Raw genomic sequence first — 55,692 nt, 5'->3', positions numbered from 1 at the left:
GGTGGGGTGCTGGGAGGAAGCGTGTCGGGCCATCGCTGGTGCCACCTTCTGGTGCGCAGGGTAATGCGGTCAGCACGTAGGGTAGTTGAGGTGAGGGTCACGCTCAAAAGCCGACCCGCGGGGTCGGCAGCCGGCCCACCATGCGTCAAACTGGTGTTCCGTGAGCATTCATCCCCCGTCTCCCGCCCGCGTCGTGCTGCTGTGCGGCCCCTCGGGCTCGGGCAAGTCACTCGTCGCCGCCCGTTCCGGGCTCCCCGTCCTGCGCCTCGACGACTTCTACAAGGAGGGCGACGACCCGACGCTGCCGCTGGTGGACGGAAGTTCGGACATCGACTGGGACCATCCGCAGTCGTGGGACGCGGACGTCGCCGTCGAGGCCATCTCCCGCCTGTGCGCCTCGGGCTCGACGCCGGTGCCGGTCTACGACATCTCGCTGAGCGCCCGCACCGGCGAGGAGACGCTGCACATCGGGCGCACCCCGCTGTTCATCGCGGAAGGCATCTTCGCCGCGGAGATCGTGGAGCGCTGCCGCGAACTGGGGGTGCTGGCGGACGCGCTGTGCCTGAGCCGCGGCCCGGCCACCACCTTCCGCCGGCGTTTCCTGCGCGACCTCAAGGAGGGCCGCAAGTCGGTCCCGTTCCTGCTGCGCCGCGGCTGGCGGCTGATGCGCGCGGAGCGGTCGATCGTGACCCGCCAGGTCTCGCTGGGCGCTCACCCCTGCGACCGGGACGAGGCGCTGGGCCGGCTGGCGGCCGCCGCCGCGGGACGGCAGGCGCGGCAGCAGACGCCGGCGTAACAGAACGAGCGCGCACGCGAAGCGGGACTGGACGGACCCCCGGCCCTCCAGCCCCGCTTCTCGGTACTCCCCCGTGTTTCCCCGTTCCCCCGTGGGCCCACCCCCCAGTGGGCCCCCGTTGGTCCCCCGTCGTTCCCCCCGAACCTTCAGGCGACCAGTTCGCCGAAGGCGTCCTCCTCGTCACGGCCGAAGCTGAGGACCTCGTCCTCGCGCAGCCGGCGGAGCGACCGCCAGATGCTGGACTTCACCGTGCCGACACTGATGTCGAGGATCTCCGCGATCTCCGGGTCCGTGCGGCCCTCGTAGTAGCGCAGGACCAGCATGGTGCGCTGGAGTTCGGGCAGCCGGGACAGCGCCTGCCACAGGACCGCGCGCAGCTCGGTGCCGCGCATCGCGTCCGTCTCGCCGGGCGTCTCCGGCAGTTCCTCGGTCGGGTACTCGTTGAGCTTGCGGCGCCGCCAGGCGCTGATGTGCAGGTTGGTCATGGTGCGGCGCAGATAGCCGCCGACCGCCGCCTTGTCGCTGATCCGGTCCCACGCCTTGTACGTCGAGAACAGCGCGCTCTGCAGCAGGTCCTCGGCCTCGAAGCGGTCACCGGTCAGGTGGTAGGCGGTGGCGTACAGGGAGGCGCGGCGCTCCTGGACGTAGGCGGTGAACTCCGCCTCGCTCAGCGAACGGCGCTCCCCCGAGTCCTCCCTGTACGCGGATCCCCCGTGCGATTCCCCCGTGTACGCGTCAACCACCGTCATGTAACCGGTGTGCTGACGCCCGGCGCCGCGAGCGCACCCCCGCCCGCTCACGGCGCCGGACTTCTCGGAACCCCGGTGCACGTCGTGCAGACGCGTGACCACTGCGCTGGTGCTGATGCTGTGCAGCGTGTTCATCTCGCGCTCCCCCGTCGTGGACTTCCGGTGTCCGGCTTGCTCGGCATTGCTTTCCTGCCTGTGCCGAAAAGCTTGCCGAGCGACCTTCATGGCCGTGTCCGCCGACTGTCACAGACCTGTCACAGGGGTCCGGCCCAGGGCCGTCACAGAGCGCGCACAGGAGGTGGCGGTAGGGATGGCATGGTGCCGGTAGGTCGTACGAGAGCCCGTCCATGGGCCAGAATGAGCCCGTGCCTTCCCTGTTGCTGATCGAGGACGACGACGCCATCCGCACGGCCCTGGAGCTCTCACTGACGCGCCAGGGTCACCGGGTGGCCACCGCTGCCAGCGGTGAGGACGGTCTGAAGCTGCTGCGTGAGCAGCGACCGGATCTGATCGTGCTGGACGTGATGCTGCCCGGCATCGACGGGTTCGAGGTGTGCCGGCGCATCCGGCGCACCGACCAGCTGCCGATCATCCTGCTGACCGCCCGTAACGATGACATCGACGTGGTCGTGGGACTGGAGTCCGGCGCCGACGACTACGTCGTGAAGCCGGTTCAGGGCCGCGTGCTGGACGCCCGGATCCGGGCCGTGCTGCGCCGCGGCGAACGCGAGTCCAGCGACTCGGCGGCCTTCGGCAGCCTGGTCATCGACCGGTCCGCGATGACGGTCACCAAGAACGGCGAGGACCTGCAACTGACGCCGACCGAGCTGAGACTGCTGCTGGAGCTGAGCCGCCGGCCCGGTCAGGCGCTGTCCCGGCAGCAACTGCTGCGGCTGGTGTGGGAGCACGACTACCTGGGCGACTCGCGCCTGGTGGACGCGTGTGTGCAGCGGCTGCGTGCCAAGGTGGAGGACGTGCCCTCGTCCCCGACCCTGATCCGTACCGTCCGTGGTGTCGGCTACCGCCTGGACGCCCCTCAGTGACCGATACTCAGGGGGTGCTGCGCGGCTGGACCGCGGGGCGCAGGGGAAGTCTGTCGCGGCTGCGGTTCACCAGCCTCAGGCTGCGACTGGTGGTCGTCTTCGGGCTGGTCGCGCTCACCGCCGCGGTGTCGGCGTCGGGCATCGCGTACTGGCTGAACCGGGAGGCGGTGCTCACCCGCGCCCAGGACGCGGTGCTGCGCGACTTCCAGCAGGAGATGCAGAACCGGGCGGGTGCGCTGCCGGTGCACCCCTCGCAGGACGAACTGCAGCACGCGGCGGGCCAGATGGCCGGCAGCAGCCAGCGGTTCAGCGTGCTGCTGGTCGCCCAGGACCCGAGCGGCGACACGGTGTACGGCAACTCGGGCGGCATCAACGGCTTCGCCCTGGACGACGTGCCGGGGTCGCTGCGCGCCGCGGTGAACAAGCGGCAGAAGGTGACCGGCTCCAACGAGTCGCCGTACCACCTGTACTGGCAGCGGGTCGACAACCACGGCACGCCGTATCTGGTCGCCGGCACCCGGCTGATCGGCGGCGGCCCGACGGGCTACATGGCCAAGTCGCTCGAGCCGGAGGCCAAGGACCTCAACTCGCTGGCCTGGTCGCTGGGGATCGCGACGGGTCTCGCGCTGATCGGCTCGGCCCTGCTCGCGCAGGCCGCCGCCACGACCGTGCTGAAGCCGGTGCACCGGCTCGGGGTGGCCGCCCGGCGGCTCGGCGAGGGCCGGCTGGACACCCGGCTGAGGGTCTCGGGCACGGACGAACTCGCCGATCTGTCACGGACGTTCAACAACGCGGCCGAGGCGCTGGAGAAGCGGGTGGCCGAGATGGCCGCGCGCGACGACGCGTCCCGGCGCTTCGTGGCCGACATGTCCCACGAGCTGCGGACGCCGCTGACCGCCATCACCGCCGTGACGGAGGTGCTGGAGGAGGAGCTGGACGCGGACGCCGGGAGCATCGACCCGATGATCGAGCCGGCCGTACGGCTGGTGGTCAGCGAGACGCGGCGGCTGAACGACCTGGTCGAGAACCTGATGGAGGTCACCCGCTTCGACGCGGGCACCGCCCGTCTGGTCCTGGACGACGTCGACATCACCGACCAGATCACCGCCTGCATCGACGCCCGCGCCTGGCTGGACGCCGTGGAGCTGGACGCCGAGCGCGGGACCCACGCCCGCCTCGATCCGCGCCGCCTGGACGTCATACTGGCCAACCTGATCGGCAACGCGCTCAAGCACGGCGGGTCGCCGGTGCGGGTGTCGGTGCGCATGGACGGCGAAGAGGACTCCGACCTGGTCATCGCGGTGCGCGACCACGGGCCCGGCATCCCCGAGGACGTCCTGCCGCACGTCTTCGACCGCTTCTACAAGGCCAGCGCCTCCCGGCCGCGTTCGGAGGGCAGCGGCCTGGGCCTGTCCATCGCCCTGGAGAACGCCCACATCCACGGCGGTGAGATCACCGCGGCCAACTCCCCCGACGGGGGTGCGGTGTTCACGTTGCGATTGCCGCGGGACGCCTCGCGGCTGACGGAGGAGAACGACGAGGGCACCAAGAACGACGAGGCCGGGAACTCCGGGAAGGAGGGGTCATGAGAGCAGGGACCGTACGCAGCCTGCTGGCGGCGCCCCTCCTGGCCGCGCTGCTCACCGGGTGCGGCATCCGGCCCACCGAGGTGCCGACGGACTTCGGCGGGGCACCCTCCCGGGTGCCGTGCACGCCGTCCGGGCCCGGTGTGTCCACGCAGTCCTCGCAGGGAGTGGCCGTGCAGGTCTTCCTGCTGTGCGGCTCGTCCCTGGCCGCCGTCGACCGGACCGTCCGGGTCCCGGAGGGCACGCCGGACGAGCGGCGCCGGGTGATCGTGGCGCAGGGCCTGCTGGACCAGCTCGCCGCGTCCCCGTCGGCGGGGCAGAAGGCGGCGGGCTACACGACGTACGTGCCGGGCGGCCTGAGCGTGACCGGGCCGGGCCGGAAGGACCCGGACGACACGCTCCGGCTGAGCACCGCGCCGGAACAGCTCACCTCCTACGCCCTCGCCCAGCTCGTGTGCACGCTGTCCGGCTCGGCGGCGACCGAGGGCGACGGCTCGGTCATCCTGGGCGGCCCGGGCACCGCCCCGCTGCGCCGCTACGAGTGCACCGACGACGTCCGCAACCGCCCGGGGACGGCCGAGCCGCCGTCCGGCGAGGTCACGGCGGCCTGAGCTGCCGCGCGCCGGCGGGTGTGGCGGACGCCTCATGTGCATCCGCGTGACGGATGCGGAACCGATCGTGCACAGGGGTGCGTCTTCGGGGGCGTGCAGCGTCAAGGCTCCATCGGCGGCAGTGCCGCGATCCGCATCCGTGCGACAGGGGGTGTCCTCCTCGTCGCGCACCTCGGGCTCGTCGCCTGGCTGATGCTGCGCCCCCTGGACGTCCCCTGGGTGATGCCCGCCAATCTGCGCCCGCTGGCCGGAATCCGGGCCGATCTGGCGCTGGGCTGGCCCGAGGCCGCCAGACGCCTCGGTGAGGGGCTGGCGCTGCTCGCGCCGCTGGGTGTGCTGCTGCCGATGTCCGGCAGGCTCGACGTCTCCCCGCTCACCTCCCTGGTCCGTACGGCGGCCACGGGCGCCCTGATCTCGCTGGGCATAGCCCTGCTGCAGACGGGGGTGCCGGGCAGGGTCGTGGACGTCGACTCGCTGCTGCTGAACACCGTGGGCGTGATCCTGGCCCACCTGGCCGTGGTGCCCGTGGGCCGGGCCTGGCTGCGGCGCCGGGGCGAGCGCGAACCCCACGAGGCGGAGCAGGTCACCGTCCAGGAGGACCTCCCTCAGGGTCGTACCCCGACGATTCCCAGGGTCGGGATCGCCCCGTAGAGCGACGCTTCGTCCCCTTCGTCTCCGTACCGTGGAAGACAGTTGAGGCGATCGACGGGAGAGCCTCACCCGACGCTCACGAAGGAGCCGCAGATGTCCAGCCTCGCCCGCCCCACCCACGGCCGCATGATCGGCGGAGTGTGCGCCGCGCTGGCCCGGCGCTTCGGCACCTCCGCGACGACGATGCGAGTCGTCTTCCTGCTCTCCTGCCTGCTCCCCGGCCCGCAGTTCCTGCTCTACATAGCGCTGTGGATCCTGCTTCCGGCGGAGGACAAGGCCACCGCCTGGTGAGTCCGGGCGCACGAACGCCGCTGGGGCGCTGCGGACTTCTCCGGGGCGCCCCAGCGGCGTCGTGCGCGCTGCGGATGTCAGCCGAGCGGGATGCCGTTCACCGGCACGCCGTGCGTGGGCAGGCCCTGCAGCGGCAGACCGCCGAGCAGGCCGACGGCCGGCGCGGTCGGGCCGCCGGCGAGGACCTTCTGGACGGTCGGCTGCGCGGCGGCCAGCCCGCCACCGAGGGCACCCTGCCCCTGGGTGAGCGCCTCGGCGGCGCCCGGCAGCGCCTTGCCGACGTTCTGGGCCGGCAGCGTCTGGGTGACGGTGTCCAGGGCCTGCGTGGCGTCGGGGACGGCCGGGGCCGCGTTGGCCGCGCCCGCACCGACGGCGGCGAAGGCGGCACCGAGGGCGGCGACACCGAGGGTCTTGGCAGCAGACTGCTTCATGGTGAATGCGTCCTTGAATGCGGAGAAGGGAGATGACAAAAAATCTGAGCGGTCCACGACCGTAAACATGCCGGACCGCCGCCCGCAAACACCGAAATGCGGACGACTTGTGAAAGCGCGTCCGCATTCCGTGCCGCCGTTCGCCCCGCCGCTACCCCTGAGATCCGGAAGAACCGCTGGTGGATGCGGTCTGCTGGAACAGCCACTCGGATTTCAGCTCTGCATACCCCGGCTTGACCACGTCATTGATCATCGCCAGCCGTTCATCGAAAGGAATGAACGCTGATTTCATCGCATTGACGGAGAACCATGCGAGATCGTCGAGCGTGTAAGCGAACGCCTCGACGAGATGCTCGAATTCCCGGCTCATGCTGGTGTGCGACATCAGCCTGTTGTCGGTGTTGACCGTCGCCCGGAAGTGCAGGCGCCGCAGCAGCCCGATCGGGTGCTCGGCGTAGGAGGAGGCGGCCCCGGTCTGCAGGTTGGAGCTGGGGCACAGCTCCAGCGGGATGCGCTTGTCGCGGACGTAGGAGGCCAGCCGCCCGAGCCGCACCGAGCCGTCCTCGCGGACCTCGATGTCGTCGATGATCCGCACACCGTGCCCGAGCCGGTCGGCACCGCACCACTGCAGCGCCTGCCAGATGGACGGCAGCCCGAAGGCCTCGCCGGCATGGATGGTGAAGTGGTTGTTCTCGCGCTTGAGGTACTCGAACGCGTCCAGGTGCCGGGTGGGCGGGTAGCCGGCCTCGGCTCCGGCGATGTCGAAACCGACCACGCCCAGGTCCCGGTAGCGGTTGGCGAGTTCGGCGATCTCCAGGGAGCGGGCCGCGTGCCGCATGGCGGTCAGCAGGGCGCCGACCCGGATGCGGCGACCGTCCTCGCGGGCGAGCCGCTCGCCCTCCCGGAAACCCTCGTTGACCGCCTCGACGACCTCCTCCAGACGCAGCCCGCCCTCCAGATGCTGCTCGGGCGCGTACCGCACCTCCGCGTAGACGACCCCGTCCTCGGCGAGGTCCTCCGCGCACTCCCGGGCGACCCGGACGAGCGCCTCCCGGGTCTGCATCACACCGACGGTGTGCGAGAAGGTCTCCAGATACCGCTCCAGCGAGCCGGAATCGGCCGCCTCACGGAACCAGATGCCCAGCTTGTCGGGGTCGGTCTCGGGAAGCTCGGAGTAGCCGGTCTCCCGGGCGAGTTCGACGACGGTTCCGGGGCGGAGCCCGCCGTCGAGATGATCGTGCAGCAGAACCTTGGGGGCCCGGCGGATCTGGTCCGGCGTCGGGACGTGCGTCGGGACGGTCCCAGTCGGTGCAGTCTGGCTCGTCATTGCCGCACTGTAGCCCCTACGCGCGTAGAGAGCCGCTGTACGGCATGTACTTTTCCGTCGATATTTAACGGTGACCCCACGGACGGGTTTCGTACACCGTCGCTTCTGACACTGTTCTGTCATGGGACAGCAAGCGACGCCGGTCCGAACGGCGAGGCTCGGAAGGGCAGTCGGCCCGGAGCCGACGTCAGTGAGCGGAGCGGTGCTGCTGCTCCCCGGGGGCGAGGAGGTCTCCGCCCGCAGGCCGTCGCCCCTCCATGCGACGGCCTTCGTCCGCTCCCTCGGCCGCAGGCTCGCGCGCGCGGGCCGCGCGGAGGGGCTGGCTGTCCATACGGTCCACTACCGCTACCGGGGCTGGAACGGCAGCGAGGCGCATCTCGCGGGGGACGCGGAATGGGCCGCCGACGAGATCGTACGGCGCTACGGGGACGTTCCCGTGTGTCTGGCCGGACTCGACATGGGCGCACGGGCGGCGCTGCGGGCCGGCGGGCACGAGGCGGTGAACTCGGTCGTCGCGCTGGCGCCCTGGCTGCCGGAGGAGGACGTGGCGGCTGCCGCGGAGCCGGTGAAGCAGCTGGTGGGGCGGCGGGTGCTGGTCGTGCACGGCACCAACGACGAACGGACCGATCCCGAACTGTCGTTCCGGCTTGCGGCCCGGGCGAAGAAGGCGAACCGGGACGTGTGCCGGTTCGAAGTGCACTCCGACGGCCATGGGTTGCATCAGCACCGGGACGAAGTGCTGAGCCTTGCGGTGGACTTCGCGATGGGGGCGTTGTTCGGGTGTTCGGTGTCGCGGCCCGTGGAGGATGCGCTCGCCGCTCCGCCGCCGATCGGGCTCCGGATGCCGTTGGCTGCGGGGTTCGGGAAGTCGCTGAGACGGTAGGCCTGTCCGGCACGGCCCCGCGCCCCCAGGGGGTTTCGTTCGGATCAGGTCGGGTCAGGCCGCGGCGTCCGGTGCGGTGCGTCGCAAGGCGGAGGAGCACCCGCGTACTGGGCGTACCCGGGTGGTCCGACAACGCGGCGAGGTGCCGTGCCGGGCGTCGCGGACCCGGCCTGATCCGAACGAAACCCCCTAGGCGGGCAGCAGACTCCCCCTTCTCGAGAGCAGGAACTTCTTGAAGGCGGCCACGGGAGGCGTGTCCGGGCGGTCGGCCAGCCAGGCGACGCCGATTTCGCGGACCGCCCTGGGGGCCGTCACCGTCAGTTCGACCACGCCCGGACGCGGGACCGTCGGCGGGGGCAGCAGGGCGACGCCCAGGCCCGCCGCCACCAGGCCCCTCAGGGTCTCCGCCTCCTCGCCCTCGAAGGCGACCCTCGGGCGGAAGCCTGCTTCTCGGCACAGGTCGTCGGTGATGCGGCGCAGGCCGTAGCCGGGTTCCAGGGTGACGAAGGTTTCGTCCGACGCCTCGGCCAGGCGGATGCGGCGGCGGGCGGCCAGGCGGTGGTCGGCGGGGACGACCAGGCGGAGCTTCTGTTCGTCCAGGCGACGGGCGACGAGGTCGGGCGCGTCGGGGACCGGAGAGGTGAGGCACAGGTCCAGCTCTCCCGCGCGCAGCCGCTCCAGCATCGCCTCGCCGTAGTTCTGGACCAGGCTGAAGCGGATGCGCGGGTGGTCGGCCCGGAAGGCGTGCAGCAGGCCGGGTACGGTCTCGGCGCCCATGGTGTGCAGGAAGCCGAAGGCGACCTTGCCGGTGGCCGGGTCGGCGTCGGCGCGGACCTCCTCGGCGGCACGCTCGACCTCGGCGAGGGCGCGTTCGACGGAGGCGAGGAAGGTGCGGCCGGCGGTGGTGAGGGAGACCGTACGGCCGTGGCGCGCGAACAGGTCGACCCCCAGATCCTGTTCCAGGCGGGCCATCGCGCGCGAGAGGGTCGACTGGGGGACGTTCATCTCGTGGGCGGCCCGGGTGACGTGCTCGGTACGGGCGACGCCGGCGAAGTAGGCGAGGCGGGGCGCCAGCAGCCTCGACATCTCAGCCATGTCTTCTGTGTCACCGGACGGTGACAGTCGCGCCTGTGAGCTCTGCTGATGCACCATGGGAACGATTATGGCGAATCCATGCATTGGACGGATGAACGGATCCGTACGTAGCTTCGAGGCATGTCTCCCGCCAGTACCGGGGCGTCCACCAGCGTGGACGCCGTCTCGCCCGTCCGTTCCTCCGACTCCGCCCCCGACTCCCGCATGGCGCCGGGCGGCCCCGGCTACCACCGGATGAGCTTCGCCCTCTTCCTCGCCGGAGTAGCGACCTTCGCCCTCCTCTACTCCACGCAGGCACTGCTGCCGCTGATCTCCGGGGAGTTCGGGGTCGCGGCGAGCGAGGCGAGCTGGACGGTGGCGGCCGCGACCGGCGGTCTGGCGCTGTTCGTGCTGCCGATGAGCGCCCTGTCGGAGCGCTTCGGCCGCCGTACGGTGATGACGGCCTCGCTGGCGGTCGCGGTGAGCGTCGGGCTGCTGGTGCCGTTCGCGCCGTCGATCGGCGCGCTGGTGGTGCTGCGGGCGGTGCAGGGCGCGGCGCTGGCCGGTCTGCCGGCCTCGGCGACGGCGTACCTGGCCGAGGAGGTCCGGCCGAAGGCGCTGGTCACGGCGATCGGGCTGTTCGTCGCGGGCAACAGCGTCGGTGGGATGAGCGGCCGCGTGATCACCGGCTGGGTCGCGCAGGAGTGGGGCTGGCGGGTGGCCGTCGGCGTGATCGGCGCGATCGCGGTGGCCTGTGCGGTGGCGTTCCGGCTGCTGCTGCCGGCGCCGAAGCACTTCAGGCCCGGCTCGCTGCGCCCCCGCGTCCTGCTCGGCACGGTCCGCGACCACCTCTCCGACCCGCTGCTGCGCCGCCTGTACGCGATCGGCGCGCTGTTCATGACGGTGTTCGGCGGTGTGTACACGGTGATCGGGTACCGGCTGACGGAGGCCCCCTTCTCCCTCCCGCAGGGCATCGTCGGCTCGATCTTCCTGGTGTACCTGGTGGGTACGGTGTCGGCGTCGACCGCGGGCCGTCTGGTGGGCCGCCTCGGCCGCCGGGGTGCGCTGTACCTGGCGGGCGGTACGACGGCGGCGGGCCTGCTGCTCTCCCTTGCGGACTCCCTGCCGCCGGTCCTGCTGGGTCTGGTCCTGATCACCGCGGGCTTCTTCGCGGGGCACGCGGTCGCCTCCTCGGCGGTCAGCAAGACGGCGACCCGTGGCCGCGCCCAGGCCTCGGCCCTCTACCAGTCCGCCTACTACGTCGGCTCCAGCGCGGGCAGCACGGTCGGCGCGATGGCCTTCCACTCGGGCGGCTGGGCCGGCACGGTCACCGTCGGCGTCCTCGCGGTCCTCGGGGTCGTCACGATCACGGTCCTCGGCTCCCGGGCGGCCCGGGTGGCGGCCCTCCGGCAGCCGGTGCCGGCGCACTGAGCCGGCGCCAGGTCCGCTCAACTCCCGGAAGCAACCGGTCTGAACTGCGCTCTTCCGCGCTCGGGGGGCCATTGTCAGTGGGCTGCGGTAGCTTCCGAAGTGCTGGAGCGCGAAGGCGCGTGAACAGAACGGCCACAGGGGTGGGTGGACGATGGGCAACGGCACGGTGGCGGCGGACCTGGACCTCGCACTGGAGAAGCACCGGACCGAGCTGACGGGGTACTGCTACCGCATGCTCGGTTCCTCCTTCGAGGCCGAGGACGCGGTGCAGGACACCCTGGTGCGGGCCTGGCGGAGCTACGACAAGTTCGAGGGCCGTTCGTCCCTGCGCTCGTGGCTGTACCGGATCGCGACGAACGTGTGCCTGGACATGCTGACGGCGGGGAACAAGCGGGCCCGCCCGATGGACCTGACCGACTCGACGCCCCTCGCGCAGGCGGCCCTCGCCCCGCGCCCGGACAACACCTGGCTGGAGCCGGTGCCGGACGCGCGCGTACTGCCGACGGTCGAGGACCCGGCGGAGGCGGCCGTCGCGAAGGAGTCGATCCGGCTGGCGTTCATGGCGGCCCTGCAGCAACTGCCGCCCAAGCAGCGGGTGGTGCTGATCCTGCGCGAGGTGCTGGCCTGGAAGGCGAGCGAGGTCGCCGAGCTGCTGGACACCACGGTCGCCTCGGTCAACAGCGCGCTGCAGCGGGCCCGGGCGACGCTCGCCGAGCGGGAGCAGGCCGGTGCCGGGGCGGCGGTCTCCGACCCGCTCGACGAGGAGCAGCAAAAGCTCCTGGAGCGCTATGTGAAGGCCTTCGAGGGCTACGACATGACGGCGCTCACGGCGTTGCTGCACGAGGACGCCATCATGACGATGCCGCCGTTCGACCTGTGGCTGACCGGGCACGACGACATCACCGGCTTCATGACCACGCTGGGTGCCGCCTGCGCCGGCTCCCGTCTGCTGCCCGTGCAGGTCAACGGGCTGCCGGGCTTCGCCCAGTACAAGCCGGACCCGGAGGCGGGCGGCTTCACACCGTGGTCGATCCAGGTCCTGGAGATCTCAGACGGCCGGCTGACCGGGTTCCACTTCTTCCTCGACACCCAGCGCTGGTTCCCGCTCTTCGGGCTCCCCCTCCACCTGGAGGCGGAGCCCGACAAGATCGAGGAGGGCGCGTAGCGCTGGATCCGGGCCGCGCAGCCGTATCCGGCCCCCGGCCCGCCGTGCGGCCAGCTCCAGCCGCGCGAGCAGATCGACCGCGGCCAGGCCGGGTGGCCCCAGCCCGCCCACGTCGCAGACGACGGCCGCGGCCCCGGTGACCTCCAGCAGCGCCCGTACGTCGTCGCACAGCCCCGCCGCCTCGTCCCTGGTGACGGGGCCGGCCGGCACGAGCACGGCAGGTGTCCTCTCATCCACGTGCGGTAGACCGGCGGGCCGCCCGTAACTCATCGCGCCGGCCCGCACCCTGGCGAAGATCACATTGACCCGCTCCCCCGCTCCGCCGGAGGGTGGGCTCCGTGCAGGGGGTGCTGAGCGGGTTCGCGGTGATCGCGGTCGTCATCGGGGTGGGGTACGTACTCGGGCGGCGCGGTTCGCTCGGCGACCAGGGCCGCGAGGTCCTGACCGCGCTGGCGTTCACCGTGGCGGGCCCGGCGCTCCTCTTCACGACCCTGGCCAGGGCCGACCTGTCGGTGCTGTTCTCCAGCCGGCTCCTGGTGACGGCCCTGAGCACGGCCGCGGTCTGCGGGGTCTTCGTGGCGATCGGCGCGCTGCGCGGCTGGGGCGTGGGCCGCACCACGATCGGCGCGCTGTGCTCCGGCTACGTCAACTCGGGCAATCTGGGCATCCCGATCGCCGCGTACGTCCTGGGCGACGCGTCCCTGGTGGCACCGGTGCTGCTCTTCCAGGTCGTCCTGGTCACGCCCGTCGCCCTGACGGTCCTCGACCTCTCGGGGATGGGCGAGAAGGGCACGCTGTGGCGCCGCCTGCTGACCCCGCTGCGCAACCCGATAGCGATCGGCTCGCTGTCGGGCGTCGTGGTGTCGGCGGCGGGCTGGAAGGTCCCCGACCCGGTCATGGATCCCCTCACCCTGATCGGCAACATGTCCGTGCCGGCGGCCCTCCTGGCCTTCGGCATGTCCCTGCACGGCAGCGCGGCCCCTGGCCGGGGGCGGGACCGCCGACTGGTCCTGCTGTCGGTGACGCTGAAGTCGGTGGGGCAGCCGCTGGTGGCGTGGGTGCTGGCGAGTGAGGTCTTCCTCCTGCACGGCGCGACCCTGCTGGACGTGGTGGTGACGTCAGCCCTGCCGGCCGCGCAGAACCTGTTCACGTACGCGAGCCGCTACCGCGTGGCCGAGGCTCTGGCCCGGGAGTCGGTCCTGTTGTCGACAGTGGTGTCGGTGCCGGTGCTGGTGGGGGTGGCGGCGGTTCTGGGGTGAGGGTCAGTCGACAGGGAACTCGCCGGTGTCGATCGTGACGTCGAACGGCTCCGGCAGTGTGATGGGATCACCGAATTTCACGGCGCTCAGGGTCCGGTAGACCTCACCCTTGGGCTCACCGTAGAGCGTTGCGGTGGGGCCGCCGGGCGCCCAGGGGTCGACGAGAAGGTAGAGCGGGATACCTGCGGTCGCGTAGGCGGCGGGTTTGCTCACCCGGTCGTGCCGGGCGTTGGACTTGGAGGTCACTTCGACGACGAGTTCGGCGAGCGCTGCCGGGATGTGCGAGTCAGCTTCGGGGCGTTCCTGTACCTGGGTCACCACCAAGTCCGGGATGAGCATGCCCAGACGTGACGGCACTGCGATCGCGAGTGTCTGGAAGATTCCCCAGTCGTCGGGGATCACGGAGTAGAGGCGACGCTGGATGCGTTCCGCGATCACGTTGTGGCGGTACGCAGGAGCAGGTGACACGGTGATGATCCCCTCGATGATCTCCACCTTGCTGCCCTCGGGCCATTCCATCTCCTCCCAGTACCGGACGAGATCGTCCCAGTTCTGGTCGGGGTCCTGGCTGACGGTGAGTGCGCTCACAGCGGTCTCCTATCGGTGCGTCACCGATCCCAGCATGCCGAACGGGACCGGCGGAGGTCCACCGATCCCGTTCACCCGAAAGGGGAAAGCGCAGGTCAGGCAATACGCTCCAGCACCACCGGCGAAGCCGTGAAGTCCGTACCTGCCGCCGCGATGTCGTACGAGCCCTCGACCGCCTGGAGCGCGTACTCGAAGCGCTCGGGGGTGTCCGTGTGGAGGGTCAGGAGGGGCTGGCCCTCGGTGACCGTGTCGCCCGGCTTGGCGTGCATCTCGATGCCCGCCCCGGCCTGCACCGGGTCCTCCTTGCGGGCGCGGCCCGCGCCGAGGCGCCAGGCGCCGACACCGATGTCGTAGGCGTCCAGGCGGGTGAGGACACCGGAGGAGGGGGCCTTGATGACGTGCTGCTCGCGGGACGTGGGCAGCACCGCGTCCGGGTCGCCGCCCTGGGCCGCGATCATCCGGCGCCAGACGTCCATCGCCGAGCCGTCGGCCAAGGCCTTCGCCGGGTCCGCGTCCTTCACGCCGGCGGCGTCGAGCATCTCGCGGGCGAGCGCGATCGTCAGCTCGACGACGTCCGCCGGGCCGCCGCCGGCCAGGACCTCGACCGACTCACGGACCTCGAGGGCGTTGCCCGCGGTGAGGCCGAGGGGGGTGGACATGTCGGTCAGGAGGGCGACCGTCTTCACACCGTGGTCGGTGCCGAGGCCGACCATCGTGGAGGCCAGCTCGCGTGCGTCCTCGATCGTCTTCATGAAGGCGCCCGAGCCGACCTTCACGTCCAGGACCAGGGAGCCGGTGCCCTCGGCGATCTTCTTCGACATGATCGAGGAGGCGATCAGCGGGATCGCCTCGACGGTGCCGGTGACGTCGCGCAGGGCGTACAGCTTCTTGTCGGCCGGGGCCAGGCCGTCGCCCGCCGCGCAGATCACCGCGCCCGTGGTGTCCAGGACGTGCAGCATCTCCTCGTTGGAGAGCAGCGCGCGCCAGCCGGGGATCGACTCCAGCTTGTCCAGGGTGCCGCCGGTGTGGCCGAGACCGCGGCCGGACAACTGCGGGACGGCAGCGCCGCAGGCCGCCACGAGGGGCGCGAGCGGCAGCGTGATCTTGTCGCCGACGCCGCCCGTGGAGTGCTTGTCCGCCGTCGGACGGGACAGCGAGGAGAAGTCCATGCGCTCGCCGGAGGCGATCATGGCCGCGGTCCAGCGGGCGATCTCGCGGCGGTTCATGCCGTTGAGCAGGATCGCCATGTTGAGCGCGGCCATCTGGTAGTCGGCGACCTCGCCGCGGGTGTACGCGTCGATGACCCAGTCGATCTGCTCGTCGGTCAGCTCACCGCGGTCCCGCTTGGTGCGGATGACGGAGATGGCGTCCATGGCCATGGCTGATGACTTCCTTCCGGGAGGTGCGAAGTGCACGGCCCCCCTGCGCAGGTCAGGGGGGCCGTACGGGAGTTACTTGGTGAGATGGTCCGGGCCGAAGGCCTGGGGCAGCATCTCGGAGAGCGGGAGGATGCCCGCCGGGGTGTCCAGCAGCAGGTCGGGGCCGCCGAACTCGTAGAGCAGCTGGCGGCAGCGGCCGCACGGGACGAGCAGCCCGCCCGTGCCGTCCACGCAGGTGAAGTGCGTGAGGCGGCCGCCCCCGGTGCGCTGCAGCTGCGAGACCAGCCCGCACTCGGCGCACAGGCCGAGGCCGTAGGAGGCGTTCTCGACGTTGCAGCCGTTGACCGTTCGCCCGTCGTCGACCAGAGCGGCCGCACCGACCGGGAAGCCCGAGTAGGGGGCGTAGGCGTGGGACATGGCCTCCCGCGCCTCGGCGCGCAGCGCCTCCCAGTCGAAGTCGGCGGCCGCTGCGGCGGTCACTTGCCCTGCCCCTTCCGGTACGGCAGGCCGTCCGCCTTCGGCATGCGCAGCTTCTGCGCGGACAGCGACAGGACGAGCAGCGTGACGATGTACGGGGTCGCCGTCACCAGCTGGCGCGGGACCTCGTTGGTGGAGGAGTACCAGACGAACATCAGGACCGCGATGACGGCCGTGATGACGGCGGGGACGTACTTCTTCTTCCACGCCTGGTAGGCGGCGCCGAACACCAGGAGGATCGCCAGCAGCAGGATCAGCGCGTGGACGTTCACCGTGCCGCCGCGCAGGTTGAGGCTGTCGGTGTAACCGAACAGGCCCGCGCCGAGAGCGAGGCCGCCCGGCATCCAGTTACCGAAGATCATCGCGGCGAGACCGATGTAGCCGCGGCCGGCCGTCTGGCCGTCGAGGTACACGTTCGAGGCGACGATGGACAGGAACGCGCCGCCGAGACCGGCGAAGCCACCGGAGATGATCACGGCGATGTACTTGTACTTGTACACGTTGACGCCGAGGGACTCGGCCGCCACCGGGTTCTCACCGCAGGAGCGCAGGCGCAGACCGAAGGAGGTCCGCCACAGCACCCACCAGGTCAGCGGGACCGTGGCGACCGCGATCACGGTCAGCGGCGACAGGTCGGTGACCAGACCGCCGAGCAGGCCGGCGATGTCGGAGACCAGGAACCAGTGCTTCTCGTTCAGCGTGTTCAGCCAGTCCGACAGGCCCGGGATGCTGAACTCGCCGAGCGAGTCGATCGGCGGGGACTGCTTGGTGGAGCCCTGCGGAGCGTTGGCGAAGGTGAACTTCGACAGGTAGCGGGTGGTGCCGAGGGCCAGGATGTTCAGCGCCACACCGGAGACGATGTGGTTGACGTTGAACGTGACGGTGGCGATGGCGTGCAGGACGGCGCCGAGCGCGCCGCCGATGATGCCGAAGACGACACCGACCCACGGGCCCCACTGGTAGCCGGCCCAGGCGCCGAACCAGGTGCCGAGGATCATCATGCCCTCGAGGCCGATGTTGACGACGCCCGCGCGCTCGGCCCACAGACCGCCGAGGCCGGCGAGGCCGATCGGCACCGCGAGCTGCAGCGCGGTGGACATCTGTCCGACCGAGGTGATGCCGTCCGCACCGGTGATGATGCGGACGATCGAGGTCAGCACCAGCACGCCCGCGATGACCAGCAGGAGTACCGGGAGCGACATACGGCGGCCGCCCTTGCCGGGCTGCTTCGCCTGCGGCTTGGCGATGGTCGCGGTGGACATCAGGCAGCCACCTCCTTGTTGGTGTTCTGGGCGGCGGCCGCGGCCAGCTCGGCACCGACCCGGCGCTGCTGGCGGCGCAGGGCCCACTGCTGGACGGCCGCGTACGAGATGACGACCGCGAAGACGATCAGGCCCTGCATGATCGTCGCGATCTCCTTGTCGTACGCCACGGGGGTCGCGTAGTCGAGGGCGGGCGAGGCCTTGTCGAGGAAGGCCCACAGCAGGGCGGCGAGCGCGATGCCACCGGGGTTGTTGCGGCCGAGCAGCGCGATGCCGATGGCGGTGAAGCCGAGGCCCGCGGGGAAGCTCAGGCTGTAGGTGTGGGTGTCGCCGAGCAGCAGCGGCAGACCGGCGAGGCCGGAGATGGCGCCGGAGATCAGCATCGCGGTCAGCACCATGCGCTTGGCGTCGACGCCGGAGGCCGCGGCGGCGGTCTCGGAGGCGCCGGTGGCGCGCAGGTCGAAGCCGAAGCGGGTGCGGTTGAGGGCGACCCAGTAGCCGATGCCGAGGAGGACGGCGAGGAAGACCAGGCCGTAGATCTCACCGACGTCCGAGCCCAGGTTGATGCCCGGGACCCAGCCGGACTTCTTCATGACGCCCGTCGTCACGTTGTCGCCGACCTGCACGCCCCACACGTCGGTGAGGGTGACGTAGCCGATGACGGCGGTGGCGATCGAGTTCAGCATGATCGTGGCGACGACCTCGCTGACACCCCGGGTGACCTTCAGGACACCGGCGATGCCGGCCCAGAACGCGCCGGTGGCCATGGCGACGATCAGCAGCAGCGGGATCTGCAGGGCGCCGGGCAGGGCCACGTGCGCGCCGACGACGGCGGTCATCACCGCGGCGAGGCGGTACTGGCCGTCGACACCGATGTTGAACAGGTTCATGCGGAAGCCGAGGGCGACCGCGATGGCGGCGATGTAGTACAGCGACGCCTGGTTGATGATCAGCACCTGGATGTCCGAGTACGGCAGCTGCTGGAGCATCAGGATGTACGGCTCGATCGGGTTCTTGCCCGAGGCGAGCAGGACCACGGAGGTCAGCACGATCGCCAGGACGAGCGCGATGACCGGGCCGGCCACCGCGACGAGCACCCGCTCCTTGTCGAACTTCTTCATCGGGCCTCGTCCTCCGGACCGGCGTTGTCGTCGCCCTCGGGGGCGGTCTCTTCGTGCTCCAGGTGACCGGACGCGGCACCCGTCATGGCCGAGCCCAGCTCCTCCGGCGTGATGGTGGCCGGGTCGGCGTCGGCGACCAGCCTGCCGTCGTAGATGACGCGCAGGGTGTCCGACAGGCCGATCAGCTCGTCCAGGTCGGCGGAGATGAGCAGCACGGCCAGGCCCTCACGGCGGGCCTCACGGATGCGGTCCCAGATCTGCGCCTGGGCGCCGACGTCCACACCACGGGTGGGGTGGGCGGCGATCAGGAACTTCGGGTCGTGGCTCATCTCGCGGCCGACGATCAGCTTCTGCTGGTTGCCGCCGGACAGGGAGGCCGCGGTGACGTCGATGCCGGGGGTACGGACGTCGTACTCCTCGACGATCCGGCGGGTGTCGTCCTGGGCGCCCTTGGGGTTCAGCCAGAAGCCCTTGGCGTTGGGCTTCTCGGTGACGTGGCCGAGGATGCGGTTCTCCCAGAGCGGGGCCTCCAGCAGCAGGCCCTGGCGGTGGCGGTCCTCGGGGATGTAGCCGACGCCGGACTCACGGCGCTTGCGGGTGGGCCAGGGGGTGATGTCCTCGTCCAGGAAGACGATCGAGCCGGAGTCGGCGTGCTTGGTGCCGATCAGCGCGTCGATCAGCTCGGTCTGGCCGTTGCCCTCGACACCGGCGATGCCCATGACCTCGCCGGCGTGGATGGTGAAGGAGACGTCGTCGAGGACCTTCTTGACCTCGCCCGCGGGCGCGAACTCGGTGAGGCCCTCGGCGGAGGGCTCCTCCTCCGTGCCCATGGAGACGGCGCCGCGGGCGTGCACGGTGAGGTTCCTGACCTCCAGCACGGCCCGGTCGGTCACGGTGGACTCGGCGGTCTCCGGGGTGGGCAGCTCGCTGCCGACCATCAGCTCCGCCAGCTGGCGCGGGGTGGTCTGGGAGGGGATCGCGGTCCCGACCGTCGTACCGCGCCGGATGACGGTGATGTCGTCGGCGACGGACAGCACCTCGCCCAGCTTGTGGGAGATGAAGATGACGGACAGGCCCTCGGACTTCAGCTCGCGCAGGTTGTCGAAGAGCGCGTCGACCTCCTGCGGGACCAGCACGGCGGTCGGCTCGTCGAGGATCAGGGTGCGGGCGCCGCGGAAGAGGACCTTGAGGATCTCCACGCGCTGGCGGTCGGCCACACCGAGGTCCTCGACCAGCACGTCCGGGCGGATGCCCAGGCCGTAGCGGTCGGAGATCTCCTTGATCTTCTTGCGGGCGCCGCCGCCGATGCCGTGCAGCTTCTCGCTGCCGAGCACCACGTTCTCCAGCACGGTCAGGTTGTCGGCCAGCATGAAGTGCTGGTGGACCATGCCGATGCCGCGGGTGATGGCGTCGGCGGGGCTGGAGAAGCTCACCTGCTCGCCGTCGATCTGGATGGTGCCCTCGTCCGGCTTCTGCATGCCGTAGAGGATCTTCATCAGGGTCGACTTGCCGGCGCCGTTCTCGCCCACGAGGGCGTGGACGGTGCCCTTGCGGACCGTCAGGTGGATGTCGTGGTTGGCCACCACACCCGGGAAACGCTTGGTGATGCCCGCGAGCTCGACCGCGACTGTCGACGGAGCGGTGAGCGGAGGGCTGCTGGACGCGTCGATGGCGCACTCTCCTCGGGAAAGGGGCCGCTCTACGCGCGTAGCGCCCCTGCTTTAAATAGTGCCCGGATCTGACCGACCTTGATCGAGAACTTCTCCTCGAGCAAAAATCCGATCCGTTCCGAGCATTCTGCCGCGCGAACGGGGTGCGGGCAGGTCATCCTCTCCGCACCCCGTTCCGTGGCCGTAACGCTGCCATTACAGCGTTCTGTTGGCCAAGGCCTCTGACTGGATCGTCAGGAGGTCTTCACCGTGATGGTGCCGTTCTTGATGCCTTCCTCGGCCTTCTTGATCGCGGCCTGCATGGCGGCGTTCTTCTTGAAGGTCGGGTTGGAGTCGGCCAGGCCGACACCACCGTTGTCCAGCGAGCCGCGGATGTCACCCGACAGCGGCTTCTTGTCCTTGATGACGGACTTGGCAAGGTCGTAGACCGCGCCCTCGACGTTCTTCAGGGCCGAGGTCAGGATGTAGTCCTTGTACTTGGCGAGCGCAGCCTGCTTGTACTGGTCGGAGTCGACGCCGATGGCCCAGACCTTGTGCTCGGCGGCGGACTTGATCACGCCCTGGCCGGAGAGGCCGGCGGCGGCGAAGAGGACGTCGGCACCCGCGTCGATCTGGCCGTTGGCAGCGTTCTCGCCCTTGTCCGGGCTGGCGAAGCCACCCTCCTGGGCGGTCTGCGTCAGGTACTGCGACTCGACCTTGATCTTCGGGTTGACGGACTTGGCGCCCTGCTCGTAGCCCGCCTCGAACTTGTGGATCAGCGGGACGTCCACGCCACCGATGAAGCCGATGTGGTTCTTCTTGGTCGCCTTGGCGGCCGCGACACCGGCGAGGTAGGAGGACTGCTCCTCGTGGAAGACCATGTCGGCGACGTTCTTCGCCTGGGTCTTGTTGTCGTCGATGATGCCGAAGGTGACCTTCGGGAACTTCTGCGCGGCCTCCTGCACGGCACCCGCGTAGGCGAAGCCGACACCGATGACCGGGTTGTAGCCCGCCTTCGCCAGGGTCTCCAGACGCTGCACCTTGTCCGCGTCCGACTCGTTGTCCGTCGGCTCGACGTCCCGGCCGCCGATGCCGAAGTCCTTCTGGGCCTTCTGGAAGCCCGCGTAGGCGGCGTCGTTGAAGGACTGGTCACCCTTGCCACCGACGTCGTACGCCAGGCCGATGCCCTTGGACTTGCCCTCGGTGGAGGAGGAGGTGGACGAGCTGCCACAGGCAGAGACGGTGACGGCCAGCGCTGCGGTCGCAACGCCTGCAATCGTGATACGAGACACCCGGCGCATGGAACTTGACTCCTTTGTGCAAGCGCCCAAACCAGGCGCTGGTTCCGCCGCAGCGTAACGCGCGTAGACAAAGGAGAGAACCCCAACTTGCCAGAGCGTTATACGACCGTTTTGAACCTCGGTGGTCACGTCACCGCAACAGCCGGGCCACGTGGACAAACAGCCCCGACCCCACTCGGCTTGACGTGCACTTAACAGATTAACTGTTCTCCAAGATCACTCCTGGGGAGGATCTCCCCGCTGGTCGGCACCGGAAGAATCCGTGACCGCAATGCACATCTCCGCAGGCCCTGACCAGCCTGCGGCACCTCATTGATCTACGGGGAACAACATGAAAATGACCAGGATCGCCGCTGCAGCAGCCAGCGTCGGCGTCGCCGTGTCGGCCACCGTCATCGGTGTCGCCACACCCGCACTGGCCTCGGCCGACTGCACCACCTGGATCTCCAAGGACGGGTCGACCGGCTACGCCAAGTGCCACGGGGGCGGCACCCGCTTCGACACCCACCGGGTGAAGGTCGTCTGCGTCGGCCCCAGCGGCCACACGTTCAACGTCAACGGCAACTGGGCCAACACCCGCGACGCCGAGACCTCGAAGGCCGTCTGCACCACCAACCCGAAGGCCTCGGGTGTCGGCGTGTACAAGATCAGCGTCGAGACGGACCCGTTCGACTAGACCGCGCCCTGCGTGGTCAGGCGATGGAGCCGCTCATAGCAGCACAGCGCCGCCGCGAGACCGCCCCGGCGCACTCACTGCCGGCCGAAGCATGAAGAGGGAGCCCCGTACCGAACGGCCGGGGCTCCCTCTTCATGCCTGCGACATGTGCCGACTTACTTCGTATTGACGGTGATCTTGCCGTCGACGATGTCCTGCTTCGCCTTGGCGACCGCAGCAACGACGTCCTTCATGGCCTGGTACTTCGGGTTGGAGTCGGCGAAGCCCACCCCGCCGGACTTCAGGTCACCGCGCACGTCGCCGCTCAACGGCTTGCCGTCGTGGACCGACTTGGCAAGGTCGTACACCGCACCACCGACGTTCTTCAGGGCCGAGCCGAGGATGTAGTCCTTGTACTTGGCGAGCGCAGCCTGCTTGTACTGGTCGGAGTCGACGCCGATGGCCCAGACCTTGTGCTCGGCGGCGGACTTGATCACGCCCTGGCCGGAGAGGCCGGCGGCGGCGAAGAGGACGTCGGCACCCGCGTCGATCTGGCCGTTGGCAGCGTTCTCGCCCTTGTCCGGGCTGGCGAAGCCACCCTCCTGGGCGGTCTGCGTCAGGTACTGCGACTCGACCTTGATCTTCGGGTTGACGGACTTGGCGCCCTGCTCGTAGCCCGCCTCGAACTTGTGGATCAGCGGGACGTCCACGCCACCGATGAAGCCGATGTGGTTCTTCTTGGTCGCCTTGGCGGCCGCGACACCGGCGAGGTAGGAGGACTGCTCCTCGTGGAAGACCATGTCGGCGACGTTCTTCGCCTGGGTCTTGTTGTCGTCGATGATGCCGAAGGTGACCTTCGGGAACTTCTGCGCGGCCTCCTGCACGGCACCCGCGTAGGCGAAGCCGACACCGATGACCGGGTTGTAGCCCGCCTTCGCCAGGGTCTCCAGACGCTGCACCTTGTCCGCGTCCGACTCGTTGTCCGTCGGCTCGACGTCCCGGCCGCCGATGCCGAAGTCCTTCTGGGCCTTCTGGAAGCCCGCGTAGGCGGCGTCGTTGAAGGACTGGTCACCCTTGCCACCGACGTCGTACGCCAGGCCGATGCCCTTGCCCGTGTACTTGCCGTCCTTCGATGACGTGCCGGTGGAATCAGTGCTGGACTTTCCGCAGCCGGCGGCCGCGAGGGCGACGACCGCGACGGCCACCGCTGCCTGGGAGAACCTCGTTCTCCGGGAGATGTTCCGAGAGACCATACGCACAGCAAGCACCCTTCATCCCCACGGCGCCGTCACGGGCCGCTTTCCCCAATGTGCCGCCAGTGGTGGCGATTCGGCGCACAGTAACGCGCGTAGAAGGGGAGGGGAACGGGGTTTCGCCGGGCCGTTATCGATTCGTGCCGCGTCCGGGTTACAGCCGTGCGCCGCCGGTTACACCGGCATGACACAAGGGGACGAAGAGGCACCGAACGGGTGCCCCTCCCCCCTCCGGGCGGCCTACTGGTCGTCGAGCAGCACGGCGGCCGTGAACAGCTCCACGCCGACCGTGATGGCGCGCTCGTCGGCGTCGAAGTCACCCTGGTGCAGGTCACGGGACGTGCGGTCGCCGGGGGTGCGGACGCCGAGCCGGGCCAGGGCGCCGGGCACGTGCTCCAGGTACCAGGAGAAGTCCTCCCCGCCGAGGCTCTGCTGGGTGCTCTCGACGGACTCCAGACCGCGCCGGGCGACCATGGATCTGCGCAGCAGTTCGGTGGACTCCCGGTCGTTGACGACCGGTGGCACGCCCCGCACGTAGGTGATCTCCGACTTGGCGCGGTGCAGGGTGGCGACCTCGTCGATGGCCGCGTGCACGATGTCGGGCGCCTCGCGCCAGGCCTCCAGGTCCAGGCAGCGGACGGTGCCGGACAGCTCGGCGTGCTGCGGGATGACGTTCGGGGCGTGGCCCGACTCGATCCGGCCCCAGGTCAGGGCGAGGCCGCTGCGGGTGTCGACGCGCCGGGCGATCAGCGCGGGCACGTCGACGGCGACGCGGGCGGCGGCGGTGACCAGGTCGGTGGTCAGATGCGGACGGGCGGTGTGGCCGCCGGGCCCGTCCAGGGCGATCTCCAGCCGGTCGCAGGCGCTGGTGATGGGCCCGTGCCGCAGCCCGACCCGGCCGACGTCGACCTTGGGGTCGCAGTGCACGGCGAGGATCCGGCCGACCCCGTCGAGCGCCCCGTCCCCGATGGCACCGAGGGCGCCGCCGGGCATGACCTCCTCGGCGGGCTGGAAGAGCAGCCGGACCGGGCGGGTCAGCAGCCCCTTGGCGTGCAGGTCGGCGAGGACGAGCCCGGCGCCGAGCACGACGGAGGTGTGCACGTCGTGGCCGCAGGCGTGGGCCCGGTCGGGCACCGTGGACCGGTACGGGCAGTCGGCCTTGGTGTCCGGGATGGGCAGGGCGTCGATGTCGGCCCGCAGGGCGATCAGCGGGATGGCGGGCCGCTCTCCCGCAGCGAGCTGATGTCCCTCTGGGAGCCCGATGTCACAGATGAGCCCGGTTCCGGTGGCGAGCACGCGGGGGCGCAGCCCGGCCCGCTCCAGCCGCTCCTTGATCGCGGCGGTCGTACGGAACTCCTGGTTGCCCAGCTCCGGGTGCATGTGCAAGTCGCGCCGGAAGGCCACGAGTTCGGCATGCAGCGACTCGCTGAGCGCACCGGGGAGAACATCCCCGGGGAGACTGGTCTCGGACTCTAGGGACATCAATTGGTTCACCCTCTGAAGGGTAGGACGCCCGACCGGTCAACTGAGCCTCGATCAACAAAACTTCAGCCCGTTAGGTGAAGAAAATCTGACCGGCGGAGCATGGCGGCGGACTCTGGTGGGTAAAACCTCTGTTTTCCTCCTTCCACGGATACCACGCCCACCCATACTCCCGCTCTACAAGTCCACGGACCGGACCAAGCCCGGGCCAGTAGGCTCCGCGGTCGTGAGCGACTCGACCGCCGATTTCCTGCAGACCACCCGCTCCTCCTACGACGCGATCGCCAAGGACTACGCGTCCCGCTTCCCGGACGGCCTGTTCCACCCTCTGGACCGGCAGCTGGTCAGCGCCTTCGCCGAGCTGGTCACGGCGAACGGCCCGGCCCCCGTGGCCGACCTCGGCAGCGGCCCCGGCCACGTCACCGCCCGCCTGCACGCGATGGACGTCCCGGCCTTCGGGGTGGACGTCTCCCCGGCGTTGGTGGCCCTGGCCCGCGAGGCGCACCCCCAACTGCGCTTCCACGTGGGCTCGATGACGTCCCTGGACCTCCCCGACGCCACCCTGGGCGGCATCCTCGCCCTCTACTCCACCATCCACGTCCCCGACGATCACCTCCCGGCCGCCTTCGCCGAGTTCCACCGCACCCTGGTCCCCGGCGGGCCGGTCCTGCTCGGCTTCCAGTCCGGCCCGGAATCCGGCCACCTCCATCTGGCGGAACGCTTCGGCCATCAGATCGACCTGGACTACTACTGGCGCACCCCGGAGCAGGTCATGGCGCTGCTCACGGAGGCGGGCCTGGAGCCGGTGGCCACGGTGGTCCGGGAGCCGGACGAGGAGGAGACCCGCCCGAGGGCGTTCCTGCTGGCCCGAAAGCCCTAGCCGTCCGTCGCCGGCACCGCGTCGCGCCAGATCGTGACGTCCAGGGTGACGTAGCGGCTGGCGCTGGTGTTGGGCGACTGGTCCTCGAAGGTCACGAGGGCGATGACGCCGTCCGGTGTGGTCACGCAGAGCTGCCTGCCCTTGGACAGACGGCTCACGGTGATCCCGTCCCCTTGGCGGATGTACCGCGTCTCGTGCCTGCAAGCGCCCAGCGAGCCCTTGGCGCCTTGGTCGAGCAGGGCGAGTTCGTTGCCTACGGTGCCGATCGAGCAGGTGGTGCCGCTGCCGCACTCCAGGTCGAGGTCGTGGTAACCACCGTCGTGGCGCGGCACCAGCGGTCTGTCCGCGAACTCCAGGGCGTAGCCGTCGGCCAGGTTGATGTTCTTGTAGACAGTGGGTTCGGGCGCACTGCCCGAGGCCGCGCCGGACGGCGAGCCCGTCTTCTTCCCCCCGCTCTTCGCACCGCCCGTGGCCTGCGCCCTGGAGGCGCCGGCCTTCTTCCCGCCGCCACTGTTGCTGGAAGTGGAACCGCTGTCGAGGTTGCCGAAGTAGCCGACGGCTGCGGCTACGAGCACGAGGGCTCCCGCGACACAGCCGAGGATGACCCCGGCCTTCGGCCGCCGCGCGGGTTGGCTCACCGGCTGAGGATGTTGAAGGGGCTGAACGGGGTGGGCGGCCTGCGTGGGCGCGTAGTGGGGGTGCGAGGGGACCGCCGACTGCTGCTGATGGGCCATGGGCGGCTGCGGGGGCATCGGAGCCGACGGGGACACGGCCGTCGGCTGATACTGCGGCGCGGCCGCGGGCACCGGGGGCTGCTGGGGCGGCACAGGCGCGGGCAGAGGCGCCTCGTAACGGCCGCCAATGACGGTGCTCACCGCGCCCGGCAGCCAGTCCTCAGGCCGACGCAGCTGCGTGGTGCCGGAAGCGGCGTTGCAGAGGGCGAGGACCTCTGCGAGCGAGGGGCGGGCGTCGGGGTCCTTGGCGAGGCACCGGCGTACGAGTTCGGTCAACTCGGCGGGCAGTCCGGTGAGGTCCGCCTCCTCGTGCACGATCCGGTAGAGCACGGCATGGGAGGGCCCGTCCCCGTGGGCGGACCTGCCCAGGGCGGCGAAGGCGGCGACCTGGCCGAGGGCGAACACGTCGGACTGCGGACCCACGGCCCGCCCCGCCGCCTGTTCCGGCGACATGAAGGCGGGCGTACCGACCGTGACCCCGCTACTGGTCAGCGCGGTGGTGTCGGCGGCGCGGGCGATGCCGAAATCGATCACGCGTGGGCCGTCGGCGGCCAGCAGCACGTTGGACGGCTTCAGGTCGCGGTGCACGATGCCGGCGCCGTGCACCACCTGAAGAGCCTCGGCCACGCCGGCGGCGAGCAGCAGGACCGTGGCGACGGGCAGCGGCCCGTGCTCGGCAACCGCCGCGGCGAGCGTGGGCCCGGAGACGTAGGCAGTGGCCAGCCAGGGCTGCGGACCCTCGGTGTCACTGTCGATCACCGGCGCCGTGTACAGCCCCTGCACCCGCTCGGCCGCCCGCACCTCCTGCGCGAACCGCCGCCGGAACTCCGGATCCTCCGCGAACTCCGGCCGGATCACCTTGATCGCGACCGGACGCCCGCCCGGCGTGTGGGAGAGGTACACCTTGCCCATGCCACCGGCCCCGAGCCGCGCGGCCAACCGGTACCCAGCGATCTGCTGCGGATCATCCTCGGCCAGCGCCTGAAAGGCTCCCCGGGGCATGCCTGCGCCGTCCATCGATCCCCCGTGTCACTCAACTCGTCTGCGGCGCATGGATCTTAACGCGGTGGCTGATCCTGGGATCCCGTCAGCCTCTTCCGTCACACGAGGGCGATGATTGGTGGATCTGCGCCACCCTCCCCCCGAGCCACCGGCCTGACCTGCGAGTCTTGCCCGCCCCGCCCCGCCCAAATCCACCACCCGCAGGCCGCCAATCCCACCCGGCGTGCCGCCACAGCGCTGCCGCGCCCCTCGGCCAACGGCACGAACGCAGCCGACCCCAGGGGCCAACAGAGCCAAGCCGCCCAGTTTCCCCGGGCCGCCCGCTCGCTTCTTCCCCCGTGCTGGAGCGAGCCGTGTCAAGGGTCGGCCGCAGGCCGATCGCCGAAGGCGACGCGGGAGCGCCCTTTACTCGGCTCGCGGAAGCACGACACTGGCCAAAGCGGGCGGCCCACTTCAGCCCCACCATCACGCAGCCCCCAGCTCACACCACACGAACTTCCCCCGGTTCCCAAACCGGGCCGACGGCTGCCAACCCCAGTAGTCCGCGCACGCCCTGACCAGCGCCAGGCCCCGCCCCTCCTCCACCAGCTCCGCGACCTGCTCCAGCGACCGCGGAGGCTCCGGCGGCCCCGGGTCCGTGTCCCACGCCCCGATCCACACCACCCCCGCCCCGGTTCGGCGCACCCTCAACGCCGCGGGCCCCTTCGTGTGCCGTACGGCGTTGGAGACCAGCTCCGTCGCCAGGAGTTCCGCCGTGTCCACGACCCCGACCAGACCGTGCATCGTCAGGATCAGACGCAGGGTCCGGCGGCAGACAGTCACCGCTCTGAGGTCGTTCGGGATGTACAGCGTGTAGTCCCAGGATTCAGGCATGCGTCAACTCCACTTCTGAGGAGGGATTTCGCGCACGGTGGCATTGCCGCACCCGTCATGGCAGGACGAAGCGGTGCACTTCCGCAGCGTGTGCGTCGCGTCACCGACGGTAGATCTAAATCTAGGGACGCAGCAAGCTGGTCGCGTAATCTGACGCCGAACGAGTCGCGCCCACAGGCGTGTTAGGAGGACCAGTCGATGGTGAAGAGGCGCGAACCAACGGCACGCCAGATGCGACTGGCAACCGAACTACGCAGACTCCGTGAGGCTGCGGGTCTCAACTCCCGTCAGGCAGCCGCGCTGCTCGGCGTGGGCCCCGCCCAGATCACCCACATCGAGTCCGCACTGGCGGGAGTGAGCGAGCAGCGGCTGCGTCGCCTTGCCTCGCACTACGCCTGCGCGGACGAGGAGTTCATCGACGCACTGGTGGCAATGGCCACCGATCGGACACGCGGCTGGTGGGAGGAGTACCGGGGCCTGCTGCCCACGTCGTTCCTGGACCTGTCCGAACTGGAGCACCACGCCCGGTTCCTACGCCATGTAGCAATCTTGTACGTGCCGGGCCTGCTGCAGACGGAGGACTACTCGCGTGCCGTCTTCTCGTCCAGGCTGCCGGAACTGACCAGTGAAGAACTTGAGTTGCGCATCCAACACCGAAAAGCGCGCCAGGAGTTCACCATCCCGTACGAAGCGGTGATTCATGAGTCGGCGCTTAGGATCAGGGTGAGCGACCGTGCCACCTCAAGGGCCCAACTCGCCCGACTCGTCGAGCTCTCCGAAGCGGACCACATCACCGTGCGCGTCATCCCCTTCGACCTGGACGGCTTCGCCAGTGCCTCAAGCACGATGACGTACGTGGGCGGCCCCCTGTCCAAGCTGGACACCGTGGTCCGCGACGCGCTGCACGGCTCAGCCTTCATTGATTCCGAGGCTCAGCTCAACACCTATCGAACGAGCTTCCGTAAGGTGGAGGTTGCGTCACTCGAACCCGAACAGTCGCGTGAATTCATCCACAGGCTGGCGAAGGAGCTATGAGGAACCCCATGGACAACTGGCGGAAGTCGTCCTACTCGGGCCCGGGCGACGGCAACGAATGCGTAGAGATCGCGAACTCCCCCACCCACGTCGCCGTCCGCGACACGAAGGCCCCGACCCGAGCCACCCTGACCTTCCCAGCCGACACCTTCACCCCCTTCATCGAGGCGCTGAAGGCACCGCGCTAGGCCAACCCCACAGCCGCCAGCCGATGCACATCCTTCGCCGTCCCCGTAACCCCCGACAGGAACCCCTGCGCCCGAGGTGAGGCGTTCTCCGTCAGCCAGCTCGGGTCGATGTCGCAGACGGCCACACGGACGCCCGTACCCGCCAGCGCCAACGGAAGGGTGTGCACGACCGTCGACGGAAAGCTGAGGATCGTACGGCCGATCGGACCTCGGCGGGCGATCAGCTCCAACGGCAGATCCGGGCGGACTATCTCCAGCCCAGTCTCGGTGGCCAGGCGGTGCAGCTTGTCGGTGTGCTCGCGGCGGTGCGCGAAGTAGCGGGTGGCGCCGTGGGTCCTGGCGAGGGACTGCACGGCCTCCAGGTAGCGGTCGCCGTCCACCACGCCGGTCTCCACCAGGGAGGTGCCGACCATGTCGGCGCCCTTGGTGATGCGCGGCGGCCCGAAGCGGGCGCGGGTCCAGGCGAAGTCGTTGGCGGTGACCGTGACGCCCTCGGGGGTCTCGGTCACGGGCATGGAGGAGAAGACCTCGACGCGGCGGCGGTCGCTCGGTGTGAGGCGGCGGCGGGCCGAGGAGGAGACGGGGGCGAAGAGCAGGTCCCTGGCTCCGGGGCGGCCGCCCTTGCGGTGCCAGCGGACCAGGCGCTCGCCGCGGGCGAGCTGGGCGACGAACTCCATCGTCGCCGTGCCGTCGTCGACCACGACCAGGTCGTCGGCCCGGGTGATCGTCAGCAGCAGTTGTACGTAGCGGGAGAACGGGTCTCCCATGACGATGCGGTCGGCCCGGCGGAGGGGACCCGCCAGGCCGCCGATCGTGTGGAAGGGCGCGGTCGTACCGCCCCGTGCCTCCTCCCAGCGCACCCGGTACCCCTCGTCCCGGGCCAGGTCCGCCATGCGGCGGAGCTGGCCCCGGGTCATGGGGTCGGTCGGGGACAGGACGACGACCGTGAGCTCCGAGCCGGTGGGTGCCTGGGCACCGTCCGGCGACCGCCGTGCCTGTGCGGGCACGGACAGCCGGATCGGCTCGGGCGCACCGCGCAGGCCGTGGAGGTGAGCCCACTCCAGTACGTTCAGCAGCTGCACCGGGCTCTCCACGAAGGCGAGCGTGTGGGCAGGGTGGCCGGCCTGACCGGCGCGGGGGCTCATCGTCGTACGACCGTCCCGTCGTAGGGCAGTTAAGGCGATCAGGGCGCTCAGACCGCGACCGGCTCGCCCGCCGCAGCCGCGATCTCCGCCTCGGCGACGACGCCGGCGACGCGGCGCAGCTTCTTCATCGGGCCCATCTCGGAGTCGTAGACCTTCTTGACGCCGTCACCGAGGGAGGCCTCGATGGTGCGGATGTCACGGACGAGGCGCGTGAGGCCCTGCGGCTCGACGGAGGCGGCCTGGTCCGAGCCCCACATGGCGCGGTCGAGGGTGATGTGACGCTCGATGAACGTGGCGCCGAGGGCGACGGCGGCCAGCGTGGTCTGCAGGCCCGTCTCGTGGCCGGAGTAGCCGATCGGGACGTTCGGGTACTCCTCCTGCAGGGTGTTGATGACCCGCAGGTTGAGCTCCTCGGCCTTCGCCGGGTACGTCGAGGTGGCGTGGCAGAGCAGGATGTTGTCGCTGCCCAGGACCTCGACCGCGTGGCGGATCTGCTTCGGGGTCGACATGCCGGAGGACAGGATGACCGTGCGGCCCGTGGCGCGCAGGGCGCGGAGCAGCTCGTCGTCCGTCAGGGAGGCGGAGGCCACCTTGTGGGCGGGGACGTCGAACTTCTCCAGGAAGGCGACGGCCTCGGTGTCCCACGGGGAGGCGAACCAGTCGATCCCCTTCTCCTTGCAGTACTCGTCGATCTGGCGGTACTCGTCCTCGCCGAACTCCACGCGGTGGCGGTAGTCGATGTAGGTCATCCGGCCCCAAGGGGTGTCGCGCTCGATGTCCCACTGGTCGCGCGGGGTGCAGATCTCCGGCGTGCGCTTCTGGAACTTCACGGCGTCACAGCCGGCCTCGGCGGCCACGTCGATCAGCTTGAACGCGTTCTCCAGCTCACCGTTGTGGTTGATGCCGATCTCGCCGCAGATGTAGACGGGGCGGCCCGGGCCGGCCTCACGCGTACCGAAGGTGCGGATACGGGAGTTGGTGCTCATCAGGAGATGTCCTTACTTGGGGAGGGAATCGAGAGAGGGGCCGAGGATCCAGCTGGCGATCTCTCGGATCGCGCCGTCACCGCCGGGGACGGTGGTGACCGCGCGTGCGGCGCCGCGTACGACGTCGTGGGCGCTCGCGACCGCCACGGGCCAGCCGACGAGGGCGAAGCACGGGAGGTCGTTGACGTCGTTGCCGACGTAGAGCACGCGCTCCGGCGCGATGCCCTGCTCCTCGCACCACTGCTTGAGGGCGAGGTCCTTGCGGTCGATGCCGTGCAGCACCGGGAGCTTGAGCTTCCGGGCGCGGGCGGCGACCACCGGGTTCTGTTCCGTGGACAGGATCAGCATCTTCAGACCGCTGTTGCGCAGCGCGGCGATGCCGAGCCCGTCTCCGCGGTGCACGGAGACGAACTCCCGTCCGTCGGAGTCGATCAGCACCCGGTCGTCGGTCTGGGTGCCGTCGAAGTCGAGGACTACGGCGTCGATGTCGTCGTAGGTGGGGAGCGAACCGGGGCGGTCCGCGTCGAAGAGGGGGGCCAGCGCGCGGGCGCGGGCCAGGTCGTGCGGGTCGTCGATCTCCAGCACCCGGGCCGGGTCGGTGCGGACCAGCTCGGTGTGGCCGAAGAAGCGGTGGCGGTGCTCGCGGAAGCCGGCCGCGTCCATCGCGTAGGCGGCGCCGGTCTCCAGCAGGTCCTGGGGGCGGTCCTGGCGGCGCGGGCGGAAGGACTTGTCGTGGTTGACGCCGTAACCGCCGCCCACGGAGGCCGGGTCGGCGTCCTCCCCCGCCGAGCCGGTGGCGACCGGAACCGGTACCGGGGCGTCCGCCTCGTCCCGCCAGATGAAGCCGTGGAAGGGCGCCACGGTCACGGCCGTGTCGGCGCCGTTCTCGACGATCGCGCCGGCCACCCCGTCGATGTCCTCGCGGATGATGAACGGGCTGGTGCACTGCACGAGCAGGACGACGTCGACGGCCGCGCCGTGCAGGGTCTCATGGGCGTCCATGGCGTGCAGGACGGCGGCCTCGGAGGTGGCGGTGTCGCCGGCGATGGCGGCGGGGCGCAGCACGACCTCGGCGCCGGCCTGGCGGGCGGCGGCCGCGATGGCCTGGTCGTCGGTGGAGACGACCACGTCGGTCACCAGCCGGGCGGCGCGGCACTCGCGCACCGCGCGGGCCACCAGCGGGACACCGCCGACGGAGGCGAGGTTCTTGGCGGGGACGCCCTTGGAGCCGCCGCGCGCCGGGATCACCGCGAGCACGCGGCGCACCGCGGGTGCGTCGGGGTTGGCGTCGGTCATCTGCTCCACTCCTTGCCGTGGGATCCGGTCGCTCACAGCTCTCCCATTCGTCGGATCACGGGGGCCACGCGCTGCACGCCGTGGCGGTAGGCACCGCGCGCGGCCCGGCGCACGATCTGGCGGACGGGGCCCGGCTCCTTGTCTGCGGCGGGCGCGCCGGGCAGCGGTGCGCCGTCGGGGCCGAGGTGATGGCGGGCGAGGATGCCGGGCAGGTAGCCCGGCGCTGTCTCGGGTGTGTAGTAGGGGGCGAGGGGCGGCAGCCCCCCGGGCCGCTCCAGCAGCTTCGCGATGCGGTCGCGGGCCGCGTCGAAGGCGGTGGCGTAGGAGCCGTCTGCCGCGACGCCCTGCCGGGCCACCCACTCCTCGTTCGGCGCCGGGCGGTGTCCGGCGTCGAGCTGGTCCCAGGAGGCGAGGCACCCGGAGCCGGTGAAGTGGTGGTTGCCGAGCACCTCACGCACACCGAGGTCGGTCAGGACGACCGTCGGGATGCGGCGGTGCAGGGCTTCGAGGGCGGCCGTGGAGCTGACCGTGACCAGCAGGTCGGTGCGGTCGAGCACCTCGCCCATGTGGCCGTACACCAGGCGGAAGTTGGCGGGCAGGTCCTTGCCCTGGACCAGCTTCTGGTACGGCAGTTCCTCGATGTGGGTGGTGTGTTCACCCGGCTTGGAGCGCAGCTTGAGCAGCACCTCCCGCTCGGGGTGCTTCCGGGCGTGCTCGATCAGCCGGTTCAGCAGGTACGTACGGTCCTTGCGGCTGTCCGGGACGGAGGGCTGGGCCGCGAACACGACGGTGTAGGGCTCGTGTTCACCGGTGTACGGCTCCCCGCCGAGGAACGGCAGCGCGACCTCGGTCACCGCGGAGGCGTCGGCGCCCACTCCCTCGTACACAGCGCGGAAACGGTCCGCGTCGTGACGGGAGTTGGCGAGGACGAGGTCCGCGCCGTGCCGCAGCAGCAGGCCGTCGGCGAGCTTCTCGTAGACGACGCCGACATAGCCGGTGACGACGACGGGACGCTTCCCGGAGCCCCAGGCGCTGCGCAGCCCGTGCAGCATCGCCTGCACACCGCCGCCGACCAGGGCGAGGACGAGGACGTCGTAGGACTGCTCGCTCATCGCGCGCAGGAACTCGACGCCGGTCACCTCGCGGAGGGAGTCCGCACGGACGCCGACTTCCTCGAGCTGGCGGGCGGTGGGGGTGGCTCGTCCCCGCAGGAGGTAGCCGTCGAGCCGGATCTCGGCGCCGGTGGGGGTGACGCGCTGCGCGGTGAGCGCGCCCCATTTCCACCGGGTGTCGGAATCGGCTAGGACGGCGACCCGCAGGGACTTCGTTGCACTTGCTGGCACGCCGAAGACGCTAGGAAGGCATTCCGAGGTTCCGCCCAACCCGAATGCAACAAACGGTTAACAGCACATCGCCGAATGGCGAATCAGGCCATGATCGGGCCGGAATAAAGCCCGGTTCACAGCTTCGCCACGCGTCGTTCACCTGGTATCAAGGCGACGGTCAAGACGAATGACGGGCTTCGTCCTAACGTCCACCACGTGGTCAAGCTCTCCGTCATCGTGCCGTTCTACAACGTGCAGCAATACGCGCCCGACACCCTGAGGAGCCTCAGTGCGAACGCACGTGAGGACTTCGAATTCATTCTCGTCGACGACTGTTCCCGCGACGGGACACCAGACATTCTCGCGCGCGCGGAGCGCGAGCTGCCAGGCGCGGTCTTCGTCCGGCACGAGCAGAACGGAGGGCTGGCTACCGCCCGCAACACCGGCATCGACCGGGCGCGCGGCGAGTACCTGACCTTCCTGGACGGCGACGACTGGCTCGCCCCCGGCTACTACCCGAAGCTGGTCGACGCCATCGAGGAGCTGGGCTGCGACTTCCTGCGCACCGACCATGTGCAGTGCACGGCGCGGGCGCGCACCGTGCACCGGGTGCCGGTCGGCCGGCGGAACGTGGTGCTGGACCCGCGCGAGGCGATCCTGCCCGCGGACCGCTCCACCTCCGTCGACTACGCCTACGCCTGGGCGGGCGTCTACCACCGCCGGCTGGTGGACAAGGGGCTGCTGCACTTCACCGACGGACTGCGCACGGCCGAGGACCGGCCGTGGATCTGGAAGCTGCACCGGGAGGCGGAATCGTTCGCCGCGGTCAGCATGCTCGGTGTGTTCTACCGGCGCGGCGTGGCCTCGTCACTCACCCAGATCGGCGATGTCCGGCAGCTCGATTTCATTCGCGCGTTCGATCAGGTGATCGCGGAAACCGCCGCCGACCCGGACGCCGACGCGCTCCTGCCGAAGGCCGTGCGTACCTATTGCGCGATCATTTCCCATCACCTGGGATCCATCGAAAGGTTCGAGCCCGCGGTGGCGAAAAAACTGAAATCCATGAGCGCCGGGGCACTGCGGCGCATGCCGCAGGACGTGCTGGACGAGGCGCTGGACTCCATGGACCTGCAGCGCGCCACCAAGCTGCGCCGGCTGCGCCGCCGCCCCGCCTCGACGGGGGTCGCCGCGTGACCACCCAGATCTTCCAGGCGTCGACGCTGTACGGCACGGCGACGCTCGCCGCCGCCCTGGACTCGGGCTGCTTCGGCCCGGCCGGCCGGCGCATCCTGCTGGTCTGCAACAACGCCGCGACGCCCGAGACCACGCCCGGCCTGGACGAGATGCCCGGTTTCGAGCGGCTGCGCGAGCGCTTCGACGACGTGATCTCGTACAACGAGACGATCTTCCCCTTCCACCCCGGCGGGTGGGCGCCCCGGGTGGACGACATGCCGCTCTGGGAGCGGTATCTGCGCCACGAGTGGCAGCTGGGCGACGACGACGTGGAGCTGGCCGTCGAGTCGATCCAGGTCAACCCGTCGCTGGCGCTCGCCCAGATCTTCACCGGCGCCCCGGTCACCGTCTACGCCGACGGTCTGATGAGCTACGGCCCGACCCGCAACAAGATCGACCCGCTGGTCGGCACCCGCGTGGACCGGGTGCTCCACCTCGACCTGGTGCCGGGCCTGAAGCCGCTGCTGCTCACCGAGTTCGGCGTCCCCGGCGAGATCGTGCCGACCCAGGCCTTCACCAAGGTGCTGGCCGAACTCGCCCCGCTCGGCGACGACCTGCCGGCGATCGAGGAGCCCGCGCTGCTGCTCGGGCAGTACCTCTCCGCGCTGGACATCCTCACCGCCGAGCAGGAGGAGAACCTGCATGTGCGGATGCTGAAGGGCGCGGTCGCGCTCGGGCACACCAAGGTGGTGTTCAAGCCGCACCCCACCGCCCCGGCCCGCTTCACCCGCACCCTGGAGCAGGAGGCGGAGAAGCTCGAGGTGGAGCTGACCGTGCTGGACACGCCGGTCCTCGCCGAGGTGGTGTACCAGCGGATGCGTCCCGCGCTGGTCGTCGGCTGCTTCTCCACCGCGCTGCTCACCGCCTCCGCGCTGTACGGCCTGCCGGTCGCGCGGGTCGGCACCGATCTGCTGCTGGAGCGGCTGACGCCGTTCGAGAACAGCAACCGGGTGCCGGTCACCGTGGTCGACGCGCTGCTGCCGGAGCTGGGCGACCGTGCGGCGGTCACCGAGCAGCGCCCCGGCCTGGACGTGGCGGCGCTGGGCGCGCTGGTGCGTGCGGTGGGCTTCGCGATGCAGCCGAAGATCCTGCCGAGGCTGCGCGAGGAGACCGAGCGGTACCTCGCCCGGAACCTGAACCCGCACACCCTGCGCTACTTCAAGCGCAAGCGTCTGACCTCGCTGGCGCTGCCCGGTGGGGTGCCCGCCCAGCTGTCGTTCATCCCGCGCAACGCCACGGTCCGCCGGGTGGCGCGCAAGGCGCGCAATCTGCGCCGGGTCGTACGCCGCTGACCCCAGCCCCCTCTCGCCGACCGCCAAGGGCGGGCCTTTCACGGGCCCGCCCTTCCGGCTTCTCAGCGGCCCAGGATCGTACGGATCCGGGTCGCGTTCTCCTGCGTGACCTTCCACAGCAGCTCCTGCCGGTCGTGCACGTCGGCGACGGTCCGGCCGTGGTGGTCCAGGATGTCCAGCGCCCGCTCGGTGAGCTGTGCGCCCAGGTTCTTCTCGTGGACGGAGACACCCCACTCGGGGCGCTCGATGTCGCTGAGGAAGTACGCCATCTTCGGGTGCGAGATCAGGCTGATGATGGGCGTGCAGACCCCGAAGGGGATCATTCCGGCGTGCCCGCGCATGCCGATGACCAGGCGGGTCCTGGCGTACGTCGCGCGGATCTCGTCGTTGGAGAAGTCGTACATCGGGATCACCGGCAGCGAGATCCCGTGCTCGCGGCGCAGGTCGAAGGCGAGGCGCTCGTCGTCCAGCGAGTGGGCGACACACCGCACCTCGGTGTGGGCTCCGATCGCCCGGACCGCCTTCGCCATCTCGGCGAGGAAGTGCCCGTAGTCGTGGCCGAAGCGCAGGCCCGCACGGTCGTAGGCCGCGTTCAGCAGGACGGTGTCCTCGCGGTGCGGCGGGTCGCTCCAGCCGGCGACCAGCCGGCGCATGACCGTGGTCGGGCAGGGCTGGAAGACGACCTTGTCGTGCAGCTCGGGCGGGAGCAGCGAGCGGACCTTGGCGATGGAGCCGTGGTTGCGCAGACCGAAGAAGGAGGCCTTCTCCACCAGCAGGCGCAGGCTCTCGTTGAACCGCCGGGCCCGGTAGGACTGCCCGTCGAAGGCGTTGAAGCCGACCGCGAACACCATGACCGGCACGTCGACGGCGCGCAGGTGCTCGTCCGGGACGTTCCACTGCCAGGCGCTGTTGCCGTTGGGCATGGTGTCCGGGATGAACAGTCCGCCGCCGCCGATGACCAGGCCGCGCCGGGCGTTGACCCGCTCCAGGGCGGCCTTGTCGAACAGCCGGTGGGCGTGGACGGAGTGCCAGCGCCGGGAGGTGAAGTCGGGGCCGAAGGCGAGCCGGACCGTCTCGGGCAGCAGCTTGTCGCCCGCGTTGCCCTGCCGGTCCATGTAGAAGGCGACGTGCGCGAGCTGGTCCTCGGCGGCGCCCTGCTCCTGGGCCGGTACCGCGGCCGCGCGCTGCGCCCACAGCCGGCTGGAGCGGTGGGTGGGGTCGACGGTGAGGCCGGCGGTGGCGTACTTCAGGGACTCGGCGTTGTCGCCGTGCACCCAGGCCAGCTGGGCGAGGCGGGCATAGGCGGTGGCGGCCCGGTTGGGGGCGGCGGTGGCCAGCAGCAGCTGGGTCCTCGCCTCCTCGTGGCGGGAGACGCTCATCAGGGCGTGCCCGAGCACCTCGTGCGGCCAGGCCTCGTCCACCGGGATGCGGACGCTGCCGAGGAGGTCGACCGCGTCCTGGTACTCACCGGCGGCGATGTGGCCGGCCGCGACCTTTCGGGCGGCCTCCACGTCACCGGTGCGCCGCACGTGCGGGGTGCCGTAGTGCACGAGCAGGTCGTGGTGGAGGTTGCCCTTGGCCAGGTAGGCCGCGTGGAACTCGGCGTCGCCCATCTCGAACTCGCGCCAGCGGTCCTCGGCCAGCGCGTACCCGGCCTCGCCGCCCTGCCAGGGCTTGTGCCGGCCGGTGAAGTGCAGGATCGCGGTGTCGTCGGGGACCGGCAGGTCGCCCGAGAGCCGCCGCTTGACGAAGTTGTAGCGGGCGTCGAGGCGGACGAAGTCGCCGTCGAGGACCGCGTTGAGGATGCCCTGGTCGTGCTTGTCGAGCTCGTAGCTGCCACTGCGCCCGACCTGGTCGATCTTCGCGCAGAACGCGTCGGACAGGTACTCGCGCTGGATGACCAGCAGCCCGGAGTTGAGCTTGTGCTGCCCGTAGAAGAACTGCGGTACGGCGGCAAGACCCTCGCGCAGCTGGAGGAGTTCACCGAGGTCGCCGAGGACGACCATGTCGGTGTCCAGGGTGATGACGGTGTCGTAGTCGCGCAGCTTGAAGATGTCGAGGATGAAGTACGCCTTGCGGACCAGGTAGTTGTCCTGGTCGCCCTTGACGTAGGAGTCGTAGTGCCCGGCGTCGACGCGGCGCAGCACGATGCGCGGGTGCAGGGCGCGGATGCGGGCGACGGAGGAGGGCTTCAGGTCGTCGTGGAGGACGACGAAGTCCTCGCAGACGCCCGGGTTGGACAGGGCGAGGCTGCGCAGCAGGACGAGGAAGCCGGGCAGGTAGTTCTCGTCGACGAAGCTCGCGAAGGCGATGCGCCGCTTGCCGGTCAGAGCGTGCGCGGCGGTCTCCGGTGCTACCGGGGTGAAGGTGGTCATCGCAGGGATATCCTCATGTCGGTCACGCTCTGGGCCCGCTCCATGACCCATGCCTTCTCGCTGGTGTATTCGTGCACGGAGGTGATGGCGAGCTTCATCGCTTCCTGGACGCGGTAGGCGCCGCTCTCGTAGAAGTCGAACCCGATCAGGTCCAGGGTCGGGCTGACGTCCAGGAAGTCCAGCAGCCACAGCATGTTGAAGCCGGTGGTCGGGATGCCGGACCAGAGGTCGTTGCCGAGCCGGCCGATGGTGCGGACGGGCCAGCGCAGCGACTCGTCGCCGAGGTAGCGCTGGGCGCCGGGCACCAGACGGTTGCGCAGCGAGTGCTTCCAGTCGCCGGAGACCCCGCCGAAGACGAGCCGGGTGGTCACCGGCTGGTCCCAGTTGAAGCCGTGCTTGTGGATGGTGGCGTGGATGTCGGTACGGCTGCCGGTGTGCCTCGGGTCGATCCGGTACGAGTTGAAGCGGACGACCAGGTCGTAGCCGTCGATCTCGGCACCCATCGAACTCTCGCCCACACGGCCGGAGTTCGCGATCAGACAGATCGACTTGCCGGCGATCCGGTTGCGGAACTCGCCGAGGCTGATCCACTCCACCCCGCCGACGGTGGGGTCGGCGACCGGGCCGCGCATGCGGATGCGGCGCTGCTCGGCGTAGAGGGCGACGGCCTCGGTGAGGGCGGTGGGGTCACCGGTGACTCCGGTGCGCAGGTCCAGGTACTGGCTGAGCAGTTCCTGCCGGTCGGCGACCGGGGCGTCGTCGTTGGCAAGCGCGAGCAGGGCACCGACCAGCCGGGGCTCGGCCGCGTCCCAGTCGCCGAGGGCGTGCAGGGCCAGGCCCTCGGCCCACACGTCGGTGGCGGGGCCGCGGGCGAAGTCGGCGGCGCGCGGGCACTGGCGCTGCAGCAGGGCGAGCAGCTCGCGCTCGCGCTCGGCGGCCCGGCGCAGGCCCGTGATCCGGGCGGCCACGCCGAAGCCGTCCTCGTCGGTCAGCTCCAGGTAGCGCTCGTACGCCCCGACGGCCTCGCGTTCCTCACCGAGGGCCTCCAGGACCCGGGCGCGCAGCCGCCAGCCGGCCCGGGAGTTCTTGCGCTCGGCGAGGACGGTGTCGCCGATCTGCAGGGCGAGGTGCAGTTCGTCGCCGTAGCCGCACTCGAGGGCCTTGTTGCCGACGGCCAGCAGGGCGTCCAGCAGGTCGCCCGGGATGCTGCCGGCGGGCGCGGCGGTTCCCTTGACGGCACGCTTGAGCAGGGCGGCCGCGCCACCGGCCGGGGCGGCGGCGGGAGCGGACGTGCCGGTGGTGCTGAACACCACGAGCAACTTGCGCAGCTGCTCGGCCAGTTCCGTGCGGCGGCGGTCCAGACTGCCCACGAGTTTGCCGCTGTGGACGGCGCAGGCGCGCAGGCAGTCCTCCAGCTCCCCTCCACGCGCAGGTGCCCGCCGGTGCTGAACCCTCGTCATAGCTCTCCTGATTTTGCCAAGCAAATACGGTGTTTACGGCGGCATGCCGTGGGTTTGCAAAAACGTGGGGGTGGATGGAGAAACTAGGAAGCCAAAGCGACCGCCGGGTTAACGAATCCGGACAGGTAAGAGAATGGTTAGACGGTCAATCACATCGTTCCTGTGATTCCGCCAGGTGACGGCGGAGCGGTTCCCTCATGCCGGGGACTTTCACAAAAGAACCCGAGATGATCAGCGCATCGTCGGGTAGGCGCCGAGCATCATGGCTGCTTCGTCCCCCACGCTCACCACCGCTCCCGCTCCCCCCACGCCCGCGCCGGCTCCCGCCCCCTCGCGCCGGGGCCGCCTGCTCGCCCTGGACGGCCTGCGGCTCGTGGCCGCGCTGATGGTCTGCCTCTACCACTACGCCGGACGCGGCGGCACCGTCTCCACGTCCTGGCACCGGACACCGGCCCACGTCTTCCCGACCCTGTCCCAGGCGGCCGCCTACGGCTGTCTCGGCGTCCAGTTCTTCTTCGTCATCAGCGGTTTCGTCATCTGCATGAGCAGCTGGGGCCGCACCCTCGGCGACTTCTTCCGCTCCCGCGTCGCCCGCCTCTACCCCGCCTACTGGGTCGCCCTGGCGCTCGTCACCGGCGCGGCCCTGGCCCTGCCGGCCGTCGTGCACCCGGTCCGCCTGGACGAGTTCCTGGTCAACCTGACCATGCTGCAACAGCCCATGGGCGCCCCACGCGTGCTGGGCGTGTGCTGGACGCTCTGGGTCGAGGTCCGCTTCTACGCGCTGTTCGCGCTCCTCGTCGTGCTGCGCGGGGTCACCTACCGCCGGGTGGTGCTCTTCTGCTCCGTGTGGACGCTGGCGGCGGCGGTGTGCCGCACGTCCGGCAACGCACTGACCGACCAGCTGGTCATGCCGGACTACGCCCCCTTCTTCGTCGGCGGCCTCGCCCTCTACCTGATCCACCGATTCGGCGGCGACCCGCTGCTGTGGGGCATCGTGGCCGTCTCCTGGCTGCTCGGGCAGAGCAACGCCACGCGCGGGCTGTGGCACACGGGCGCGCACGGCGACTTCGTGCGCGACCCGTACGTCATCCTGCTGATGGTCACCCTCGCCTTCGCCGCCGTGGCGGCCGTGGCGCTGGGCTGGACCGGCCGGGCCGACTGGCGCTGGCTGGCCACGGCCGGCGCGCTGACGTACCCGTTCTATCTGGTGCACGAGCATCTGGGCTGGTTCGTCATCCGGGTGCTGCACCGGGGCCTGGGCCTGCCCGCGTGGCCGACGCTCGTGACGACGGTGCTCGGCATGCTGCTGCTGGCGTGGCTGATGCACCGGTTCGTGGAGAAGCCGCTCGGCCCGAGGCTGAAGCGAGCGCTCCGTGGCCGGAAGTTGAGCAGCAGTTCATCTCGCCTTGGGTTTTGAACCGGGCCCGGGGGCAGGCACCGTAGTGCCCCGCCCCCCGCGCCACAGGCTTTCCGCAGTGAACCCACAGACTGCCTACCGAGGGAGTGCCCCCGCCTCATGGCCACCATCCAGGAAGCGACCCGACCGCCCCACCGGCTCGACGACGTGCCCGGCTGGTTCCCGGTGCTCGACCAGTTGCTCTTCGAGTGGTTCCTGAACCGGCAGGAGGCCGGGGGAACCCACGGCGACCTCCTGGAGGTCGGTGTCTACATGGGCAAGAGCGCGATCTTCATCGGCCGGCACCAGCAGCCGGGCGAGAAGTACACCGTGTGCGACCTCTTCGAGGGCGACGCCCCGGACGACGCCAACCGGGCCGAGTCGACCAAGTCCTACAGCGCGCTGACCCGGCGCGTCTTCGAGGACAACTACCGCTCCTTCCACGACGAGCTGCCCCGGGTGCTCCAGGGGCCCAGCTCCCTGGTGCCCGACGAGGTCGCGGTCCGCTCCTGCCGGTTCGTGCACATCGACGCCTCGCACCTGTACGAGCACGTGCACGACGACATAGGCGCGGCCCACGACCTCCTGCTGCCCGACGGCATCGTCGTCCTCGACGACTTCCGCTCCGAGCACACGCCCGGCGTGTCCATAGCCGCCTGGGAGGCCGTGCTCAACCGGGGCCTGCACCCCATCTGCCTGAGCACGCAGAAGCTCTACGGCACCTGGGGTGATCCCGAGCCGGTCCAGGAGGCGCTGCTGGCCATGGCGCGGGAGCGGTCCGACTGCCACCTGAGCGTCCAAGAAGCCGCGGGGCACCGGATCGTCCGACTGAAGTCCAAGGGGATGTCCGGGCCGGCGTTCCCGCCCTCCAAGCACGCGGTGGCGGCCGAGGCGTCGGTGCCGGCGCCGGCCGCGGTGCCCGCACCGGCGCCGGAACCGGAACCGGACCCGGCTCCCGCGGCGCGGCCCGCCCGGCCCTCGCCCCGCCGTGGCAGCCGGGTGCGCCGGGTCGCCGTGGACCTGCTGCCGCCGGTCGTCACGCGGGCGATCCGCAAGGCGCGCGCGGCCCGGAGCTGACCCCCCGCTCAGCCGATCCCGTAGCGGGCCTCGATGCCCGCGATCACCAGCGCCAGCCCTTCCTCGAACTGCTCGTCGTAGTCGTCGAAGAGCACCTTCCCGGCCTCGGCCGCGAGCGGGAAGCCGGCCATGCGCCGGGCACGCTCCTCGATGTCGTACCCCTCCCGGCGCTCGCCCGGGAGGGGCTGCACGCCCTGCTCCTCGATGACGAACCCGATGGTGAACATGCTCGCGGTCCGCGCCGCGTTGACCGCCTGCGCCAGGGTGAAGCCGGCGTCCGTGAGGACGCGCAGGTGCGCCTCCATCTCGCGGGCGTGGTCCGTGCCCGTGAAGCGTGAGCCGCTGTAGACCTTGGCTCCGTCGCGGTAGCCGAGCAGGGCGGCGCGCAGCCCGCGGCTCGTCCCGAGCAGCCGCTCCTGCCAGCTGTCGGCGGGATCGAGCGCCGTGCCGGCGACCATCCGCCGGTACATCTCCGTCGCCATCTCGTCGAGCAGCGCCTGCTTGTCCTTGAAGTGCCAGTACAGCGCCGGGGCCTTGACGTCCAGCTCCTTGGCGATGGCCCGCAGGGTCAGCCCGTCGAGGCCGGTCTCGTTCAGCAGCCGCAGCGCCGTGTCCGCGACCCGCTTGCGGTCCAGGGGCGCGCGTCGTTCCGTACTCACGCTTGACAGCTTAACAGCGTTAAGGGCACTCTCGTGGGCGACGGCACTTAACAGCGTTAAGGAGAAATCATGCGGGATGTCCTGATCGTGGGGGCCGGTCCGACCGGCCTCGCCCTCGGTGTCGACCTGGCCCGGCGCGGCGTGGACGCGCTGATCGTGGAGCGGGCGCAGGGGCTCTTCCCCGGCTCGCGCGGCAAAGGGATCCAGCCGCGCACCCAGGAGGTCTTCGACGACCTCGGCGCGCTGGACGCGATCCGCGCGGCCGGCGGCCCCTACCCCGCGCGGATGATCTGGAAGGACGGCGAACGGCTCGGCGAGCAGCCGATGTTCGAGCCGGTGGAGGCGGACGAGGGCGCGCCGTACACGCAGCCGCTGATGGTCGCGCAGTGGCGGACCCAGGAAGTCCTCTACGCGCGGCTGGTGGAGGTGGGCGGCGGGGTGGACTTCGGGCGCGAGGTGACGGGCCTGGAGCAGGACGCGGAAGGCGTGAGCGTGCGGTTCGCCGACGGTGCGGCCGTCCGCGCGCGCTACGTCGTCGCGGCCGACGGCGGGCGCTCCGCGGTACGGCGCGCGGTGGGCGTGGGCATGGCCGGTGAGACGGTCGACCCGAGCCCGTTCCTGGTGGCGGACGTGCGGGTGAAGGGGCTCGACCGGGAGTACTGGCACGCCTTCCCCGGAGCCGACGGCACCGGCGTGGCGCTGTGCCCGCTGGCCGGCACGGACGTCTTCCAGCTGGCCGGGAAGCTCGCCGAGGGCACGGAGCTCGACCTGTCCCTCGACGGTGTCCGGGGGCTGGTCGCCGCGTACACGCACCTCGACGCCGAGGACGTCACCGAGCTGCACTGGGCCTCGGAGTTCCGGCCGCGCACCGGACTGGCGGACCGGTTCCGGGCGGGCCGGGTGTTCCTCGCGGGCGACGCGGCCCACGTGCACTCACCGGCCGGCGGACAGGGCCTGAACACCAGCGTCCAGGACGCGTACAACCTGGGCTGGAAGCTGGGCGCGGTACTCCGCGACGGGGCTCCGCAGGCGCTCCTCGACACCTACGAGGAGGAGCGGCGCCCCAACGCCGCGGCCATGCTGGGCCTGTCGACGAGCGTGCACCGCGGGGAGGTGCAGCGCGGGAAGGCGACGGTGCAGCTCGGGCTGGGGTACCCGGAGTCGTCCCTGAGCGAGGAGACCCGGGCCGTCCCGTCCGCGGTCCGGGCGGGCGACCGGGCCCCCGACGGCACGGTGGACGGTGTGCGCCTCTTCGACGCGTTCAGGGGACCGCACTGGACGCTGCTGGGCGCGCCGGCACCCGTCGCCGGCCTCCACACACTCCCGGCGGCCCCTCAGTCGTACGGCCCCGGTGTCTTCCTGGTCCGCCCGGACGGGTACGTCGGCTGGGCGGGCGACACCACAGCCGGGCTGGACGCGTATCTCGCCCGGGTCGGCCGTCGCTAGGGGGTTTCGTTACGTTGAGTGATCTCGGCTGATCGTGGGCAGCTTCCCGGAGTGAGGTTGGGGGAAGTGGAACGGCTCCGGGGCGAGTTGGCGGAGTTCGTTGCCGATGTGTTCTGGTCGTTTTCGCGGCGGGATCAGCGGCGGTGGGGCGAGTGCTATCTGCGGGGCCTGATGCTGGACGGCCGGCGCAAGTCGATCCAGCCGATGGCCGAGCGTCTGCCGGACGGGAACATGCAGGCTCTGCAGCAGTTCGTGAACCAGTCGCCGTGCGATCCGCTGCCGGTCAGGCAGCGGATCGCCGAGCGGCTGTCCTCAGTTGTCAGGCCCGAGGTGTGGGTGATCGACGACGTGTCGTTCCCCAAGTGCGGCAAGGCGTCGGTCGGGGTGGCCCGCCAGTACTGCGGAGCGGTCGGCAAACGGGCGAACTGCCAGGTCGCGGTCAGTGTCCATGCCGCCACCGACACCGCCTCGTGCCCGTTGGAGTGGCAGTTGTATCTGCCGCGTGAGTGGACGGACGAGCCGGACCGATGCCGCAGGGCGGGAGTCCCCGACGACGTGGTGCACCGGGAGAAGTGGCGTCTCGCGCTCGGCCTCCTGGACACACTCACCGAGTGGCAACTGAAGGCGCCGGTGGTGGTCGCCGACGCCGGCTACGGCGTCAGCACCCCGTTCCGGCTCGGTCTCCAGGAGCGAGGGCTGTCCTATGTCCTGGCCCTGAACGGGAAAGAAGTCGCCCACCCGGAGGGTGTCGAGCCGCACCAGCCTGCCTATTGCGGACTCGGACCGCCCACCCTTCCCCGCTACCGCACCCCACCGCGAGCCGTCTGCGTCCTCGCAGCGGAGGCGGGGGCGGAGCGGTTCACCGAGGTGACCTGGAGGCAGGGCAGCAAAGGCGCGATGTCCTCGCGGTTCGCGGTGCTGACAGTGCGGCCCGCGGGCAAGCAGTCCCTGGCCGCAGCTCAGGAGGCGGGTGGCGGCCGCAACCGGTGGGACGGCGTCCTGCCCGTCCAGACACTCCTCGTCGAATGGCCGGACGGCCAGGACACTCCGACGGACTACTGGATATCGAACCTGCCCGCCACCACACCGGCCCCTGACCTGGTGCGGTGGGCCAAGATGCGCTGGCGGATCGAGCACGATTACCGCGAACTCAAGCATGGCCTCGGACTGGACCACTTCGAGGGCCGCACCTGGCGCGGCTGGCACCACCACGTCACCCTCGTCACCGCCGCCCAGGCATTCCTCACCCTCAGGCGGCTCGACCCAAAAGTCCGCACACCGGCCTGACCCTCTACCAGGTCCTCGACGCTCTTCAGGACCTGCTGAGGTGCTGGACCGGTACCTGCACCACCTGCGGACGCCCCCTGCCCAGCCCTCGGAGCATCCGCAGACAGCCCAGAACCTAACGAAGCACTACTAGGTGTGCTGTCCCGGCACGTTGGTGACACGCGGGCTGGGTGCTTGAAAGGGTGAGGGCCTTCTGGGTTCGGTGTGGATTGCGAAGTCTGCACCGATGCTCAGGAGGCCCTCGTGTCCCACCGTAATGCCCCTCGAACAGGCCACGCCACGCCAGCACCGACACAGCCGCGCCGCACGACGCAAACCCTCTGTGGCTGGGGCCGACGGCCTGCCAAGAACTGCGCCACTACTAGGACGAATGGCAGCTACTAGGGCGAATGGCAGCCCCGCCAACGCCTTTTCAACTCCGACTCACAACTGGGTGGTTTGCGAGCAGGAATCGGTAGGCGTTAATTCAGACTGTTCTCAATGGCCTCGAAGATGCCTGAGTCGGTTTCCTTCTGCCAGTCCGGCAGGTCGGGCCAATCGGCCACGTACCCCGGCTTCGGGTCATTGAAGTGCTTGAACATCTGCGCCGTCCAACACGTCGCGACGAACCGTCCCTTCTGCTCGCGCGACAGGCGGGAGGCATGCCCGGCACTCAGTTTGAGGAAATGGCGAACCTGCTCATACACGGCGCCCGCAGCCTCACGCTCCCATTCAGGCGTCTCTTCCCACGGAGTCACGTAGCTCGGCTTGGGCTCACCAGGGAAGTGCTTCCGCACTCCAGCGATCCACGCCTCGCGAAAGACTCGCGCCCCCTCGGTCGTCATGCCATCCCCTCTCGTGATGCCGTCAGGCTGCCGATCTCTGCCTTCAACTCGGTGATACGCCGGTCGCTCCCCAAGGCGCCCAGCTCGGAAGTCAGGGAATGGAGTCTACGGGCGACGTAGCCGGACCCGGAGGCCCGCGCCAGCCGCAGGGCTTCGAGCCCGTACTGCATGACCTGCTCCAATTCTTTCCGCTTGGCGCCGATCGCGGCCAGGTCGACAAGTACCGCGCCCCGACGTCGGAAAGAGTGGCCGGCGGCCAGAGGGGCGAGCGTCAGCGCGTCCTTCAACGAGGTCTCGGCCAGGCCGAGTCGGTTGAGTTGCAGGTACCGGGCGCCTCGCTCCTCCGCCAAGCGCGAGCCATCGAAGCGCAGCCATCCGCCGTTCGACACCTGGCCGCTCAGGCTGGCTACCTTCTCGGCCTCGTCCAAAGCCTCCTCGCAGGCGTCGAAGTCGCCGAGCCAGGCGAACGCCTCAGCCTGTACGGCTGCGGCCCAGTGCTTGGTCGCAAGGCTGCTGTCTCCACGCAGGGCGACACGGCGCGCGGCCCCAAGTGTGTCCGCAGCACGCTTGTAACGACGCTCGGAGAGGTCTACGTAGGCGCCGCGGATGAGGGCGCACGCCCAAAGGTCGTAGGCGCCGGCCTCTTTGCTCGCGCTGGCCGCAAGCGAGTACGAGGCGGCGGCATCGTGGTACCGGTTGGCGTCGAAGGCCAGCTCGCCCGCCAGCTGGAACAGGTCGCCGGCCGCGAAGCAGAGCGTCCCTGTCTGGGCCCGCCCATCGCGCAGCGCATCGTTCAAGGCAGTGAGCTGAGACTGCACTACCGGGTACACCGAGTGTTTGGCGCGGGCGAGTTGGTAGACCTGCCACAGATGACCGTTCATGCGCCCGAAGTCGTCCCCGCTGTCCTCCAGGGCCTCCGCCTCGCCCGCAGGTATGGCAGCGACCGCACCGGACACCGCCATGAGGCGCAGAAACTCGCGTCGGATCATCTCGTCTGGGTCCCCTGGGCTGTGGTGGGCACTCGACGCTGACCGTACGGGCTTCGGCTGCACCTCGGCTGAAGCAAGCAACGCATCGAGTTCGTCAAGGTCCATCTGTAACACCTCGGCGACCTTGGCCCGCTGAGGAGGCTGGGGCTTGGATTTACCCGCCTCCCATCGGCCTACGGTGCGCCGGTCGACGCCTACCGCGAAGGCAAACCCTTCTTGGGTGAGACCCCGAGCCCTACGCCTGTCGGCGATGCTCATGCAGGCCCCCTTCCCGGGATCTCGCCGTGCCCAACATGCCGCCTGTCCCATGTCCCAGAGATGTCCCAACACTGGCCCATGAACGCCGTGGTCCGCACGCCTTTCGCGCGGAACGCTGGTCTCCATCCGGTGAAACCGCCGTCAGCCAGCGAGGGACACGCCGTGAAGACCGAGACGAGCAGATTCGAAGTGACAGCGTCGACCGAGGACGGCGTACCGATCGACGTCGAGCTGATCCAGGACAGCACCGACGCCGCCCTCTCGGCGAGGCTCGGCACCTCGACCCGCGCCGACATCGACGCCAGGACACCGGCCTTGATCGGGCACCTGCAATTGCTCCTCGGTGAGGAACTGGGCGCCGACGACGACGAGCTGGTCATGCAGCAATTCCGCAAGGCGTACTCGCTGCTCGACCTGAAGAACCGCCCCAGCGCGGAGGCCCCGACCTTCACGGCCTACTTCTTCATGCGCGAGGTCGCCGACCTGACGCACCGACTGCTGTGGATCTACACCCAGAGGAGCGGGGCGGGTGCAGCGTGAGCCCCAAGGCACAGCAGGTGATTTACGTGATCGCCCTGCTCGGACTCATGGCCGCTCTCGCGATCGGAATCCTCGCCGGTCCAGAGGGAAGCACAAGCGCCCGCTCGGCCGGCGCCAATGGCTTCTCCAAGGGCTCATGATCGCGGCGTCCGTGTCGATCATGGCGGCCTACTGGCAACTGGCCACCTGAACATCCGTCCCCGAGGTGACTCCCCGGTCGTTCCCCCACGGCCAACGCCCCTCGGGGGCGGAGCCAAGCGCCCACCCCGGCCAGGAACAGGAAGGCCGGGCCGGGGTGGTCGGCAAGTGCACTACGGCGCGGAGACCGCATCTCCGCAACGTTGCACCAGGAAGGACTACCCGATGGACGGCAACCTCTACACCCTGCCGGCGGACGGCGTCGAGACGACGAACTTCTGCGGAGGCCCCTGCACCGAGGGCTGCGTCGACTTCGCCGCGATCCCCGGCGCCGCCGACTCGTACGTGGTCCGCGACTCCAAGCCCGAGGGCGCCGGCAAGGAGCTGCGGTTCACCGCAGCCGAGCTCGACGACTTCGCCCTCGGCTGGGTGAAGAACCGCGGCCTCACCGCCTGACCCTGTTACACCTCTCATCCCCGGCGGGTCGTCCTACGCGCATCAGGGCGGCCCGCCCTCCCCTCTTGGAAGGCGCGCATGAGCTGGACAGGACACTTCCACGGCTACGGCCCGTGGATCGGATCGCCCGACAGCTACCACCGGGAAGGCGACCGGCGGCCTCCGCATCCTGACCCCCCTGCTCCTCCCGCCTCGGACGAGGACAAGGCGGCCATCCGCATCCTTCAGCGGTACCGCGAAGTGATGGCCGAGTTCCCGACCTCGAACCTGCCGCCCATGATGTCCGGGCACTGGCTGATGAAGCGGAACCAGGCGGCCCATGAGCGCACCTGGACGGACGCCACAGCGGCTCTCGACTGGATGGTCAAGCACCTTCTTGACACCCCCCCGATGCAGCGCGAGGACGGCCGTCAGGCGTACGCGAGCCTGGACACGAGACGCGAATACGTGCTGGATGTCCTGCCGGTCGGCGTGGACGTGAGCTGGGTGTACTACAACCGGCCGGGCAATATCGTCTCGCTCAACCTGGTGTGCTGCCCGAACCGTCACCACCCCGACCTCACGTGCCCGCTCGCGTAACGTGGGACGGCCCCGCGCATGACGAAAGCCCCCACCTTGCGCGGGTGGGGGCGGGAGTCGCTCCCGAGATGGCAGCGGTCCGCCCAACGAGCATGGAACTGATCCGAGTACTCGTGTCCAAGCACAAACGAAGTAACGAGCGGCCGACCAAGTTGGCCAAGCGGGCCGGTATCACCCTCTGAGCACCGTCACGGTGATCGGCTGCCGCTTCCGCCTACTCGGCCTACTGCCCAGAGCCGCGAACGGGGTGACGGCAGGCTCCTTGGGCTCCTTCTGGAGCCTCTCAGGCAAGCCCAGGGCTCCTAGTGCCCGCTGCTGCTCCTGGGGGGCTCATGCAGGCGAACACGGCCGCAGCATCCTCAAGGTGAGCCATGCCAGCCCCCTACACGCTTGCCAAAGACAGCTTGACGGCGAAGCCGAGGAAGAGCACTCCGGCGGCCGAGGTAGCCCCTGCGCTGAGCCTCCTCCGACGACGGAACGCAGCAGCCAGACGAGACCCGCCGAAGATGAGCGCAGACAGGTACAACACGCTTGCAAACTGGGCGAGTACGCCCAGAGTCACGAAGCCCACGACCGGGTTGGATTCTGACACGAACTGCACGAAGAAGGCGACGAAGAACAGGATCGCCTTGGGGTTGAAGAGGCTGACGACCAGGGCCCGGCGGAAGGGCCGCTCCTCGGCCGGCGCGACCGGCGCGGCCTCCTCGACGGCCTGCTCCCGCCGGCCGCGCCACATCGCCCACGCGGACCGCAGCATCCCGAACGCGAGCCAGGTCAGATATCCGGCACCGGCGTACTTCACGATGCCGAACAGCACGGCGTTCCCCTGGAGCAGCGAGGCGACTCCGGCGGCGGACAGCGTCATCAGCACGGTGTCCCCGCACCAGACGCCGGCGGCGGCGGTGTAGCCGGAGCGCACACCGCGCCGGGCGGCCACGGAGAGCACGTACAGGGAGTTGGGGCCGGGCAGCAGGACGATCAGGGCGAGGCCGGCCAGATAGGTGGGGAGGTCGATGACGCCGAACATGAGAGGGAGTGTCGCACGGGGCCACGACATCGGATCCGGTGCGGGCGCTCAGAACGCGTCCGAGGGCACGTGACTCCCCCACACCTCCCGCAGCGCGTTGCACACCTCCCCCACCGTCGCCCGCCCGCGCAGCGCCTCCTTCATCGGGTACAGCACGTTCTCCTCGCCCCCGGCCGCCTTCTTCAGCGCGGCCAGGGCCGAGTCCACCGCTCCCTGGTCCCGCTCGGAGCGCAGCACGCCCAGGCGTTCCCGCTGGCGCGCCTCGATGGCCGGATCCACGCGCAGGGGCTCGTACGGCTCCTCCTCGTCCAGCTGGAAGCGGTTGACGCCCACGACCACCCGCTCGCCGGAGTCCGTCTCCTGGGCGATGCGGTACGCGTTGCGTTCGATCTCGGCCTTCTGGAATCCGTGCTCGATCGCCGCCTCCGCGCCGCCGAGGTCCTCGACCCTCCGCATCAGGTCCAGCGCGGCCGTCTCGACGTCGTCGGTCAGCTTCTCCACCGCGTAGGAGCCCGCGAACGGGTCCACCGTCGCCGGTACGTCCGTCTCGTACGCCAGGACCTGCTGGGTGCGCAGCGCGAGACGTGCGCTCTTGTCCGTCGGAAGGGCGATGGCCTCGTCGAAGGAGTTGGTGTGGAGCGACTGGGTGCCGCCGAGCACGGCCCCGAGGGCCTGCACCGCCACCCGCACCAGGTTCACCTCCGGCTGCTGGGCCGTCAGCTGGACCCCGGCCGTCTGGGTGTGGAACCGCAGCATCCACGACTTCGGGTTCCGCGCGCCGAAGTCCTCCTTCATCACCCGGGCCCAGATCCTGCGCGCCGCGCGGAACTTGGCGATCTCCTCCAGCAGCGTCGTACGGGCCACGAAGAAGAAGGACAGGCGGGGTGCGAAGTCGTCCACGTCCATACCGGCCGCGACCGCCGTGCGGACGTACTCGATGCCGTCGGCGAGAGTGAAGGCGATCTCCTGCGCGGGGGACGCGCCCGCCTCGGCCATGTGGTAGCCGGAGATCGAGATGGTGTTCCACTTCGGGATCTCGGCCGTGCAGTACTTGAAGATGTCGGCGGTCAGGCGGAGGGAGGGCTTCGGCGGGAAGATGTACGTTCCGCGGGCGATGTACTCCTTCAGGACGTCGTTCTGGATGGTGCCGGTCAGCCGGTCCGCCGGGACGCCCTGCTCCTCGGCCACCAGCTGGTAGAGCAGGAGCAGCAGGGCCGCCGGGGCGTTGATCGTCATCGACGTCGAGACCTGGTCCAGCGGGATGCCGTCGAACAGCACCCGCATGTCCTCGATCGAGTCGATCGCCACGCCCACCTTGCCCACCTCGCCGTGCGCGAGGGGCGCGTCGGAGTCGTGGCCCATCTGGGTGGGCAGGTCGAAGGCGACGGACAGCCCGGTGGTGCCGTGCGCGATCAGCTGCCGGTAGCGGGCGTTGGACTCCACCGCCGTGCCGAACCCGGCGTACTGGCGCATGGTCCAGGGGCGGCCGGTGTACATGGTCGGGTACACCCCGCGGGTGTACGGGTACGCCCCCGGTTCGCCCAGCTTCCCGGCCGGGTCCCACCCGGTGAGGTCCGCCGGCCGGTAGACCGGCTCGATCGGCAGCCCCGACTCCGACTCACGCGCCATGGATGCCTCCGCAGTACGGTTTGTCCCTCCTCACCATGCCCCGTAGTTCGGCGGCGGTCACGCGGGGAAACATCCCTGGCATGACGATCCCGGGGAGACCAGCCGTCCTACTCGTCTCGGCCGCCGCCCTCGCCGCGCTCTGCGGCTGCACCGTGCAGCCCACGGACGCCGACGGCAAGCACCGCCTGCCGGTGCAGTTCCAGCTGCCCTCCAGCTCCGCCCCGGAACCCACCCGGACGGCCCAGAGCACCCCCGCTGCGGGGCCCGCGCCCCGGGTCCTGTGGTCGCGCGGGGACAGCGGCCCCGGCGTGCGCGAGCTGCAGGCCCGGCTCCGCCAGGTCGAGTGGCTGTTCGACGGGCCGACGGGGACGTACGACGATCTGACCGAGCAGGCCGTCCGGGGCTTCCAGGGCAGGCGCGGGCTGCCGCGGACCGGGGAGCTGGACACCGTCACCTGGCAGCGGCTGCTGGCCATGACGCACCGGCCGGGCCGCTGGGAGCTGTACCTGATGGGCGGTCAGCCCGCCGCCGCGCCCGATCCGCGCTGTCTGACCGGCCGGGTGCTGTGCGTCAGCAAGACCAGCCGGACGCTGCGCTGGATGGTCGACGGGCGCACGGTCGAGACGGTGTCCGTCCGCTTCGGCAGCCAGTACACCCCCACCCGCGAGGGTGAGTTCCGCGTCTTCTGGAAGTCACGGCACCACGTGTCGACCCTCTACCACTCCCCGATGCCGTACGCGATGTTCTTCAGCGGCGGCCAGGCGGTGCACTACTCCTACGACTTCGCGGCGCGCGGCTACGCGGGCGGTTCGCACGGATGCGTCAACGTGCGGGACGAGGCGGCGATCGCGCGGCTGTTCGCGCGGGTGAGGATCGGCGACAAGGTCGTCGTGTCCTGGTGAGAAGCGGGGCGCGGGCGGGACCGGGGGAACGTGTCCCGCCCGCGCCAGGTGCACGAGCCGCGGGTACGGGGGGAACCCCGGCTCAGTGCTACGGCCGATGACCAGTCGGCTCACTCATTACTGCGTCGCGGGGTCCGGAAACGTCACACCCCTCGCGGAAAAATTTTCGCGGCTTACAAAACCGCAGGTCACAGGCGTGATGAGCGCCAACAGAACTCAGAGCGCGGTGTACGACGGGCTCGGCGAGGGCACCGGTCCGGCGGCCTTCCGGCCCGGGCCGAGGGGCACGAAGACCGAGGGTGCGGGGCTGGCTGCGCCGCCCCGGCGGTCGTGGCGGTGGCCATGGCCCCGGCCCTGGTGACCGTCGCCGTCACCGCCCTGGCCGTTCCCGTCGCCGTCACCCTTGCCGTCGCCCTTGCCGTCGCCGTCGTCCCCGTGGCCCTTGCCGCCCTCGTCGTCGCCGGTGCCCCTGCCCGTACCGCCGGAGCTGTACTGACCTGCCAGGACGGACTTGCAGTACGTGGTCACCCGCGAGGAGCCGCCCGCCAGGCCCTCCAGGACCCGCCTGCGGTCGGAACCCAGCTCCTTGCCGTCCCTCAGGTCGCGGCAGGCCGCGTCGGCGACCTGCCACCAGGTGCCGGGGGCCCCGGAGGCCTCACCCGAACCGGGCGTGGCACCCGGGTGCGTGCCCTGGTGGGTGGCCCCGCCGGAGGGGGCGAGGGTCCCGCTCGTACCGCCGTCGGGAGCGTCCGTGCTCGGGCGGATGCCCTCGGGGGACTGCGGCGTGGGCGAGGTGTGCGGCTGCCCGGGGCTCTGGGCGGCGGAGACGGAGGAGGCGGGATCCGGGTGATCGTCGTGGAACGGGATCGGCAGCACGCCGCTGCCGGCGGCCATGGCGACCCCGCCGAGCGTGCCAGCGGCCACCGCCGCTGCGAGTGCAAAGCGCACCGGGCGGGCCCAGCGCGGGCGACGGGCGCGGATTCCGGTACGGGTCGGGGAGCCGATGCGGACCAGGCCCGCGTCGGTGACGCTCGCGGGCCGGCCGGAGCGCCCGGCGGGGGTGCCGTCACCGAGCGCGGCGGCGGTCCGTTCGGCCTCGGCCGCCTCGCGGGCCTTGCGGAACGCGGCCAACGCACCCTGTTCGCCCGGGAGTTCACCGGCCGCGGGAGTCACCTCGGCGGAGAGTGCGCCCAGCGCCTTCGCAAGCCGTTCGGCCTGTTCGGATGAGGAGGCGTCGACGGCTTCCAGCGACTCACCGCGCAGCAGACGTTCCGCCGTATCACGGGTAAGCCACTTGTTGTGCTCGTCGGCCATCACATGTCCTTCTGCGTCCTCGCACGCGTATGCGTCACAGTTGCGGACGTCACCGCGCGACGACGCGGTTCTCGCTGGGGAGGGAGCGCGTCGAGCACGCCCGCCGATTCCGGATCGTCACCGAGCAGCTCCGCGAGCCGCTTCAGACCGCGGTGCGCGGCGGTACGTACGGCGCCCGCGCGCTTGCCGAGGGTCTCGGCCGCGGACTTGGCGTCCAGGCCGACCACCACGCGCAGCACCACCGCCTCGGCCTGATCCTGCGGAAGCCGGGCGATGAGGGAGAGGGTGCTGCCGGTGGCCAGGGCCTCGATGGCCTCGCCGGCCGTGTCGGACTCGGCGGCCCGGCCGGTCAGTTCCGTCTCGTCGCCGCCTATGGCGGGACGGCGGCCGCGCATCCGTATGTGGTCCAGGGCCCGGTTGCGGGCGATACGGGCGGCCCAGCCCCGGAAGCGGTCCGCGTCACCGCTGAACCGGTCGAGGTCCCTGGCTATCTGCAGCCAGGCCTCGGACGTCACGTCCTCGGCGTCAGGGTCGCCGACCAGCGTGCGTACGTATCCGAGCAGCCTCGGGTGCACCGCGCGGTACACCGTACGGAACGCGGTCTCATCCCCGTCCTGTGCCGCACGCACCGCGGTGGTCAGCTCCGCGTCGTCCCCCAGCACCGCACTCCCTTTACGCCCGTCTTCGGTCGGCGCGAAAGGCACGTTACGGCGTGAAACCGCTCGCGTCCAGGTCGGTAGAAGATGCAACTAACTCGAGACACGCCGATGTGTGACAGAAAACGCACTCACGACGCTGAAGGAAGTACGGGCCGCACGGCGGCCCGCGAGCGCGACGGCCGGGGCCTCTCCTGTGGGGGGTGGCGGCCCCGGCCGTTGCCCTG

At 70.4% G+C, this 55,692-nt stretch carries 54 protein-coding genes (1 of these 54 cut by a window edge); 24 read left to right on the top strand and 30 right to left on the bottom strand.

The genetic code is table 11. The annotated features are described in order from the left end of the window. On the bottom strand, positions 1-33 hold the start of the coding sequence (locus FB157_RS15035) for a hypothetical protein (protein WP_145879815.1). The gene continues 390 nt to the left of window position 1, outside the view; only the first 33 of its 423 coding nucleotides appear in the window; the start codon lies at positions 31-33; the stop codon falls past the left edge of the window. A 127-nt stretch (positions 34-160) separates the two neighbouring features. On the opposite strand from FB157_RS15035, the gene FB157_RS15030 reads away from it, so the two are divergent. Further along, the gene (locus FB157_RS15030; RefSeq protein WP_261386319.1) at positions 161-796 is read left to right on the top strand and encodes a uridine kinase; all 636 of its coding nucleotides are present in this window, start codon (positions 161-163) and stop codon (positions 794-796) included. A 146-nt stretch (positions 797-942) separates the two neighbouring features. On the opposite strand, the gene FB157_RS15025 is transcribed toward FB157_RS15030, so the two are convergent. Beyond that, complete coding sequence (locus tag FB157_RS15025) at positions 943-1,680, bottom strand: SigE family RNA polymerase sigma factor (protein ID WP_145879814.1); 738 nt, start codon at positions 1,678-1,680, stop codon at positions 943-945. A 230-nt stretch (positions 1,681-1,910) separates the two neighbouring features. Here FB157_RS15025 and afsQ1 point away from each other — a divergent pair, with 230 nt between their 5' ends. From afsQ1 to FB157_RS15000, 5 genes are all read left to right on the top strand, one after another. Next, entirely contained in the window at positions 1,911-2,588 is a 678-nt protein-coding gene (gene afsQ1, locus FB157_RS15020) for a two-component system response regulator AfsQ1 (protein WP_179851543.1), read from the top strand. Next, positions 2,585-4,177, top strand: a complete 1,593-nt coding sequence (locus FB157_RS15015) for a HAMP domain-containing sensor histidine kinase (protein ID WP_145879812.1) — start codon at positions 2,585-2,587, stop codon at positions 4,175-4,177. Before afsQ1 ends, FB157_RS15015 begins: the two co-directional genes overlap by 4 nt. Further along, entirely contained in the window at positions 4,174-4,785 is a 612-nt protein-coding gene (locus tag FB157_RS15010) for a hypothetical protein (protein ID WP_145879811.1), read from the top strand. Before FB157_RS15015 ends, FB157_RS15010 begins: the two co-directional genes overlap by 4 nt. Positions 4,786-4,878: 93 nt before the next feature. Then, positions 4,879-5,436 carry a VanZ family protein gene (locus tag FB157_RS15005; protein ID WP_145879809.1) on the top strand — a complete coding sequence of 186 codons (558 nt, stop codon included), beginning with the start codon at positions 4,879-4,881 and terminating at the stop codon, positions 5,434-5,436. Positions 5,437-5,529: 93 nt separating this feature from the next. Beyond that, positions 5,530-5,727 carry a PspC domain-containing protein gene (locus FB157_RS15000; protein WP_145879807.1) on the top strand — a complete coding sequence of 66 codons (198 nt, stop codon included), beginning with the start codon at positions 5,530-5,532 and terminating at the stop codon, positions 5,725-5,727. Positions 5,728-5,804: 77 nt separating this feature from the next. Here the strand turns inward: FB157_RS15000 and FB157_RS14995 are convergent, their stop codons facing one another. Together FB157_RS14995 and FB157_RS14990 are read right to left on the bottom strand one after the other, a co-directional pair. Next, the gene (locus FB157_RS14995; protein ID WP_145879806.1) at positions 5,805-6,158 is read right to left on the bottom strand and encodes an ATP-binding protein; all 354 of its coding nucleotides are present in this window, start codon (positions 6,156-6,158) and stop codon (positions 5,805-5,807) included. A 151-nt stretch (positions 6,159-6,309) separates the two neighbouring features. Beyond that, a complete protein-coding gene (locus FB157_RS14990; protein WP_145879804.1) occupies positions 6,310-7,485 on the bottom strand; it encodes an adenosine deaminase in 1,176 nt (391 codons plus the stop codon). Positions 7,486-7,606: 121 nt separating this feature from the next. Between FB157_RS14990 and FB157_RS14985 the strand changes: the two genes are divergently transcribed. Beyond that, positions 7,607-8,368: a prolyl oligopeptidase family serine peptidase gene (locus FB157_RS14985; protein WP_145879802.1), complete on the top strand. Its 762-nt coding sequence runs from the start codon at positions 7,607-7,609 to the stop codon at positions 8,366-8,368. A 189-nt stretch (positions 8,369-8,557) separates the two neighbouring features. Here FB157_RS14985 and FB157_RS14980 read toward each other — a convergent pair whose 3' ends face one another. Next, a complete protein-coding gene (locus FB157_RS14980; RefSeq protein WP_145879800.1) occupies positions 8,558-9,520 on the bottom strand; it encodes a LysR family transcriptional regulator in 963 nt (320 codons plus the stop codon). Between the two features lie 63 nt (positions 9,521-9,583). On the opposite strand from FB157_RS14980, the gene FB157_RS14975 reads away from it, so the two are divergent. Together FB157_RS14975 and FB157_RS14970 are read left to right on the top strand one after the other, a co-directional pair. Next, a complete protein-coding gene (locus tag FB157_RS14975; protein WP_145879797.1) occupies positions 9,584-10,873 on the top strand; it encodes an MFS transporter in 1,290 nt (429 codons plus the stop codon). Positions 10,874-11,024: 151 nt separating this feature from the next. Next, complete coding sequence (locus FB157_RS14970) at positions 11,025-12,038, top strand: sigma-70 family RNA polymerase sigma factor (RefSeq protein WP_145879796.1); 1,014 nt, start codon at positions 11,025-11,027, stop codon at positions 12,036-12,038. Here FB157_RS14970 and FB157_RS14965 read toward each other — a convergent pair. Next, positions 11,922-12,308: an STAS domain-containing protein gene (locus FB157_RS14965; protein ID WP_145880003.1), complete on the bottom strand. Its 387-nt coding sequence runs from the start codon at positions 12,306-12,308 to the stop codon at positions 11,922-11,924. The genes FB157_RS14970 and FB157_RS14965 overlap by 117 nt on opposite strands. A gap of 68 nt (positions 12,309-12,376) precedes the next feature. Between FB157_RS14965 and FB157_RS14960 the strand changes: the two genes are divergently transcribed. Next, entirely contained in the window at positions 12,377-13,297 is a 921-nt protein-coding gene (locus FB157_RS14960; protein WP_145879794.1) for an AEC family transporter, read from the top strand. 3 nt (positions 13,298-13,300) lie between these two features. Here the strand turns inward: FB157_RS14960 and FB157_RS14955 are convergent, their stop codons facing one another. The 7 genes from FB157_RS14955 to FB157_RS14925 all read right to left on the bottom strand — a co-directional run bounded on the left by FB157_RS14955 (position 13,301) and on the right by FB157_RS14925 (position 21,074). Beyond that, on the bottom strand, positions 13,301-13,885 hold the full coding sequence (locus FB157_RS14955) for a Uma2 family endonuclease (RefSeq protein WP_145879791.1): 585 nt from the start codon (positions 13,883-13,885) through the stop codon (positions 13,301-13,303). A 95-nt stretch (positions 13,886-13,980) separates the two neighbouring features. Beyond that, on the bottom strand, positions 13,981-15,258 hold the full coding sequence (locus tag FB157_RS14950) for a thymidine phosphorylase (protein WP_186581522.1): 1,278 nt from the start codon (positions 15,256-15,258) through the stop codon (positions 13,981-13,983). 78 nt (positions 15,259-15,336) lie between these two features. Further along, complete coding sequence (locus tag FB157_RS14945) at positions 15,337-15,744, bottom strand: cytidine deaminase (RefSeq protein ID WP_145879788.1); 408 nt, start codon at positions 15,742-15,744, stop codon at positions 15,337-15,339. Next, positions 15,741-17,003 carry an ABC transporter permease gene (locus tag FB157_RS14940; protein ID WP_145879786.1) on the bottom strand — a complete coding sequence of 421 codons (1,263 nt, stop codon included), beginning with the start codon at positions 17,001-17,003 and terminating at the stop codon, positions 15,741-15,743. Before FB157_RS14940 ends, FB157_RS14945 begins: the two co-directional genes overlap by 4 nt. Continuing rightward, positions 17,003-18,124, bottom strand: coding sequence for an ABC transporter permease (locus FB157_RS14935; protein WP_145879785.1), 1,122 nt, complete (start codon positions 18,122-18,124; stop codon positions 17,003-17,005). Before FB157_RS14935 ends, FB157_RS14940 begins: the two co-directional genes overlap by 1 nt. Then, positions 18,121-19,794 carry an ABC transporter ATP-binding protein gene (locus tag FB157_RS14930; RefSeq protein ID WP_145879783.1) on the bottom strand — a complete coding sequence of 558 codons (1,674 nt, stop codon included), beginning with the start codon at positions 19,792-19,794 and terminating at the stop codon, positions 18,121-18,123. Before FB157_RS14930 ends, FB157_RS14935 begins: the two co-directional genes overlap by 4 nt. Before the next feature lie 233 nt (positions 19,795-20,027). Beyond that, positions 20,028-21,074 carry a BMP family protein gene (locus tag FB157_RS14925; RefSeq protein ID WP_145879781.1) on the bottom strand — a complete coding sequence of 349 codons (1,047 nt, stop codon included), beginning with the start codon at positions 21,072-21,074 and terminating at the stop codon, positions 20,028-20,030. Positions 21,075-21,411: 337 nt separating this feature from the next. On the opposite strand from FB157_RS14925, the gene FB157_RS14920 reads away from it, so the two are divergent. Next, positions 21,412-21,750: a hypothetical protein gene (locus FB157_RS14920; protein ID WP_145879779.1), complete on the top strand. Its 339-nt coding sequence runs from the start codon at positions 21,412-21,414 to the stop codon at positions 21,748-21,750. Positions 21,751-21,905: 155 nt separating this feature from the next. Here the strand turns inward: FB157_RS14920 and FB157_RS14915 are convergent, their stop codons facing one another. Both FB157_RS14915 and FB157_RS14910 read right to left on the bottom strand, forming a co-directional pair. Continuing rightward, positions 21,906-22,982, bottom strand: a complete 1,077-nt coding sequence (locus FB157_RS14915; protein WP_261386318.1) for a BMP family protein — start codon at positions 22,980-22,982, stop codon at positions 21,906-21,908. Between the two features lie 240 nt (positions 22,983-23,222). Continuing rightward, a complete protein-coding gene (locus FB157_RS14910; RefSeq protein WP_145879777.1) occupies positions 23,223-24,464 on the bottom strand; it encodes an amidohydrolase in 1,242 nt (413 codons plus the stop codon). Positions 24,465-24,690: 226 nt separating this feature from the next. On the opposite strand from FB157_RS14910, the gene FB157_RS14905 reads away from it, so the two are divergent. After that, complete coding sequence (locus tag FB157_RS14905) at positions 24,691-25,344, top strand: class I SAM-dependent methyltransferase (RefSeq protein WP_145879775.1); 654 nt, start codon at positions 24,691-24,693, stop codon at positions 25,342-25,344. Here the strand turns inward: FB157_RS14905 and FB157_RS14900 are convergent. Together FB157_RS14900 and FB157_RS14895 are read right to left on the bottom strand one after the other, a co-directional pair. Next, positions 25,341-27,080 (bottom strand): serine/threonine-protein kinase, encoded by a 1,740-nt coding sequence (locus FB157_RS14900; RefSeq protein ID WP_261386317.1) that lies wholly within the window; start codon positions 27,078-27,080, stop codon positions 25,341-25,343. The genes FB157_RS14905 and FB157_RS14900 overlap by 4 nt on opposite strands. 465 nt (positions 27,081-27,545) lie before the next feature. Next, complete coding sequence (locus FB157_RS14895; RefSeq protein ID WP_145879771.1) at positions 27,546-27,953, bottom strand: ATP-binding protein; 408 nt, start codon at positions 27,951-27,953, stop codon at positions 27,546-27,548. Positions 27,954-28,151: 198 nt separating this feature from the next. On the opposite strand from FB157_RS14895, the gene FB157_RS14890 reads away from it, so the two are divergent. Both FB157_RS14890 and FB157_RS14885 read left to right on the top strand, forming a co-directional pair. Then, on the top strand, positions 28,152-28,988 hold the full coding sequence (locus FB157_RS14890; RefSeq protein WP_145879769.1) for a helix-turn-helix transcriptional regulator: 837 nt from the start codon (positions 28,152-28,154) through the stop codon (positions 28,986-28,988). Further along, positions 28,985-29,176, top strand: a complete 192-nt coding sequence (locus FB157_RS14885) for a DUF397 domain-containing protein (RefSeq protein ID WP_261386316.1) — start codon at positions 28,985-28,987, stop codon at positions 29,174-29,176. The genes FB157_RS14890 and FB157_RS14885 overlap by 4 nt, the downstream gene beginning before the upstream one ends. Here the strand turns inward: FB157_RS14885 and FB157_RS14880 are convergent. From FB157_RS14880 to FB157_RS14865, 4 genes are read right to left on the bottom strand one after another with little or no spacing between them, the layout of a single operon-like run. Then, positions 29,173-30,321: a hypothetical protein gene (locus FB157_RS14880; RefSeq protein WP_145879767.1), complete on the bottom strand. Its 1,149-nt coding sequence runs from the start codon at positions 30,319-30,321 to the stop codon at positions 29,173-29,175. The two genes, FB157_RS14885 and FB157_RS14880, sit on opposite strands and share 4 nt — an antisense overlap. Before the next feature lie 47 nt (positions 30,322-30,368). Further along, a complete protein-coding gene (locus FB157_RS14875; RefSeq protein WP_145879765.1) occupies positions 30,369-31,307 on the bottom strand; it encodes an N-acetylneuraminate synthase family protein in 939 nt (312 codons plus the stop codon). A 12-nt stretch (positions 31,308-31,319) separates the two neighbouring features. Next, on the bottom strand, positions 31,320-32,603 hold the full coding sequence (locus tag FB157_RS14870; RefSeq protein ID WP_145879763.1) for an N-acylneuraminate cytidylyltransferase: 1,284 nt from the start codon (positions 32,601-32,603) through the stop codon (positions 31,320-31,322). Positions 32,604-32,635: 32 nt separating this feature from the next. Beyond that, positions 32,636-33,946, bottom strand: coding sequence for a DUF6716 putative glycosyltransferase (locus tag FB157_RS14865; protein WP_145879762.1), 1,311 nt, complete (start codon positions 33,944-33,946; stop codon positions 32,636-32,638). A gap of 198 nt (positions 33,947-34,144) precedes the next feature. On the opposite strand from FB157_RS14865, the gene FB157_RS14860 reads away from it, so the two are divergent. Both FB157_RS14860 and FB157_RS14855 read left to right on the top strand, forming a co-directional pair. Then, positions 34,145-35,122: a glycosyltransferase family 2 protein gene (locus tag FB157_RS14860; RefSeq protein ID WP_145879760.1), complete on the top strand. Its 978-nt coding sequence runs from the start codon at positions 34,145-34,147 to the stop codon at positions 35,120-35,122. Further along, the gene (locus FB157_RS14855; protein WP_145879758.1) at positions 35,119-36,453 is read left to right on the top strand and encodes an alpha-2,8-polysialyltransferase family protein; all 1,335 of its coding nucleotides are present in this window, start codon (positions 35,119-35,121) and stop codon (positions 36,451-36,453) included. The genes FB157_RS14860 and FB157_RS14855 overlap by 4 nt, the downstream gene beginning before the upstream one ends. Before the next feature lie 62 nt (positions 36,454-36,515). Here the strand turns inward: FB157_RS14855 and FB157_RS14850 are convergent, their stop codons facing one another. Together FB157_RS14850 and FB157_RS14845 are read right to left on the bottom strand one after the other, a co-directional pair. Beyond that, positions 36,516-38,828 (bottom strand): glycosyltransferase, encoded by a 2,313-nt coding sequence (locus tag FB157_RS14850; protein ID WP_145879756.1) that lies wholly within the window; start codon positions 38,826-38,828, stop codon positions 36,516-36,518. Next, positions 38,825-40,288, bottom strand: a complete 1,464-nt coding sequence (locus FB157_RS14845; protein WP_145879755.1) for a glycosyltransferase family 29 protein — start codon at positions 40,286-40,288, stop codon at positions 38,825-38,827. Before FB157_RS14845 ends, FB157_RS14850 begins: the two co-directional genes overlap by 4 nt. A gap of 262 nt (positions 40,289-40,550) precedes the next feature. Here FB157_RS14845 and FB157_RS14840 point away from each other — a divergent pair, with 262 nt between their 5' ends. Together FB157_RS14840 and FB157_RS14835 are read left to right on the top strand one after the other, a co-directional pair. After that, positions 40,551-41,705 (top strand): acyltransferase, encoded by a 1,155-nt coding sequence (locus tag FB157_RS14840; protein WP_186581510.1) that lies wholly within the window; start codon positions 40,551-40,553, stop codon positions 41,703-41,705. Positions 41,706-41,804: 99 nt separating this feature from the next. Further along, complete coding sequence (locus FB157_RS14835) at positions 41,805-42,761, top strand: class I SAM-dependent methyltransferase (RefSeq protein ID WP_145879753.1); 957 nt, start codon at positions 41,805-41,807, stop codon at positions 42,759-42,761. An 8-nt stretch (positions 42,762-42,769) separates the two neighbouring features. Here FB157_RS14835 and FB157_RS14830 read toward each other — a convergent pair whose 3' ends face one another. Then, positions 42,770-43,420, bottom strand: coding sequence for a TetR/AcrR family transcriptional regulator C-terminal domain-containing protein (locus FB157_RS14830; RefSeq protein WP_145879751.1), 651 nt, complete (start codon positions 43,418-43,420; stop codon positions 42,770-42,772). A 69-nt stretch (positions 43,421-43,489) separates the two neighbouring features. Between FB157_RS14830 and FB157_RS14825 the strand changes: the two genes are divergently transcribed. Both FB157_RS14825 and FB157_RS14820 read left to right on the top strand, forming a co-directional pair. Next, the gene (locus FB157_RS14825) at positions 43,490-44,866 is read left to right on the top strand and encodes an FAD-dependent monooxygenase (protein ID WP_186581509.1); all 1,377 of its coding nucleotides are present in this window, start codon (positions 43,490-43,492) and stop codon (positions 44,864-44,866) included. A 51-nt stretch (positions 44,867-44,917) separates the two neighbouring features. Continuing rightward, positions 44,918-46,153, top strand: a complete 1,236-nt coding sequence (locus FB157_RS14820) for an IS701 family transposase (protein WP_145879748.1) — start codon at positions 44,918-44,920, stop codon at positions 46,151-46,153. Positions 46,154-46,614: 461 nt separating this feature from the next. On the opposite strand, the gene FB157_RS14810 is transcribed toward FB157_RS14820, so the two are convergent. Together FB157_RS14810 and FB157_RS14805 are read right to left on the bottom strand one after the other, a co-directional pair. Then, a complete protein-coding gene (locus FB157_RS14810) occupies positions 46,615-46,977 on the bottom strand; it encodes a hypothetical protein (RefSeq protein WP_124439674.1) in 363 nt (120 codons plus the stop codon). Further along, positions 46,974-48,224, bottom strand: a complete 1,251-nt coding sequence (locus tag FB157_RS14805) for a helix-turn-helix domain-containing protein (RefSeq protein WP_145879744.1) — start codon at positions 48,222-48,224, stop codon at positions 46,974-46,976. The genes FB157_RS14810 and FB157_RS14805 overlap by 4 nt, the downstream gene beginning before the upstream one ends. Positions 48,225-48,386: 162 nt before the next feature. On the opposite strand from FB157_RS14805, the gene FB157_RS14800 reads away from it, so the two are divergent. The 3 genes from FB157_RS14800 (at position 48,387) to FB157_RS14790 (ending at position 49,937) form a co-directional block, all read left to right on the top strand. Beyond that, on the top strand, positions 48,387-48,764 hold the full coding sequence (locus FB157_RS14800; RefSeq protein WP_145879742.1) for a hypothetical protein: 378 nt from the start codon (positions 48,387-48,389) through the stop codon (positions 48,762-48,764). Between the two features lie 363 nt (positions 48,765-49,127). After that, complete coding sequence (locus FB157_RS14795; protein ID WP_145879740.1) at positions 49,128-49,358, top strand: DUF397 domain-containing protein; 231 nt, start codon at positions 49,128-49,130, stop codon at positions 49,356-49,358. A 78-nt stretch (positions 49,359-49,436) separates the two neighbouring features. Continuing rightward, positions 49,437-49,937, top strand: a complete 501-nt coding sequence (locus FB157_RS14790) for a hypothetical protein (RefSeq protein ID WP_145879738.1) — start codon at positions 49,437-49,439, stop codon at positions 49,935-49,937. Between the two features lie 382 nt (positions 49,938-50,319). Here FB157_RS14790 and leuE read toward each other — a convergent pair whose 3' ends face one another. Together leuE and FB157_RS14775 are read right to left on the bottom strand one after the other, a co-directional pair. Then, complete coding sequence (gene leuE / locus FB157_RS14780) at positions 50,320-50,964, bottom strand: leucine efflux protein LeuE (RefSeq protein ID WP_145879736.1); 645 nt, start codon at positions 50,962-50,964, stop codon at positions 50,320-50,322. A 48-nt stretch (positions 50,965-51,012) separates the two neighbouring features. After that, positions 51,013-52,593: a methylmalonyl-CoA mutase gene (locus FB157_RS14775; RefSeq protein WP_145879734.1), complete on the bottom strand. Its 1,581-nt coding sequence runs from the start codon at positions 52,591-52,593 to the stop codon at positions 51,013-51,015. 80 nt (positions 52,594-52,673) lie between these two features. On the opposite strand from FB157_RS14775, the gene FB157_RS14770 reads away from it, so the two are divergent. Further along, positions 52,674-53,495: a L,D-transpeptidase family protein gene (locus FB157_RS14770; protein ID WP_145879732.1), complete on the top strand. Its 822-nt coding sequence runs from the start codon at positions 52,674-52,676 to the stop codon at positions 53,493-53,495. 216 nt (positions 53,496-53,711) lie between these two features. Here the strand turns inward: FB157_RS14770 and FB157_RS47285 are convergent, their stop codons facing one another. Together FB157_RS47285 and FB157_RS14760 are read right to left on the bottom strand one after the other, a co-directional pair. Beyond that, positions 53,712-54,809, bottom strand: a complete 1,098-nt coding sequence (locus FB157_RS47285) for a hypothetical protein (RefSeq protein WP_186581508.1) — start codon at positions 54,807-54,809, stop codon at positions 53,712-53,714. After that, positions 54,809-55,471 (bottom strand): RNA polymerase sigma factor, encoded by a 663-nt coding sequence (locus FB157_RS14760; RefSeq protein WP_145879730.1) that lies wholly within the window; start codon positions 55,469-55,471, stop codon positions 54,809-54,811. The genes FB157_RS47285 and FB157_RS14760 overlap by 1 nt, the downstream gene beginning before the upstream one ends. Positions 55,472-55,692 lie beyond the last annotated feature (221 nt).

The organism is Streptomyces sp. BK340 (genome assembly GCF_007827595.1).
Lineage (GTDB): Bacteria > Actinomycetota > Actinomycetes > Streptomycetales > Streptomycetaceae > Streptomyces.
This window is presented reverse-complemented; position numbering and strand designations above follow the sequence as displayed.

Excerpts from the sequence above, each read along its gene's own strand:
- FB157_RS14985 (WP_145879802.1), top strand. The coding sequence starts at position 7,607 with ATGGGACAGCAAGCGACGCCGGTCCGAACGGCGAGGCTCGGAAGGGCA.
- FB157_RS14940 (WP_145879786.1), bottom strand. The coding sequence starts at position 17,003 with ATGTCCACCGCGACCATCGCCAAGCCGCAGGCGAAGCAGCCCGGCAAG.
- FB157_RS14980 (WP_145879800.1), bottom strand. The coding sequence starts at position 9,520 with ATGGTGCATCAGCAGAGCTCACAGGCGCGACTGTCACCGTCCGGTGAC.
- FB157_RS14995 (WP_145879806.1), bottom strand. The coding sequence starts at position 6,158 with ATGAAGCAGTCTGCTGCCAAGACCCTCGGTGTCGCCGCCCTCGGTGCC.
- FB157_RS14775 (WP_145879734.1), bottom strand. The coding sequence starts at position 52,593 with ATGGCGCGTGAGTCGGAGTCGGGGCTGCCGATCGAGCCGGTCTACCGG.
- FB157_RS14895 (WP_145879771.1), bottom strand. The coding sequence starts at position 27,953 with ATGCCTGAATCCTGGGACTACACGCTGTACATCCCGAACGACCTCAGA.
- FB157_RS14850 (WP_145879756.1), bottom strand. The coding sequence starts at position 38,828 with ATGACCACCTTCACCCCGGTAGCACCGGAGACCGCCGCGCACGCTCTG.
- FB157_RS14805 (WP_145879744.1), bottom strand. The coding sequence starts at position 48,224 with ATGAGCATCGCCGACAGGCGTAGGGCTCGGGGTCTCACCCAAGAAGGG.
- FB157_RS14770 (WP_145879732.1), top strand. The coding sequence starts at position 52,674 with ATGACGATCCCGGGGAGACCAGCCGTCCTACTCGTCTCGGCCGCCGCC.
- FB157_RS14870 (WP_145879763.1), bottom strand. The coding sequence starts at position 32,603 with ATGACCGACGCCAACCCCGACGCACCCGCGGTGCGCCGCGTGCTCGCG.
- FB157_RS14890 (WP_145879769.1), top strand. The coding sequence starts at position 28,152 with ATGGTGAAGAGGCGCGAACCAACGGCACGCCAGATGCGACTGGCAACC.
- FB157_RS14920 (WP_145879779.1), top strand. The coding sequence starts at position 21,412 with ATGACCAGGATCGCCGCTGCAGCAGCCAGCGTCGGCGTCGCCGTGTCG.
- FB157_RS47285 (WP_186581508.1), bottom strand. The coding sequence starts at position 54,809 with ATGGCCGACGAGCACAACAAGTGGCTTACCCGTGATACGGCGGAACGT.
- FB157_RS14835 (WP_145879753.1), top strand. The coding sequence starts at position 41,805 with ATGGCCACCATCCAGGAAGCGACCCGACCGCCCCACCGGCTCGACGAC.
- FB157_RS14790 (WP_145879738.1), top strand. The coding sequence starts at position 49,437 with ATGAGCTGGACAGGACACTTCCACGGCTACGGCCCGTGGATCGGATCG.
- FB157_RS14840 (WP_186581510.1), top strand. The coding sequence starts at position 40,551 with ATGGCTGCTTCGTCCCCCACGCTCACCACCGCTCCCGCTCCCCCCACG.
- FB157_RS14975 (WP_145879797.1), top strand. The coding sequence starts at position 9,584 with ATGTCTCCCGCCAGTACCGGGGCGTCCACCAGCGTGGACGCCGTCTCG.
- FB157_RS14795 (WP_145879740.1), top strand. The coding sequence starts at position 49,128 with ATGGACGGCAACCTCTACACCCTGCCGGCGGACGGCGTCGAGACGACG.
- FB157_RS14845 (WP_145879755.1), bottom strand. The coding sequence starts at position 40,288 with ATGACGAGGGTTCAGCACCGGCGGGCACCTGCGCGTGGAGGGGAGCTG.
- FB157_RS14965 (WP_145880003.1), bottom strand. The coding sequence starts at position 12,308 with ATGAGTTACGGGCGGCCCGCCGGTCTACCGCACGTGGATGAGAGGACA.
- FB157_RS14990 (WP_145879804.1), bottom strand. The coding sequence starts at position 7,485 with ATGACGAGCCAGACTGCACCGACTGGGACCGTCCCGACGCACGTCCCG.
- FB157_RS14825 (WP_186581509.1), top strand. The coding sequence starts at position 43,490 with ATGCGGGATGTCCTGATCGTGGGGGCCGGTCCGACCGGCCTCGCCCTC.
- FB157_RS14875 (WP_145879765.1), bottom strand. The coding sequence starts at position 31,307 with ATGAGCACCAACTCCCGTATCCGCACCTTCGGTACGCGTGAGGCCGGC.
- FB157_RS15000 (WP_145879807.1), top strand. The coding sequence starts at position 5,530 with ATGTCCAGCCTCGCCCGCCCCACCCACGGCCGCATGATCGGCGGAGTG.
- FB157_RS14970 (WP_145879796.1), top strand. The coding sequence starts at position 11,025 with ATGGGCAACGGCACGGTGGCGGCGGACCTGGACCTCGCACTGGAGAAG.
- FB157_RS14935 (WP_145879785.1), bottom strand. The coding sequence starts at position 18,124 with ATGAAGAAGTTCGACAAGGAGCGGGTGCTCGTCGCGGTGGCCGGCCCG.
- FB157_RS14910 (WP_145879777.1), bottom strand. The coding sequence starts at position 24,464 with ATGTCCCTAGAGTCCGAGACCAGTCTCCCCGGGGATGTTCTCCCCGGT.
- FB157_RS15025 (WP_145879814.1), bottom strand. The coding sequence starts at position 1,680 with ATGAACACGCTGCACAGCATCAGCACCAGCGCAGTGGTCACGCGTCTG.
- FB157_RS14900 (WP_261386317.1), bottom strand. The coding sequence starts at position 27,080 with ATGCCCCGGGGAGCCTTTCAGGCGCTGGCCGAGGATGATCCGCAGCAG.
- FB157_RS15010 (WP_145879811.1), top strand. The coding sequence starts at position 4,174 with ATGAGAGCAGGGACCGTACGCAGCCTGCTGGCGGCGCCCCTCCTGGCC.
- FB157_RS14925 (WP_145879781.1), bottom strand. The coding sequence starts at position 21,074 with ATGCGCCGGGTGTCTCGTATCACGATTGCAGGCGTTGCGACCGCAGCG.
- FB157_RS14885 (WP_261386316.1), top strand. The coding sequence starts at position 28,985 with ATGAGGAACCCCATGGACAACTGGCGGAAGTCGTCCTACTCGGGCCCG.
- FB157_RS14880 (WP_145879767.1), bottom strand. The coding sequence starts at position 30,321 with ATGAGCCCCCGCGCCGGTCAGGCCGGCCACCCTGCCCACACGCTCGCC.
- FB157_RS14915 (WP_261386318.1), bottom strand. The coding sequence starts at position 22,982 with ATGGTCTCTCGGAACATCTCCCGGAGAACGAGGTTCTCCCAGGCAGCG.
- FB157_RS14810 (WP_124439674.1), bottom strand. The coding sequence starts at position 46,977 with ATGACGACCGAGGGGGCGCGAGTCTTTCGCGAGGCGTGGATCGCTGGA.
- FB157_RS14950 (WP_186581522.1), bottom strand. The coding sequence starts at position 15,258 with ATGGACGCCATCTCCGTCATCCGCACCAAGCGGGACCGCGGTGAGCTG.
- leuE (WP_145879736.1), bottom strand. The coding sequence starts at position 50,964 with ATGTTCGGCGTCATCGACCTCCCCACCTATCTGGCCGGCCTCGCCCTG.